We start from the raw sequence: 53,076 nt of genomic DNA on the forward strand, positions 1-53,076 counted from the left end.
AGTGTTTTCTTTTTTGGGCTTAGATCAAAATATTCTAATGATTCACTTTTGGTTACTTTAAGCTCCACCAAATCTGAACGCACAGGATTTCCTGTCTTTACAATTTTATCTTTCGGGAAAAACTGTTCCATGCCATCATATGCCACACAGATTTTCTCCACTTTATCCTTTAATAGTTTATTGGTTATACCAGCAAAAGAATTTTGTTCTTGCAGCACACATGGTATCCCTTTTACGGTAGCCATTTTTAACAACGGGCCGCTCGCAAAACCACCAGTACCAATTACGACATGGGGTTTAAACTTCGATACGATGCTGTTTGCTCTCATTAAACTACTTATCAATTTTATCGGAAACAGTAAATTTTTAAGGGTCAGTTTCCGTTGTATCCCCGTAATCCACAATCCTTCGATTTTATACCCGGCTTGTGGCACTTTTTCCATCTCCATTCTATCCTTAGCGCCTACGAACAAAAATTCGGCATCAGGATGTCTTCTTTTCAATTCATTTGCTATGGCTATCGCCGGATAAATATGTCCACCGGTTCCGCCACCCGATAAGATGAACCTATAACTGCCCACTTAAAATCTCTAAAGGGTTCGTTTCATCTATATCATGTGCAGAAGTACCCTCCTGCGCTATACTCTTATTACTTGCACTCAATATAATCCCTATAGCCAAACAGGTCATCCAACTAGATGTACCACCACTACTGATCAAGGGTAAATTCTGTCCTGTTACCGGGAACAACTCTACAGCCACTGCCATATTGATCAATGCCTGAAACACAATCGGCAAGCCCACACCCAATACCAATAACTTACTAAATATAGAAGTAGCGCCATTGGCGACCACCACTATACGGAAGAGTAAAAACAGATAAAAGAACATTAAAGCAAAACCACCTATCAATCCATATTCTTCAACAATAATGGCATAAATAAAATCTGATGAACTCTGTGGTAGAAAATTCTTTTGTATGCTTTTGCCAGCGCCTTTACCAACAATACCACCTGTTGCTATCGCTATTTTCGCTTTTTCTATTTGATAATTGGCTTCTGTATCTTCAGGGTTCGAGAAACTATCGATACGGCTCATCCAAGTATCCACCCTATTCGGAAATAAATCTGGAAACGCCTTTGCCGTCAAAATGAAAATAGTGAGACAAAGAACTCCTGTACCAACAATTCCAAATAAGTATTTCATAGGATATCCTCCCAAAAAACACAAGATCAACACCATAGAGAAAATGATGGCAGCAGTGGAAAAGTTAGCGGGCAAAATGAGTACGACCACCAAGAAAACGGGTAGCCATAACGGCACTATGCTCTCTTTAAACGTAATGGCAACATCCCTAACCTTAGAAAAATAACGCGCCACATAAATCATTAAAACAACAGCGGCCAAATTTGAGGGTTGAAACCCGAACCCCACAAACGGAAGGCGGATCCATCGACTATCATTGGTTCCTCCGTCAGAAGTTCCTTGTGCCAAAACAAAGACCAGCAGAACCAAAACAATCGGTAGGGCGATCATAGAAAGCCCCTTGAAAAAGTGAGTTGGGATTTTATGTACACCGTAAATAATACCAAAACCTAAAAACAATAGAATAGCATGTTTCACTAAATACCCTACAGTAGTGCCACTGCCCACCACGTACACCAAGTTACTACTAGCACTGTACACTGGTAAAAATGAGAATAAGGCCAGAAGCGCCGCAATGGCCCAAATAGCTTTATCTCCTTTTATATTTTGCAGTATATTCAACACCTTATAGGTTCTTTACACAGTTCTTAAATTGATCTCCACGATCTTCATAATTTTTAAACAAATCGAAACTTGCACAAGCTGGCGACAACAAAACGGTATCTCCACGTTCGGCAATTTTATAAGCCACTTTCACAGCCTCTTCCATTGCAAATGTTTCTACTAAAAGATCCACTGCGTTACCGAATACATGTTTAATTTTCTCATTATCCTCACCCAAGCAAATTATCGCTTTTACTTTCTCACGTACCAAAGGCATCAATTCCATATATTCATTGCCTTTATCTACTCCACCTACGATCCAAACCGTTGGTGTTTTCATACTATCTAAAGCATAATAGGCCGCATTTACATTAGTTGCCTTTGAGTCGTTTATATACTCTACATGATGTATTTTCAAGACCTTTTCCAAACGGTGGGGAGCCCCTTGAAAATTTGACACACAAGCTCTTATCGTTTCTTTACGGATACCAACCAATTTTGCAATAGTGGCCGCTGCCATGGTGTTCTTTACATTGTGTTGACCTTCTAAGGCCAATTCGTCTTTAATCATGCTAATAGTGTCTGTGGTTGTTTTTATTATTATCTTATTTTGTTCTATAAATGCACCTTTTTCAAATACTTTGTTCAATGAAAAAGGCATTAATTTTGATTTAACTGGGTGCTCTTTGAGCCATTTTACCAAAACCGTATCATCTGCATCATATATCAAATAATCGTTTTCGTCTTGGTTCTCCGCTATCCTGAATTTTGAAGCGATGTAGTTCTCAAATGAATACTCGTACCGATCTAAATGATCTGGCGATATATTCGTAATCACGGCGATATGTGGTTTAAAATCCACAATACCATCCAATTGAAAACTGCTTATCTCGAGCACGTAATACTCAAAATCATTTTCTGCGACCATCTTCGCATAACTATCACCAATATTACCTGCCATACCCACCTTTAGTCCGCCATTTGCGAGTATGTGGTTCGTAAGCATGGTAGTGGTCGTTTTACCATTACTTCCTGTAATACCAATGATTTTAGCATCGGTATACTTTGACGCAAATTCAATCTCTGATATTACGGGAATGCCTTTCTCAACCAACTGCTTCACCAAGGGTACCTTATCGGGTATTCCCGGACTCTTCATTACTAAGTCGGCTTTTAAAATGCGGTCTTCAGAATGCTTCTCTTCTTCCCAATCAATTCCAAAATGTTCAAGAACGTTTTTATACTTCTCTTTAATTTTTCCTTTATCGGATACAAAAACCTCATATCCTTTTTTTAATCCTAAAATGGCTGTTCCTACTCCACTTTCTCCTCCTCCTAGAACTACCAACAATGCCATTTATCTAATTTTTAGAGTCACTATACTAACAATGGCCAATAGAATACCTACAATCCAAAATCGTGTTACGATCTTACTTTCGTGATAACCCTTTTTCTGATAGTGGTGATGTAATGGTGACATTAAAAATATGCGTCTACCTTCTCCATATTTATTTCGAGTGTACTTGAAATAGCCTACTTGCAACATCACTGAAAGTGACTCGGCAAAGAATATTCCGCACAAAACCGGAATCAATAATTCTTTACGTACGATAATAGCAATCACGGCTATAACACCACCAATAGTTAAACTTCCGGTATCACCCATAAATACCTGGGCTGGGAAGGCATTGTACCATAAAAATCCTATTAAGGCTCCAACAAACGCAGTAATGAAAATCAATAACTCACCTACTCTTGGTATGTACATGATATCTAAATAATCCGAGAAAATAATATTACCCGAAACCAAAGCAAATATGCCTAGTGTAAATACAATAATTGCCGATGTACCTGCGGCAAGCCCATCGATACCGTCTGTCAAATTCGCCCCGTTAGATACCGCTGTTACGATTAAAATGACAATTGGAATAAACAGTAACCAAGCATATTCCTGCGCTCCTTCTCCCATCCAACCAATAAAATCACCATAGTCAAATTCGTTGTTCTTCATAAAAGGAACGGTAGTCATGGTCGACTTAATTTCTGCGCCTTTTACTTGTTCTACCGTATAATCTTTGGTGATAACCGATTTATCATGGTCACGCATGGTCACCTCTGGATGAAAATAAAGTACCGCCCCTACGATCAAACCCAATACAACCTGCCCAAGAACTTTAAACCTTCCTTTTAATCCGTCTTTATTCTTTTTGAATACTTTGATATAATCATCTAAGAAACCGATAACCCCCATCCATAACATGGTAAAAATCAACAGTATGATGTAAATATTATCTAATCGTGCAAATAATATTACAGGAATCAAAGTGGCCAAAATTATAATGATACCACCCATTGTAGGGGTACCCGCTTTTTGCTTTTGACCATCCAAACCTAAGTCACGAATACTTTCACCTACTTGCTGCTTTTGTAGAAAAAGAATGATGCGTTTACCGAAAGCTGTCGCAATTATCAAAGAAAACAAGATAGCCATAGCCGCACGGAACGTACTAAACTGAAACAGCGTAGCCCCGGGAAACTGGTATTGTTTTTCTAAATATTCGAACAGGTAGGTTAACATAGTTTTTTCATTAAAGCGTTTTCAAGCCAATGTTACTTATCTAGACTAATTAATAGCTCTTTTACAATTTTAAAATCATCGAAATCTATTCGTACTCCGTTGGTTTCTTGGTAGGTCTCATGCCCTTTACCTGCAACCAAAATAATATCATTATCGGCTGCTAATTGGCAAGCTGTTTTAATGGCCTGCTCTCTATTTTCAATCAATAGTATCTTTTTTACATTCTGCGGCTCAACCCCTGCTTCCATTTCTGCAATAATTTCAGAAGGGGACTCTGTACGAGGGTTATCTGAAGTAAAAATGACTTTATTACTCATTTCAGAAGCGATATTGCCCATTACCGGACGCTTTGATCTGTCTCTATCGCCACCACACCCCACAACGGTGATGACGTTTTCATTTCCAGTTCTCAACGTGTTGATTGTCTCAAGCACATTTTTAAGGGCGTCCGGCGTATGGGCATAATCAACTATAGCCGTAATTTTATTTTTTGATATATAATATTGAAACCTTCCATCTACACTATCCAACTCACTCAACAAGCGAAGGATTTCTAATTTCTCTAATCCTAATAACTCTGCAGTGGCATAAATAGCCAACATATTATAGGCATTGAATTGACCTATTAATTTAATCCACAGTTCGTTATCATTGATTTTCAATAACTGACCATCGAACTGGTTTTCTAAAACCTGTGCACGATAATCTGCATAATTCTTTAACGCGTACGTATATTTTCTTGCCTTGGTATTTTGCAACATCACCAAGCCATTTTTATCATCGATATTGGTCAATGCAAATGCTTTTTTCGACAACTGATCGAACAATATTTTCTTTGTATCGCGATACTCAGCAAATGTTTTATGATAGTCTAAATGATCATGAGATAGATTCGTAAAAATCGCGCCCTCAAATACCAAACCTTCTGTTCTTTTCTGATGAATACCATGCGAACTCACTTCCATAAAGCAAAATTCAACACCGGCATCGTTCATTAACTTTAAATGCTGATTGATGACCAATGCATCGGGAGTGGTATGTTTTGTTGGGTATTCCGTATCGTCTACCATTATTTTTATGGTGGACAACAACCCTACTTTGTAGCCAGCATTTTTAAATAACTGATATAATAAACTCGATACGGTGGTTTTACCATTGGTACCGGTTACGCCTACTAATTTTAAATTTTTTGAAGGCGTATCGTAGTAATTCGAAGCCATTAAAGCCAGGGCCTGATTGCCGTTTTCTACCTCAACATAGGTAACACCTTCTACCATATTCGTAGGTAGCTGCTCGCATATAATAGCTCGCGCACCGGTTGCCACTACGGCATCGATATAGTTATGACCATCGGTCAAGGTTCCTTTTATAGCTACAAAGGCATCCCCCGCTTTCACTTCTCTAGAATCGAAACGTACTGAAGCGATATCACAAGAGGTCGTACCACTAACTGCGGTAAGATGCACTCCATATAATATGTCCTTTAACTGCTTCATATTAATTCTAATACTATTTTCTTCACGGTTTTAATATCGGTTCCTTTAGAGATGGACTGGTGTTTTACCGTTCCATTCCCCTTCACCTCTACTTCTATTCCTAAATTTTCTAAAATTGCAATGGCATCCATACCGCTCATACCTTTTACATTTGGCACTTGCGCATATACCTGCTGGGCATTCTTGTAATAATTTTGGTAAGACGCATCAGTACTCGCAATCAATACATTTTTTACATCTACCTCACTTGTTAATGGTGATGTGGCATATACTTTTTGTGCTACGGATTTAAATACCGGACCTGATACATCGGCACCATAATACCCCACACTCTTGTCTGGCTTATGAATGACTACGATACAGGAGTACTTCGGATTGTCTGCTGGAAAATAACCTGCAAACGAAGAAATATATTCGTATTTATTCTTATCCTTAGAAACATAATTGGTTTGTGTGGTACCTGTTTTACCGGCCATAGAAAAGTTTTTCGAATACATGCCGTGGCCTGTACCATGCTTACTCTCTACTACATCCTTTAAAATCTTCTGTACTTTCTTAACCGTTTCTTGAGAACAGATTGCCGGATTCAATACTTTCTTATCGAACTTTTCAATAGTCTTGTCCCACTCCTTAACTTCTTTCAATAACCTTGGCTTCACCATTTCCCCATTATTCGCAATGGCATTATAGAATGACAATGTTTGCAATGGTGTCATAGACACCTCATAACCGTAAGCCATTTGTGCCAATGACAATCCTGACCAACCTTTGTCTCCAGGATACCTAAGTACCGGCTTGCCCTCTCCGCGAACCGGCAATCCTAATTCTTTATGGATGCCCATACTCATTAAGCGGTTCACATATTTCTCTGGATCGTTCTTGTAGCCATTGTTAATCATTTTGGCAAACGCCACATTAGACGATACTTCAAAAGCTTTGGCTACAGATATTTTACCATGTCCGCCACGCTTGGTATCTTTTACCCAGTGTCTATATATTTTCCAACTTCCCTTTTCAGTATCAATTACGGTACTGGTATCGACCACCTTGTCTTCTAGGGCCGCCACTAAATTCATTAACTTAAATGTAGAACCTGGTTCATGAGATTCGCCAATTGCGTAGTTCAGACGTTCGTAGTATTTACCTTCGGGTGTTTGACCCAAATTGGCGATTGCTTTTACTTCACCGGTCTTCACCTCCATTACGATTACTGTACCGTGGTCTGCTTTATACAGTTCCAATTGCTTTAATAAAGCATGGTGCGCAATATCTTGTATATTAATATCGATGGTAGAATACACATCATACCCATCTTTTGGCTCAATAATATTATCGTTACCGATAGGCTTCCAAAGTCCTTTTGCGATTTTTTGCTTGGCACGCTTTCCTTCTATCCCCCTTAAGTATTCACCAAAAGCACCCTCCATACCCACACGGGTACGGTAGCCATTTTCATCTACACGCTCATACCCAACACTACGTTCGGCAATTTTACCCAACGGATGCTCTCTTTTCGTTTTTTGCTCTATGATCAATCCACCTCTATAAGCTCCTTTATTAAATAGTGGGAAGGATTTCACAGCCATGTAATCGGAGTAGTCTAGATTTCGAACAATTAGCGCGTACCTATTTTTATTTTCCTTGGCTTTTCTAAGAATTTGTTGGTAATGAGAAGACGTATTACCGAATTGCTTCGCCAAGGCATCTGACAAGGGCTTTATATTTTGCTTAAAATCAATATCATTTACCGTAACGGCATCAAAACGAATGGTGTATTTAGAAACCGATGTTGCCAAAAGACTACCATCATCAGAATATAGATTACCCCTATTCGGTTCGATAGTAAAAATATGAGAGGTACGTGTTTCCGCTAAAGCTTTGTATTTTTCGCCATCTACAACTTGTATGGACACCAACTTAAAAAGTACGGCACCAGCGAACAGCACGAGAAATGCTGCTACAATATATAGTCGTTTAAGTATACTTTTTTCTGTTGCGGCCATTTATTCTTTCTCATTTAAAGATTTGACCCTAATTTTTTGTGGTGGCGTTTCTGAAGGATACAATCCTTTGTCAGATATCTTACCTGTAATGTTCGATTCTAGTTTCAACTGCTGCACATCTGACCGCATGTCTACAAACTCGTTTCTAAGCTCTTTTACTTCTTCGTTCAATAAAGCGATTTGGTGTACTTTCTGATCTGCACTATGCGAGCTACTGATCATTACCGTTGCCAAAAAAGAAATGAAAATGATGAACAGCCAATTCTTGGGCGAGTCTCCGCTCACCAAAAATTTGCCTTTCAACAGGTCTAAGACCCCAGTTTTCACTTTATTTTTCGTCATTACGCTCTGCTATTCTCAGTTTGGCACTACGCGCCCTGTTATTTAATTTTATTTCTTCTCGAGACGGAACTATCAATCCGCCAACTTTCTTTAAGGGTACTTCTATGTTTCCATAAAAGTCTTTCTCTGGCTCACCTTCAAACTGTCCGGCTCGTATATATCGTTTTACCAACCTATCTTCTAAAGAGTGATAACTAATTACACTCAGTCGCCCTTTCGGATTCAATAAATCTGGCACCTGCTCTAAAAACTCCTTGATCACTTCGATCTCTTGATTCACTTCTATACGAATCGCCTGATAGATCTGCGCCAAAATCTTATGCTGCTTATGCTCTGGCAAAAACTGCTTCAAGGCTTGTTTTAAAGCATCGGTCGTTCTTATCTCCTCAACTTCCCTATTTGCTACTAGTACTTTTGCCATGGCATTGGCGTTTCTAATATCACCATACTCGAACAATACCTTACGTAAATCATCATACGTGTATTTGTTCACCACTTCAAAAGCCGATAGCGTATTACGCTTGCTCATTCGCATATCCAAATCTGCATCGAATCGGGTAGAAAACCCTCTTTCGGCCTGATCGAACTGATGCGATGAAACTCCGAAATCCGCCAAGATTCCATCTACTTTCCGAATGCCATAGAACTTTAAAAACTGGGTGATGTACCTAAAATTTTCCGCTATTAGTGTAAATCGTGGGTCACCTAAGGTATTTGCCTGCGCATCTTCATCTTGATCAAAAGCGAACAATTTACCGCCTGCACCCAATCGTTTCAATATTTCTTTAGAGTGACCGCCTCCACCAAATGTCACATCTACATAAACTCCATTCTCTTTGATGTCCAAGCCATCTACCGATTCTTTCAGCAATACAGGATTATGATACATCTCCTTCAGATTTTTCACCCAACATTACGCGCTTGGCCAACTTCACTTTTTCCTCTTTCGTTGCACTGATCGATTTATCATATGCCTTCTTGTCCCAAATCTCTAAACGCTTTCCTATTGGCGCTATAACCACTTCTTTAGAAATGCCCGCCAATGAAATAATATCTTTCGGTATCAATAATCTACCGGTGGCATCTACCTCTACTTGTCGTAGGCCTGCCGTATACATTCTTATAAATTGTAGGTTCTCTTCATCGAACCTGCTCTTTTCGTTCAATTCTGCCATCACTCTGTGCCATTCGTATGCTGGGTACAGCTCTAAACATTCGCTCAGATATGATTTTTTAATAAAAAAACCGTCTTTCAGTATCGGAGCCACTTGATTACGCAAGGCAATAGGCAACATAATGCGCCCTTTAGCGTCTGCCTTGCAATTAAATGTCCCAAAGAAATAAATGTCCAAAATGGTCGGTTTTATTTATATAACTCAAATATATAAATATTATTACCACATTTTACCACTAAAATCCACTTTGTTAATAAATTAACCCACTTTTGAACACCTTTTAACACCTGAGTCTTCTTTTGAAGTTAATTTTCCCACTCGACCCATAAAATCAGAAAAAAGGAAATCATAGAAGATTTGCAGACACGCCTAATTAAAAGAGTTGTTTGCTATTCTCCGTAATTACCTATATTTGGGCAAATATGATGCGCAGAGTACATGGAAAACGATTTGATCAACGACGGTACGTTTAATTACATTGAAGTAGGTGAAGGCAAACCCATTATAATTCTTCACGGTCTTATGGGTGGACTTAGTAATTTTGAGGGCGTAACGACCCATTTTCCTCCTAAAGGGTATAAGGTGCTCATTCCTGAATTGCCCTTGTATTCGATGCCGATGCTCAAAACAACGGTGAAGAATTTCGCCAAATACCTCAAAAAATTTATTGACCATAAAGAATTGGACGATGTTATTCTTTTGGGTAACTCGTTAGGTGGCCATATCGGACTCTTATACACTAAAATGTATCCAGAAAAAGTAAAGGCCTTGGTCATTACCGGTAGCTCTGGCCTATACGAAAGTGCTATGGGCGATGGCTACCCTAAGCGTGGTGATTATGAGTTCATTAAGAAGAAAGCACAAGATGTCTTTTACGACCCAGAAATTGCGACTAAAGAGATTGTTGACGAAGTATTCGCTACGGTGAATGATCGTATAAAATTGGTGAAGACCTTGGCAATCGCAAAAAGTGCGATACGTCATAATATGGCACAAGATTTACCTGCTATGAAAACGCCTACCTGTATTATTTGGGGAAAGAATGATAGCGTAACTCCGCCAGATGTGGCAGAACTGTTTGATGAACTGCTACCGAATTCAGATTTATTTTGGATGGATAAATGTGGACACGCACCTATGATGGAGCACCCAAACGAATTCAACGCCATTCTTGATGCTTGGTTAGAGAAAAATAAATATTAAAATTTTCTACGGATGAAAATAAAGTCGGCCGACTTTGTAATTAGCAACTCTGATGTTGCTCGATGCCCTAATGAGCCTATACCTGAGTATGCCTTTATCGGTCGCTCTAATGTGGGGAAATCTTCCTTAATCAATATGTTGACCGAGCGTAAAAGCTTGGCAAAAACATCGGGTAGACCTGGCAAGACCCAACTCATTAACCACTTTAAGATCAATGAAAATTGGTTCTTGGTCGATTTACCGGGGTATGGTTATGCACGTGTCTCCAAACGCGATAAAAAGACCTTTCAGAAATACATTACCAATTACTTTCTGCAACGCGAGCAGCTCGTCTGTTCTTTTGTATTGGTAGATATACGTCACGAGCCACAACCCATAGATATGGAGTTTATGCAGTGGATGGGTGAAAACGGAATACCCTTTGCCATTATTTTCACCAAGGCCGATAAGCTTAAACCCAAGGCGATAGAACGCGATGTTAAAACCTATTTAGATACGCTAACTGCCGATATGTGGGAAGAAGCACCGCAACATTTCGTCACTAGCGCCAGCCAACGCAGCGGCCGCGACGAGCTATTAAACTTCATAGACGATATCAACGAGAAATTTTTCGAAGCAACGAAGAAGTAGTTGTTTTTCAAGAATTCAGTTGGCAGTATCAGTAGGCAAATTTTCCCTTTCTTATTTTCGGCGAATAATTTCAGACGATAAACTTCGTACTATAAAATACGTAACAGGTTTACTTTAAATTCAAAAGTGCACCATAGCCAGTGCGATAGCAGTCGTGAACAGGATTGGAACCCAAAAGGATCTCGATACCCCTTTCTGGTATCTCGAATGCCACACGAACTGACATATTACAATACTGAAAACTGACACTGCTAACTGTTACTGAAAACTGCCAACTGAACCCTCAACCGCAGCAACCAACTCCTCCACCGTCTCAAAGTCATTCAATTTCTCTATCGTTACCAACACTTCTAAATCATGTGGGGGTTTCTGCTACGATAATAGGATAGGTAAAGGCATGCCCAAATTTGCTTTTATAGCTTTTTTGAAATTCATCTTCATGTAAGAATTGAAGTTTATAGCCTTTGGCCAATAGGCTTTCTCTAAAGGCTTTCCACTGTTTGTTCTCGATAAAACTACCGAAGGTTAATGAACATAGTGCGCAGTCGTTTATTGAAAGACTGATTATTTTATGGGCAAAATCGAATAGTTTACTGCCGGTATCACTATTGGCATTATAACTAAAGAGGATTCCCATTTTGTTGGAAAACTACCAGATACCATACATTATTTGTGGCATTTTATAGAACCCCGTAAGTATAGTTGAACTACACTTACTCAGTTTTTTCTTAACTTGTAAAATGGTAAACGCTTTACAAACTAACATCAGAAATATACGTATTGGCAATTATATCAGCACGTTAAACACCCTAAGAACTACAAGCGTATGAACCAACAAAAGAAACTTCTTGCTATAAAGTTTATCCATACTTTAATCTGGGCTTTTTTTGTTTTTGTAATATTTTACATTTTATATTCAGGAATCACAAATCGCATTAATACTTTCACTTGGATTGGAATTGGATTAATAATCGGAGAAGGATTCGTTTTATTAGTCTTTAAATTATTTTGCCCTCTGACTTTACTTGCGCGCAAATACTCGGATTCTCAAAAGGAAAATTTTGATATATTCCTTCCTAATTGGTTAGCAAAACACAACAAACTTATTTTTACTTCCATTTTTATTGTAGGTCTAATACTAGTTGTGACGAAAGTTATCCAAAACCAGTAAATCAAAAATCAAAAAATCGCGTTTAACAAAGACCTGAAGTGAAAATTAAGCAAATTCCCCTACGCTAAAAATCCTTTCGAATTTTTTGTTTGGTTTGCATTTGCTGAACTAGTTGTTTGCCTCGCAATTAACCATAAACAAAACCTTTTTCACCATATGAGTTATGATCGTATAGATCAAGCTAACATACTTATGACAATTAAAGCTGATCCATACGATACTATCGGCTTTTTTTACTATGCTACATTTTATATAGGAATCATATTGTTTTGGTTACCTAAATCGGAAGTTGGTTAATAATCGGAGAAGAATTTCTAGAACTCTTCTTTTGAATTAGACTCTCAAGAGAACTAATGGAGTCCATTACCCAAGCGCTGAGGAAGCAGCACGGCAATTGCCCCATACTACGTTGATAGTACCGTGGCATACCGAAAATTTTTAACAAGATTTCTTAATGGCAAATGCCGAATGGAACGAAGTCTCCCAAATTACTTTGAGACGATTAAAATAAAAATAACGGTAAAATTGTAAATTTGGCTATAAGATGTAGCGGTTAAATCGAACTATAAAAAATTGGCGCTGTGACCACATCGAAATGTAGTCCCTTTTTACACGCTAGGGTTCATTAAAAAGCCCATGGTGGTAATTCATAAAAAAGAAAAATGTCCAGATTAAAAGCGTTCAGAGAACAACAAAATTTAACTCAAGAAGAGCTATCAAAAAAATCAGGTATTTCAGCACGAACCATACAACGAATTGAAACAGGTAAAGAACCCAAAGGCCACACACGGCGAGTTTTAGCACAGGCATTAGAAATAGAGGAAAATGAATTGCTACAAAAAGAGCCTAAGCAAGAACAACCGGAAATTTCACCTGGCAAAGAAGAAACCAAAGAAGTGGCTTTGATCAACTATTCTTTACTAAAATTGATAAACCTTTCTTCAATTCCATTTATAATTATTCCTCCTTTAAATATCATCGTTCCTTTTGTTTTAATGCTCACCCTAAAACAAAAAAACAGGTTTACCAAACAGCTTATTTCATTACAAATACTTTGGACCATTATAGCACCTATAGTTTTTATGCTCGGTATCTTTTTAAAACTCGGAAATGAGTTTACCATGATCTTTATTATTCTGATTGTATCATCCAACGTATTTATAATTCTACGCAATGCTATAGAAATAGACAGGAACAAAAAACTGTATTACCATCTGAATTTCAATATGATATAAAAACTGTCGGGGTATTGTCGGGGTATTGTCGAGTCGTTTTTCAGCAAAATGAAAATGAGTTTTTAACCTTTGTTCAAAAACAATCATTCACCGCAAAACGAAATTCATGATGTCCAAAAAAATCATCCTTTACTTTACTATCGCTATCATTTTTAGCGCAAAAAGCAGTGCACAACTTAACAAAAATTCAGAACTATACAACACCATCCTATCCAAAGACAGCTTACTATTCAATGTAGGCTTTAATCAGTGTGAGATTGCACAATTTGAGCACCTGTTAAGTGAAAATTTGAAATTTTATCACGATAAGGACGGAATCTCCGACAAAGCCAAATTTCTTTACGACCTAAAAAACGGATTATGTAAAAGTCCCGAAACGCGTCAGGTAAAACGGTATTTAGTTAAAGAGAAAACAGAAATTTTTCCACTTTATAAAAATGGGGTTTTGTATGGCGCCATTCATAATGGTGAACATTTATTTTACGAAAGCAAAGAAAGCCAACCCGGTATTGCTAAGTTCTCAAATGTATGGGTGCTAGAAAATGACCAATGGAAATTAGGAACTTCTTTAAGTTATGGTCATGAAGCCTACGAAATGCAACCCACAGAAAATTCGATTTTTGAAAATGACACAGAAATTGAAGCATGGCTAAAAGAAAACAACGTACCCACCCTAGGCCTTGGCATAATTGAAAATGGCAACCTTAAACACATAAAAGTTTTTGGTGAACTTAAAAGTGGTGTTACCGCACCCTATAACACCATTTTTAATGTAGCCTCTTTAACAAAACCGGTAACCGCAATGGTTACCTTAAAATTAGTAAGCGCAGGAAAGTGGGACTTAGATGAGCCCGTTTACACCTATTTTACCGACCCAGACGTTGCAACCGACCCACGAAGCAAAAAACTTACGACACGACATATTTTAAGTCATCAATCAGGATTTCCCAATTGGAGGTATTTAAATACATCGAACAAATTAAATTTTCAATTTGAGCCCGGCACCCAATATCAATATTCGGGTGAAGGCCTTGAATATTTACGAAAAGCCTTGGAACATAAATTCAATACTTCTTTAGACCAATTGGCCAATGAACTCATCTTCGGGCCTTTAAACATGAGCGATACGCACTTTACCTGGAGCGATACGCTAGACGAATCACGTTTTGCAATTGGGTATGATGCTAAAGGAAATAGTTATGAAAACACTAAACATAAAACGCCCAGTGCTGCAGATGATTTAATGACAACTATTGAAGATTATGGTAATTTTTTAGTGAGTGTAATGAATGGTGGCGCACTTTCTGAAGCAGTTTTTAACGATATGGTTACGCACCAAGTGGCCACTAAAAATGGAAAACATTTCGGACTCGGATTTGAAATTTATGATTTTAAAAATGGAGATTATGCATTATCCCACGGCGGAGCGGACAAAGGTGTACAAACCATCGTTTTTATATTTCCGAAAACAAAAAAAGGAGTACTCATCTTTACCAATGTAGATGATGGGTATAAAGTGTACGAGAAAATAATAGCACATTACTTGGGTGCGCAAGGCAAAGAAATAATCGAGATTGAAACAGCAAATTAAAAGCAAACTGCGCGCTGACACTTCATACTGAAACTGCCTACTGAATACTGAATACTGAATACTGAAACATAACAACGAACAATTAAAATGCCGGGCATGTTCATTCGCTCTTTAGGATAAAGTTATACCTTCATTGAAAATTTAGACATCATCTACATTTCGTAAGATCATGATGAAAAAAATTTCAATAGTATTTCTTCAGGCGGTCATCGTGCTTATCGGTATTGTAGCGCTTGTTATTTTGATTTGGACTCCATTAACCGAAGGTAGAGCCACAAATTTAGATGCGTTCAGTATTTACTCTGACCCGTTCATTTGGTATGTATACGTTGCATCGATCACTTTTTTTATTATCCTCTACAAAGCGTTCAAGTTGCTCAGTTACATCGGGCAGCATAGGGTATGCTCATCAAGCTCTATTAAAATATTAAAGAGTATAAAATATTGTGCAATCGTACTCAGCATTTTAATTGCAATGGCAGGGGTATATATCAAATTATTCCACAATCTAGAAGACGATCCTGCGGGTTTTCTTGCTATTTGTGCTTTAAGTGTCTTTGTTTCTATTGTAATCGCAGCCACTGCGAATGTATTTGAAATGGTCGTACAGCATGTCATAGCTATGAAAGCTGAAAATGAACCTGCTAACTGAAGACCAAACCCTGAACCGCAGCTACCAACTCCTCCACCGTCTCAAAGCCATTCAATTTCTCGGTCGTGACCAACACCTCTAAATCATGTGGGGTTTCTGCTACTATAATAGGAAAGGTAAAGGCATGACCAAATTTGCTTTTGTAGCTTTTTTGAAATTCGTCTTTATACAAGAATTCAAGTTCGTAGCCTTTGGCTAGCAGACTTTCTCTAAAAACTTTCCACTGCTTGTTCTCGGTAAAGCTACCAAAGGTTAAACTACAGAGTGCGCAGTCGTACGTTGCAGGGCTTATTAGTTTATGGGCAAAATCGAATAGTTTACTACCGGTATCGCTATTGGCGTTATAAATAAACAGAAATTTCTTTGACATGGTCTTTTGGTCGTAAAAATACGCCAAACCATACATGATTTTTAACCGATTACGGGTTTCCGTACGTATAGTAAGACTACAATTTGTAGGTTTATTCTTTAGTGGTAACTTAGGTGGTACGTTTTACGTGCTACATTGAGCAATACACCTACCATGGCACGTTTATACGTATGTTGCCCACAATTTAAGAAACATCGAGAATGACAGAAAAAGAATTGCTAAAATTGGGATATTTCCCGAAAGAACTTCCGCCACCATTTGAAAGCAAAACTTTTTCAGATAAAATAAACGTCATTAAAACACAATGGAATTCTGTATCGAGTCCTTTTCAAAAACCAGAACGTTTAAAATATGCGGATTCAAAATGGGTTGTTTTTTCAATTCCTAAAGTGCAACTATCAAGAAGAATAATAAATATTCCTAATCCGCTTCATCAATCAAAATTAACTTCAACAATTGCTGATAGATGGACAGAAATTGATAACATCTTCAAGAAATCAACTATTTCTTCAAGTTCACCAATTAAAGACACTAAAAATAATCGAGCTTTAATTTCTAAACACAACTTTAGTGAATTTAAAAGAAGACGTTCAAATGAATCCTTTGCTAATTTATATGAAGTTAAAACTGATGTTTCAAGATTCTACGGAACAATCTATACACATTCAATCCCTTGGTTAGTTCATACCAAACCAGTCGCAAAAGCAAATAGGAATGATATGACTATGCTTGGAAACGCTTTAGATAAAGATTTAAGAAATCTTAACTCTGGTCAGACTGTAGGAATTCCAATTGGTCCAGATACTTCTTTGGTTATAGCTGAAATAATTACCTGTTTAATGGACGAACAGATTCAAACGAAATTGAAAAATGTTAAATCCTACAGGTTTATAGATGATTATTATCTTTATTGTGATAGTTACGCAGATGCTGAAAAAGCATTCAAATTCATTCAATCTCTTCTTACAGAATATCAACTTGACATTAACGAAGAAAAAACTAAAATATCCAAAGCACCTTTTGCTTTCGATAGTAAATGGTCAATAGATTTAGGTTCATTTACATTCAGAAAAAGAGCAAACTCTCAATTAACCGATATTGAAAGATTTGTAAGTCTTTCTCTTATTCACACAAATGAAAACCCAAAAGATTCTGTTTTACTTTTTTCGATTCAAGTTCTTAAATATTTGCAATTATTCGATGAAAACTGGGATACTTACGAATCCCTCATATTAAAAATCGGAATTACAGAGCCAAGAACTTTACCTGTTGTAACTGAAATTTTAGCATCTAACATTAGTCGAATTTCAAAAAGAAAAGTCAAGAGTATTATTGAGAAATTAATTGAAATTCATTTACCTAAAGGTCATAATTACGAAGTGTCTTGGGCACTTTGGATGTGTGTTGAGTTTAATATCAAACTCAAGAACAAAATGGCAGAACGCATTTTTGCTTCGAATGATTATGTATCAATGTTAATAGCAATGGATTTAAAAAGTAGAGGTCTAATTAATTCAACTGTTAGTACGGACGGACTTTTAACCGAATTGACCGAGGAATCTTTAATGAACGAAAATTGGTTGTTTACCTACGAATCAATAAAAAAAGGTTGGTTAACACCGACCGACAACCCTATTGATGAAAATAAATATTTTGAAATACTATTAGCAAATGGAATATATTTTTACCGAGAAGATGCCAAAGTGAAAACATTTACTGTAAAGAAACCAACTGAACAAATAAGCGAGACCACTAAGAAACCTGAAACCGAAGAAGCTACAACAATCATTTCTGGCGGTGGTGGCGGAGGAAGTTCGTATTAAAAACTGTGGGCAACAATGTATAAAAAAATAGGGCAAAAAGTGCTTAATCGAAAGGTCTGTGTGTATTTGCCAAGTCGCCAAATTTTTAAATTTGGTATAATTAATAAGAGAAAAGATAATTAACAAAATTTAAAAATTCGGCTTTAGTTTAATCCGAAAAGTATCGCTTACAACTGCCCTACTTTTCTTATACTAGACCGTTACCTGTAATGCTAAAAAAACATCTGAACTATAAATAACCAAAAGAATTAAAATGGGAGAATGGTCAAAAAAAATCGGAGAACAAGGAGAGAATATTGTAAAATATTTCTTCGAAGAGTTAATCGGCTTTAAGGATGTTTATCGCACAGGCGTTTCTATTCCTTGTAGTTATAGTGACCAACACAAAAAAGAAAAAGCAAAACAAAGGTTGACGCACGGAATAGATGGTTTAGTTTCATATTCCTGTCCATTAATTGAAGAACTTTTAGAAATAGGAGTAATCTCAGTAAAATATACAGCCGACAAATATCCATCTGATTTGAAAGGTAAGTTTAAAGACTGGTTCGTAGAATTAGCTTACACAATGAAATGCTTTTCTAATTCGGAAGAATATCAAAACATCAATTCTACAGTTTCAGATGTTTCAGACACTACAGTTTCTGGTCTTTTGTTTTGGCTATCCAATAATGACGAACATAAAGAATTCAACATTTTACCTGAAATTTCCAATTCCACATTTTCAGGTAACGAATTGGTATACGATAAAATTATTGTTGTTGATAATGCGAGAATGAACTTTCTTTTCAATCTTATTCAACCAATAAAAAACATCTTTGGAGAAGAAAACTTTGATTTTGTTTATCATAAAACAGGAATGAACAATGCTATTACTCAAAGATTAAGTTTCGGAAAAAAACTTCCGATGCAATATATAAGCTCCGATGTAATTCCCATTCGTTTAACAAATGGCGACGATGTTATTTTAGTAATTGGCACAAGAGATAGTTTTGATAAAAATGATTTACTGAGACTAATCGCACTCTCAAAAGAGTTTAACCATTTAGAGGCGACATCAAAAACTTTGATAATTTTTCCAGACTACAACAAACTTGAACATCAAGATATAGTAAAAAGTGTTTTAGCTCAAATTGAAAATCTATCGTATAAAAACCAAATTGAAGTTGTTAAGCACGATTTTGATTTCAGAAACTTATAAATATGGCAGTAGAAAAAGAACAGATTAAGGAAGTTTTACCAATAGGCGACCAATTAAGGGCTATGATTTCTCAATCCTTTTTGACTGGAAAGCAACTAAGAGATTTGCTTAGTAGTAAAGGAGTATTTATAGACGAGAACGATAAAAATAAGTCGGTTCCATTATTAATGAATACAATTCTAAGTCCAAAAGAATTTTTACAGTTAGTAGAAAATCAACAAACAAAAGAGGAAAAATTTAAAGTCAATACTTTAACTCTACCTTGTAAAACTGACAAGCCTTTACTGGACATAATTCCATCTAATTTTTCTATAAATAAAATAATTAAAGAAAATATAGTATATAAGCCAAACTACAAAGTGAAAGCAAATCCACAATTCACTTATACAGGTAAGGATAAAAAGGGTATCCAACTTGAATATGAAATTGAGCGAGAAAATCGAACAAAGGATTGGGTAAATACTAAAACCACGCACAAAGCACTTATCACGATTGAGAAAAAAGCAAACAATGAAATTAGTTTGGTTCTAACAAAAAGTTATACTTCAAAAGAAACCAACGAAATAAATGAAATGGTTTTAAGAAACCTCAAAGACCATTTTAAAAATGCCAATATTGTAAAAGAAGAGGTTGATTTTGTTAGAATATTATTTCGAGATTTTACCAACCAAAATCGAATACAATTTCTATACAGTTTTACTTCGCCAGCTCTAAGCAGGCATTTAGAATTTATAGAAATTACAGACTTAAATGTTCATATTGACCCAAACGTAGATGCACCTCAAGAAATAAAGGAATTTATATCAGGAATAGAAAAGCTCAAAATAAACGGTAAGGAATTACAGGAACACATTTTCATAACCAAAAATGATTATCACGAGAAAATTATTTTCTCATCAATTTCTCTCAAGTACAAATTCAATTTCAATGGTATCGAAGGAAATTGTATAATTGAATACTCATTCCCCGCTTACCTTTTCAAACAAAGTACTAACGCTGAATTTCAATTTGACATATCAATTAACGTCAATAGGAAAGTGAAAGAATTTGCAAACGTTAATGAATTGCATAAGAATATTTCTAAGATAATTGAAAACCAAAAACTGGAGCAATTTGAGAAATATAAGAAACTGGTGGAGTAAGCACTACAGTTAAAAATGTATATAAAAAATAGCGCAAGTCTTTGCTAATACAATGGTTTAGGCATTTTTGGAAAGTCGCCAAATTTTTAAATTTTACTCATTGAACAAGCACTTAAACAAAATTAGAAAGCCATATTTGTTTACCTCTCGTTATTGAAAATTTTCATACTAATTTTTACATATTATTTGTTTAACTAAATCAAAATTCAACCAAACCATATTTATGAAATTAAATTACATTCTAATTTTTGCACTTTTCACAATAACAATCTCCTGCGGAGAAAGTAAAAAAGAAATAGAGCAAAAAAAAGCAGAAATTGAAAATGCAAAAAACGCTATTGCTGAAGCCAAGGAAAAAGAAAGAATTCACCTAGAAAAAATTGAAGTTGGCAAGTCAAAATTGAAAATAAATTTAGATAATGAAATAGACAGACTTAATCAAAAGTTGACAGCTGCAAAAGAAAAGTACAATGAAATAAACAAATTTCAATTTGGTAGATTAAACTCTACAAAACAAAATCAACTTATCGAACAAAGTAGAGTTGTAAATAAAATAACAAGTTATATTAGAAAACTAGAAAAAGAAGTCTCCCTTATAAATCTAAGAGAAACCTTTGACTTTCAAAATTCACCTTTGACAGTTGTAGAATATCTTTTTGAAGTAGCGCAAACGAAAGATTTCAAAAAAATGAGATACTTATGTGATCCCTATGGTGAAAATGACCAAGACGTACGCGCATTTTGTTTAATGGAAATGGCTCCTGAAGATGTTCAAGATGAGTTTACAACTCAATTCAAAAATGGACGAATTATGAGCCCTATAATTGAAAATGACAGAGCCGTTATTGAAATTGCTTTTGGTCCTAGTTCAAACAAACTTGAAAAATTGAATCTAATTAAGAGAATGGACAAATGGTATTTAAGCAGTCTTTAATTTTAAAAAGCTTTTGTTTTTAATAATTCCGATTGATATATTTTTTTACGCTTTTTAAATAAAAACCGATAATGAATAACGAAAAATGGAATGAAATATGTTTTTATCTGTCAGAAAACGTTCAAGTTGACATTAGTGAAAGTGACTTCGAGCTAAATGTTATTCAGGCATTAAGAGTTTTAGATTGGAAAGAATTTTTAGGAGATATACAAATTCGCCCATCATTTCAAATTGGTGCTTCAAATAGAATAATGCCAGATTTTGTCATCAATTCAGCCGAAAAGAAAAATCTGTTTGTTATCGAAATTAAACAACCTAGCATACCTTTAAACACCAATTTTCAGAGACAATTATTTTCCTACATGCGTCAATTAAGACTGCAATACGGGGTGTTAATCGGTGAAGTCATTCAGCTATTTTACGATGGTGATTTAACAGATCACGATGATCCTGTATTATTAGAAACAATTGAGTTTAATAAAGACAACGCAAAAGGTTTAAGATTTGTAGAACTATTTTCTAAAGAGAGCTTTAGCGTTGAAGTACTAAGATTATTTACTTTGAGTTCACTTAAAAAAATTAACCGCAAGGCGGATCAAAAAAAATTACAGAATAAAATATTATCTACAGAGTACATATCAAAAATTTCTGAATTAATTAAGCAAGACTTTTTAAATAAGTATGATGCTGAGCTAATAGATAAAGTTCTAACTGATTTATCAATAAATATCACCTTGAAAAATCAGATTAAAATTGCATCGCCTACACTACAAACTATAATTCGAGAAAAAGCTAATAAAACAAACACTAGAGATAAAACAAAATATATTATCAACGGAATTGGCTCACGACTTGCCAAAAATAGATTTGTCTTAGAAGTGGTCAAACAATCTTTACAAAGTCAACCAAGAGATTTCAATAGCTTAAAAAATTTATTCAAAGATGAACTTCAAGGTTCTACTGGAGTAATAAACAGATTAGATTACATTGAAACTAAGTACGCTAACAAGTCAAATAAAAGGCACTTTATAGGTAACGACGAAGTTTTAACAAGCAGTGATAACATTAAATTTGTTGTATCCACAGAATGGGGCCGTGATAATATTAAAAACATAGTTGACTTAGCAAGAAAACAAGGTTTTAATATAGAAGAAGTCTAAACCAAAACCCCATGCTACACCTCATTGTTGGAAATACAGGATCCGGTAAAACTACTTATTCTAACGAATTGAAAAGTAAAACCAAAGGGGTACTTTTTTCAATCGATACGTGGAACAAGACACTTTTTCTACCAGACAAATCCCCAACCGACGGGCGAGAGTGGTTTTTAGAGCACATAGAACGGTCGGAGAATATTATCTAAAATATTTGAAACCTTTAAGGCATCTAAATATCAAGAATTTCCACACGTTTTATTTCGCGATATTGTCATTAATGAAGAGCGGATCATAAAGGCCTTATCAAAATAAATTTTAATTAGTTATTGCTAACACCTTTTATACTTAACTGATGGGTCACCACCGGCACACTAAAATTCCCCTAGAATTTTCTGTCTGTAATTTGTTTGCTAAATTAGTTGACTAACTATACACAAAACCATTAGCAACTAGTAGTAGGTTTAAAACACAAGAAAAAGTATCATGGAAAATTATTTTATGTCACCCGTCAAATCAATTACATTCAAGTTCCTTGCGATTATTTCAGTTCCGATATTATTCTGTGCCTGCAATGAATCTAAAAAAACTAAAAAAGAAGAGATTATTACAGCTGAAAAAAAATGGGAAATATTGTTCGATGGCTCATCTACTGATGCATTTCGAGGATATGGAATAAAAGAGTTCCCTAAGGGCGTTTGGAATGTGGAAAATGGCATATTGATGACCAATCCAGATACCGCGAACAGGGATTTGATCACCAAAAAAAGATACAAAGATTTTGAATTAGAATATGAATGGGCGGTAGATACAGCAGCGAATTCTGGTGTTTTCTTTCATATGCAGGAAAACCTATCCATGGAGTCAAATAACGGAAATAGCCCCAATTGGATGGATAATTTTGAAATACAGATTTTAGATGACAAATATTTTAATGATACGACGGCCATACGATCAGCAGGTTCGTTGTATGATTTAATCAGTCCGAAAAACAAAAAGCTTAATCCAATCGGGGAATTCAATCAGGCAATTCTCTATCACGAATCAGGTCATGTTGAGCATTGGCTCAACGGTATAAAGGTGTTGGACTTTGAAATTGGTAGTCCGGCAATGAATACCATATTGTTGGAAAGTAAATTTAAGGAGAACCCAGCGTTCCACTCAGACCAGGAAGGCCATATAATGTTTCAACACCATGGGCAAAAAGTTTATTTTAGGAATATACGTGTAAGGGAACTTTAGCATTTTAAATCCGTAATTTTTGTTTTCAGGACCTCTTCGTTAATGTATTGAATTTTCATAATTCACGTAGCATTCCGAGAAATCAAAGGACAGAACAGTGAATTCAAAATTATCGTTACAACTTTTATAATGTTCATTGGTATACTACCAAAAACAATTGCTTGAAGTTTAGAATTTTCACCAAACCTGTGCTTTACTTTCTTGGATCTACAACACGTACATTTTTTGACTTGTTGGAAAAGGGATAATGGAAACAATTAAAACATTCGCTTGCCACATCTATAATTAGTTGCGGTCGAATTTTCCCTTCGGAAAATACACGTTTATTTAGTAAATTTAGTATGTGATCCTAAATTCTGTCGGATCTTAAACCGTAACTAAAAACAGAAAAAATGAAAACCAATTTTACTAATTTTTATCTGATTTTGATGGTTCTTTTTTTAGCTATCGGCTGTAAGAACGAAACAAAAAAAATGGAAGAAGTTTCAACACCAAAAGCTGCCGAAGAGTTAAATGTTTTAGGCGACTACGTTTCTGAAGATTATTCGAAAAGAAGCGAAGGCTATGATTGGGTAGCCGTGTCGGTTACGGAAACAGAAAATAATCAACTGAATATTTCAGTCCGCTCACGAGCAGACAAGAAAGAACCTACATGTACATTTGATGCAGTTGCTGAAAAAGTGGATGACAAAGCCTACCAAACTCAAATTAATGGGAAAACCATATTGTTTGAATTTACTAATGGGAAAATCAACATCACTACAAAAAAAGAAGAAGACGAAGGCTTACTGCATTTTTATTGCTCTGGTGGTGCAAGTATTAGCGGAACCTACTTGAAAATAAATGAAGCACTTGATCAAACTCAAATTGACTTAACAAAATTCAACAGGGTATTAAATTTACAGGACGTTGGGTTTAATATCTCTTCAATAGAAAAAGACGGCAAAAACACCTTAACGATTTTCACATTCGGCCTGAAAGAACGTGAATACAACGAAACATTCAACATTGACGGTGAAGAAGTTATCAATGCGGAAGTTGAAGATCTAAATTCTGATGGCTCGCCTGAACTTTTCATTTATACACGGTCAGTTGGTAGCGGTAGTTATGGAAATGTATACGCATTTTCCGTTAACAATAAGAAATCAATGAGTGAGGTTTATTTTCAACCTACAGCAGAAAACCGCAAGATAAACAAAGGATATATGGGCCATGATGAATTTTCGCTCGTTGAAAATACTTTGGGTCAGCGCTTTCCAATTTATAAAGAAGGTGATACAAATGCCGAACCCTCTGGAGGAACTAGACAAGTTTCATATAGACTAGTTGAAGGAGAGGCCATGAGAAAACTTGAAGTTGATAAAATCACTGAATATTAAAAACTACCACCAATAATGGTAGTATGTAATTGCTTGTTCTTACCTATTTTGGAAATACCAGCTTAATTTACAACGTGTTGTATACTTTTATGTTACGTGCTAAACAACGTAACTAATCATACACAAAGACTCTAAAAAAAATTAAAAAAGCCTTGTTATACCTCATCGTTAGAAATACGGGCTCAGATAAAACCACGTATTCCAATGCATTGTAAATCACGACCAAGGATACTTAATAGTCCTGTATTAAAGATAGCAGCACATAAAAATATCTCAAAAAACAGCAAGACCTACCTTATTTAAAACACGGGTATTTAGAAATTTCCTGTACATTGTACGTATTATTTTAACCAAAATCATACTCGTATGGAAACTGTAAAAAAAGTATCTAAAGGCGTTATGTGGACTTCTTATATGCTACAAGGCATCGTTGTTCTACTATTCTTAATGGGAGCTTTCAATAATTTGTTACAAACGGAAATGGCCGTGGAAGGTGCCGTGGAATTTGGCTATCCTGAAGATTCAGTGCTATATCTTGGCATTATTTTATTTGTCTCTACCGTTCTGTACGCTATTCCTAAAACGACCTTTATTGGCGGACTCTTACTTACTGCTTGGCTTGGTGGAGCAGTCGCTACGCACATAATACATAACGACCCGGTAACCGGCATTCTTTTCCCTGTTATTTTCGGGATACTCGTGTGGGTTAGTATTTGGTTGCGGAATGAAAAATTACGCGCATTGTGTTAGTATAAAGTTGAAATTTGGGAGTTTCGACCGTTTGTAGTCCAATACTATGAGAAGTATCATAGTTTGACGCCATGCTTCTTCTTACCATTGCCAAAATACTAGTATGAACTCAACATCCTTTACCGAAAACCTAGATTTTAACGACACTAAAATTGTAACCCAAGTGCTCTTGGAAACTTCCTTCTCTAAAGAAATTCGCATTCTATTTAAAAAAGGACAAGTGATGAAAGAGCACAACGCGCCCTTTCCTATTATTGTACATATCTTAGAGGGTGAAATCGCATTTGGCGTGGAAGGCAAAATACACGATTTAAAAAAAGGAGCTATACTAACATTAGAAGGAAATATTCCCCATGATCTAACTGCAAAAGCAGATAGCATCGTACGATTAACACTTTCAAAACAAGATACTGCCGACCGTGTAAAAGACGTTGTTGCTGAATCTTAAATTAACCTTATGAACGATATCACCAATAGAGAAGATGTAGGCGTATTGGTACATGCTTTTTACGGCAAAATACGAGAAAACGAAATGTTGGGTCCTATTTTCAATGGGCACATTACCGACGAGCAATGGCCAGCCCACCTGAGCAAACTCACCGATTTTTGGGAATCGAACCTTTTTGGCGTCCGCACCTTTAGAGGGAGCCCTTCAGCCAAACATGTTAATGTCGATAAAAACCTCAACTATACCATCTCGCAAAACCATTTTGCACAATGGTTACAATTATGGTTTGAAACGATTGACGAACTGTACGAAGGGGAATTGGCCACTAGCGCAAAAGATATGGCACGCAGAATGTCTACAGGACAGTATATTCATATCTGGCAAAATCGACCTGAGGAATACAGAAAAGGGTAGTTCTCAGTTGACCGAAACAGTACTCAGTAGGCGGCAGATTTTAAACTTGTATTTGTATCATATGGTTTACTTTTGACAACGAACAACCAACACCCAAAGGCTTTTTGTAGTGTATTAGTTTGTTAGTATTTTAGTGAATCAATTAGCAGTATATAATAGCGACTAGCGAACGACAATGAAACAACTTTATATAAAATTCATCATACTTTTTTCAATCGCACTTTTTTGCTCGTGTAATCAGGAATTTATGGCTACCGAACCTTTTAACTCAGAAAATATGATGATCCGCATTGCGGTGTTAGAAATAGAGGAGGAATATCTTGATGAATACTTGGCTATTTTAAAGGAGGAGTCAGAAGCCTCGATACGGTTAGAACCAGGAGTGATCTGTATTTACCCGATGTTCGAAAAAGAACGCCCAACCGAAATTCGTCTTCTTGAAGTATATGCAAGTAAAGCCGCCTATGAAATGCATTTAAAGAGTCCGCATTTTATTGAATACAAAACAAGAACCGCAAACATGGTGAAATCATTAGATTTAATAGACATGTCGGCAATAGACGAAGCCAGTATGCCGAAACTATTCAGAAAATTGAATGCAAACTAATTCCCCCAAATCTTAGCACTATGGATTACCTATCTCCCACCTATTTCTTTGATTACGAGACCGAAGAGATTCAAAATCTGGTCGCCGATTTTACCCAAGATTCTATATCTGAACAAGAAAAAGCCATACAGCTTTATTTAAAAGTTCGAGATTCATGGCGGTATAACCCGTACACTTTAAGTTTTACAAAAGAAAATTACAGGGCAAGTAATATTGCCAAACGCTCTGAAGGGCATTGCATTGATAAATCGATTGTATTGATTGCCTGCTTGCGCGCTGTTGGTATACCTTCTAGAATTCACTTGGCCAAAGTTAAAAACCATATTGGTGTTGAACGATTAATAGAAAAATTCGGATCAAACGAACTGACCCCTCATGGTATGGTCGATGCCTATATCAATAACAAATGGCTTAAACTTTCACCGACTTTCAATACATCGCTATGTTCTATGCTAAAGGTGGCACCTTTAGATTTCGATGGAGAAAACGATGCCGTATTACAAGAATTCAATGCGGAAGGAAACTTGTTTATGGAATATCTTGAGGATTATGGCCATTTTGAAGATGTGCCCATTGAATTTATGGTTAAAAATGCACGTGAACATTACCCTCATATTTTTGATGAAAATCCCACCCAAACTGAATTTAAGTTGTAGGTTTTGATACGCCTGCATTGCTAAAAAAAATAATAATCCCTACAATGGAAATCTCAAATTTCGTAACTTGAGAATCCTCAACTTAAAAAATACTGTGCATGAAACGCATCACCAACCCAGATTCTGGTAGCCATCGTAGAATAGGCAACAACTACATTATCAATGAAAAAGAAATTGAGCAGTTTAATGAGCTCGGCTATGTCGTTTTGAACGATGTATTGACTGAAGAAGAGATGCAGTTTTTAGATCCGTGGTTCGACCATTTTGTATTGGGCAAAGAAGCAGAATACATGAAGAAAGATTTCTGTGATATGTCGCAACCCTATGGTACACCCATGGAAGATTTTCAATTGGTTAACGCAATGTTGCCTAGTACCTACCGCAAAGAATTAGAAAATAACATCTACCATAAAATTACCCAACGTATAGCAGACCAATTATATAAAAATGGAAAATCGGCGATGGATTATGAACAATTCTTAGCCAAAAAACCAAGTAAAAAAGGTGCTGAATTTGCCATGCACCAAGATTTAGGATACTGGCCAAAAACAGAAAACACGTGGACAGCTACCTTTTCTCTAGCGCTTACAGATTCTGACCTGATCAACGGATGTCTACAAGTGTTACCAGGCACAAATAAAGAGCCTGAATTGCGTAAGCATTTCCCAAAATCATTTAGTAACGAAAGAAAAGATGGTAAGGTATCACGAGATGAAAGCCACACCTTAGTAATCGAGGAACGTGAAGATGATAAAATTGTATACCTACCCGTAAAAAGAGGCAGCATTACCATACACGACGAACGTATTGTGCATGGATCGGCAGGAAATGAATCGAAAGAATGGCGCAAGACCTATGTTGCCGCATATAGAGATATTGACACCATTGCAAAAGAACGTGCCATAGGCTTTACACACTCACATAACGATGTGGTGAATTGGGATAATATTATCATTTAGGAATTCACTTTTTCTGTATTTTCGATACCTATTTAAATCCTACATTACTTGAAAAAATACACTTTATTATTATGCTTTTTATGTGCTACTGTGTTCCTTTTCGGCCAAGAACCGATGGAATGGAATCCAGATTACGAACTTCAACTAAGTGATTACCAGTCACCCGAATCGGAGATTGATTCATCGCTTACCTCCTATTCTATCTATTCTGGCTCTAAAATCGATTTCAGTTTTAATATGAACTCGGTGTCTTTTATGTTCACCAAAAATTTCAATAGCAAGGTTAGAGCCATTTTTCAAAAAAATCTAGCGGTGTTGATCGCTCCAGATTCGGTAACCGCAAATCAGTTATTGCTCTTTGGCAGGTATGATTTTGATTTGGTAGAGCTGTATGCCAGAAAAATACGCAAGAAGATTTATGAAGAAAAAGGTGCTTTTAGCGACTCCAAATTATTTCAACCTATTTTCAACGAACTACAAGAAGAAATGAATACGGTAAGCGCACAAGTTTTTAAAGCTACCAATTTCGGTAAAGATGCTGTGATGCTACAAAAAGAACACAATAAGGTAAAACAAGAGATAAACACCCTATCTGATTTTTGTCTTAGTTGTAAACCTAAAAAATCAAAAGACTAAATAGTATTAGTAAACTTCCTTTGAATTAAGCCATTTTAGGTTTGTTAGCCTTAGTACTGAAATTCAATTCCTTTTTAATTTTAGAATTTTTAAACTTGTATAAACGTGCTACTTCCGTTTTAGCCTCAAGGTTTAACTCGTACGTTGTTTCAGTAACGATAGTCATTTCAACAATTTCAGCTTTTACATCGGTATCAGCAGTTTGTGCTTGAGCAGTGATTCCTAAGAAGATGATAAAAATGATGGTTACTATTGTTTTCATGACTGGCTTTGTTACACTTATAGAACGCAGTAGACCTTCATGCACTCGGTAGTGAATCGCCCAAAAACACTTTTTACTCGTTACGCTGCACACACCTAGATAAAGTGCAAAATCTTGTCGTTAAACGACATCGTGCCTAAAAACACCTCAGCGATAAAAGGTGTCGTTAACCGATGCGAACAAGAAGTTTTCTAATCATAGTGGGGATTCTTAGAAGAATTTATTAGCAAAAACAATTGTCAGTTCGAGTGAATTTTGGAGGTACGAGAAAATTTGTATCGAGAACCATGCGTGTTCCAAACCTGTTTTGGATACCTGCCTGCCTGCGGGCAGGTAATTTTTCCTTTACGTTTCACTTCAAGGAAAACCAATCTAACTGACATCTCAACATTACAATACTTAATTATCAATTGCTAAATTCCAATTCAGTTACCAAAATCAACAGTTCGGTTTTTTAGATTTGAAGGATATGCACTATATCTACATCTTTGAATAAGAATCAACCAACCTAACATGGAGAACACTATTAAACTATTCATTTACATACATGCCTTTTTTGGCGGATTAGGACTTATTACCGGAATAGGTAGTATTGTAGTAAGAAAAGGGAATCTAAATCACAAACGTTTAGGCAAATGGTTTACCTGGTCGATGATTATGAGTTCTGCCATATCTTTGGTAGTCGCAAGAATGCCTAATCACATGAACAACTTTTTATTTTTAATCGGTATTTTCACCATCTACATGGTATTGGCAGGTAACAGGGCACTCACTTTTAAATCGGTAAAAAAGACAGAAGCCAATATAATAGATAAATTAGTTTCGGGCATTATGGCCGCAAGCGCATTATTGATGATTGGTTTTGGCATCAACGGACTCATTCATGGGTTTTCGCATAGCATACTGTTCCTTTTCTTCGGATTGATAGGCGTGTTTCTACCTTATGGAGACTATACGTTATTCAAGAAAACTTTAGAAAACAGAAAGCTATGGCTAATTAATCACCTTAGTAGAATGCTTGGTGCCTTAATCGCTTCTATTACAGCTTTCATAGTCGCTGGAATGAAATACGACAATCTATGGGCATGGATAATCCCGACCGTTTTAGGAACCGTCTATATCATCTACTGGATTAAAAAAGTAAAAGGAACACTAAAGCCAAAAACAGCGTAATACTACCCGTTCTTATTCCTTCAGGTTTAAGTTCTCTGCGAAGTATTCACAGAAATCTTTCATGGTGGCCGTCATTTTTTCATCTTGGGTAGCCTTCAAAAAAGTGTCGGATAAAGAAACCAACGTCTGATGGAAAAAAGTTTTCATTTCATCAACAGGCATATCCTTCGTCCACAGGTCAATTTTCAAAGATTCTTGATTTTTACTGTCCCACACAGATAAAAGCATTGCTTTTGCCTCCTGATTTTCTATACCACCGTCTTGAGCAGACCAGTTCAATGTTTCAGGAATTCTATTTTCATCTAATCCTACTCGTAATGTAATTTCTGAAGTATGTAAATCTGCCATTTAATTTCTCGGTTTGTAATTTGATTTCTTAAATATTTCTTCCTCTGGCATGGTCAATAATTGCTTCAAGCTCACGTCATTATTTTCCATAAACGCTTTAACAATTTGCCAACCAACATATCGCCCTAATCTTCCAGGAGATTCATTATCAAGCTCCAATCCGAATTTAGAAAACGGAGCAGGCTCTAAAAACCGTTGATTCAATTTATTATCGGTACTATATAAATATTCGTTTTCAATGAAATTTCGCCACATAGGCTCTTCATTGGCAATTGCCCACGTTAAATCTTCCTCAGAATAACCTATTCTTTTGCGCTCTTCTACATTAGGCATCAGCTTATCTTTCAAGTATAATTCTTTACCGAAATAAATCATTCGGGCAAGAAAAGTTCGGTCTCTTGGTCGTGGCACTACTTGTTTAGCAAAAGCACTGGCAACATCACTCACCAAATAACTACGGTCTAAAGATTGGGCTATATACCGCTGAAAACCCCCATAATACTTATGCTCAGGACCTAGGTAATTATCAAGGCTTACAAACAAAATACTATCTGTCAATATAATTCTGTTATTGTAATCGACATCATTCGTTACCGTAATAACCTTTGGTATCGTATACTCTGGAAAATAATATTTGATATGCTTAAATAGCTGTACCAAACCTTCTTGCTCATCTTCAAAACTCTGAAAAGCATTACCCACTTCTTGAAAAAGTTCTACTTGAAGTGAATCTTCCATTTTGGCAATCCACACACTATCTGGCGCCGGAAATAGATAAGGGTACATTTTGCGTAATGCCGGTAAGCCTTTTTCACCAGCCGATGCAAACTCACGATCAAATCTTGCGATTTTAAGATCTATCGGCACAGCCTCTATTTCTTGCGCTACCTTATCACTATCATTACAGCTAAAAAGAATTAAAAAAACTGATAATAACATAAAAATAGGTTTGACCCTAGCAAGTATTTTGCAATACATTTTATTATTCACGGTGTTCAACTTATTTTTAAGGCAAAGTTAATTGATTTTAATAAATAATCGGAACGGTATGCAGACTGAAAAGGTAATTGACCACATTGTACAATGGTTAAAGGATTATGCAACCAATGCAAAACAAAAAGGTTTTGTTATCGGTATATCTGGAGGTATAGACTCTGCAGTTACTTCAACACTTTGCGCCAAAACAGGATTAGACCTATTATGTTTGGAAATGCCGATACACCAAGCAGCAAACCAATCTGACAGAGCATCAAGACATATTGAATGGTTGCAGAAGAATTTTAAGAACGTTAGTAGACGTGAGGTAAACCTTACTCCAGTATTCGATAGCCTTGTTGATGCATTCCCTTCTGTTGAAAACGAAGAAGAACGTTTTATGTCTTTGGCCAACACGAGGGCCAGACTTCGTATGACAAGCTTATATTATTTTGCCGCATTAGAGCGTTATTTAGTTGCAGGAACAGGAAATAAAGTAGAAGATTTCGGGGTAGGTTTCTATACAAAATATGGCGATGGCGGTGTAGATCTAAGTCCGATAGCCGATTTAATGAAGACTGAAGTATACAACATTGCCGAAGTTTTAGGCATAAATGAAGAAATTATTAAAGCTGCACCTACTGATGGCCTTTGGGGTGACGACAGAACAGATGAAGACCAAATCGGCGCCTCGTACCCCGAACTAGAATGGGCGATGAACATGAAAGATGAAGGCAAAACAATCGATGATTTTGAAGGTAGAAAACAAGAAGTTTTCGCTATCTTCATGAGATTGAACACCATGAACAAACATAAAATGTTGCCAATACCGGTTTGTGAGATCCCTAAACACCTTAAATAACAACTCAACTAAGAATCAGGTTATTAAGTCGAATAAAAAGCGTTAAATTATTCGTTAGCAACAAAAAAGTGCAACTTTGACTTCTAATTTAGAATTTTAAACCTTACATTGCATGTAGTCTTTTAAGACAATATGGGTTTAAAAAAATCTATAAAATAAATAATTAATGATCAAAGTTTTAATAGCGGACAACCACCCTATAGTAAGAATGGGAGTAAGGAAGGTTCTAGAAGCCGCTGAGGGTTTTGAACTGATCGATGAGGTAGCAACTACCGAAGAACTTTTCGAAAAACTTAAAGACACAACCCCCGATGTAGTCATGCTAGAAATGGATATTCCTGAAATAAACGGAATAGCAGCATTACGAAAAATTAAAAAAGATTACGCTGACGTAAAAGTACTTATGTATAGCGGTCAATCTGAAGATGTATATGCCCTTAGCGCCATTAGAGCAGGTGCTTTCGGTTATTTATCAAAATCATCTAGTGTAGAATATATTACGGCAGCAGTAACGAAAGTAAGTGAAGGCAGCATGTTCATCACCAATGAATTGGCACAACGTCTTGCTTTTGATGAAGGCACTAAAAAACCTAGAAGATTCTTTAGAAAACTGTCTACCAGAGAAATAGAAGTATTAAAACTTTTAGCTAGTGGTAAAAGAAATAAAGAAGTTGCTTTAGGCTTAAACCTAAACGAAAAAACAGTTAGTACCTATAAAGCACGTTTAATGAAAAAATTAAATGTTGATAATATGGTAGATTTATTACAGCAGGCAAAAGCGCTTGAATTGTACTAAATTCTTACAACTGTCATAAAATAAAAAAGACCCACCATTGGTGGGTCTTTTTTAATTACAGCCTTTTTTATATTATGACAATACTCTATTTAGTTTCTGATTTAGAAGCTTGTTCAATTGAATGTAGTTCATAATCTCTTCTAAAGCTTCCCGATTATCTTCATTAGACTGTTCAGTTGTTTTCTGCAACGCGCCCATTCGTTTTTTAATAAGAAAACAGCGTAAGGTTAAAATAGTTTCACTAACCAATTGGGCCACACCGATTTCCTTTTTCTTCGGATAAATCTCCTTACTCTCCCAATTATCTAATTTATAACGCTCCTCTTCCATTAAAATAGAAGATATTTGATTTGCCATATCTTGATCAAGACCATTTACAAAAGTAGTAATCGAAAATTCTTCTTCTTCGTTCAATGCCTCTATGAGCTTAATATACATTTTTCGAAAATCTTCATTTGCCAACTCAATCTCGTCTTCTTGCAGGTCTAAATAAATTTTCTCGTATACCTTTATTTCCATTGATTCAGGTTCTAATATTAAATCACCCGACTCATTCTCTTTAAGCACCAAATCTTCAAATTCTTCTTTGTGGGTTCCATAAAGCATAAGCGATTCTATAATCTTACGCTCTAACACATATTGAACATCTACCTTCTCTTGCTTTTCTTCATTACGAACAACATCAAAAGCTTTCTGCTCTTCCTTTTGTTGCTTTTGAACATCGGCGGTCTCTTTCTTGCCTATTTGTGCCAAAGTATTGAACAAAACAGCTTCCGAAATATTCATGATCTGGGCACACTCTTGTATGTAGATTTCCTTTTGAATACGATCGGGAATCTTGGCTATACTATTGACAATATCCCTAACCGTGTCTGCACGTTTTATAGGGTCGTTATTTGCTTCCTTTACTAATAGCGATGCCTTAAACTGAATAAAATCTTTTGAATTGTTTTCTAAATACGCCGTAACCTCATCGAGTTCATTGTTCTTGGCAAAACTATCTGGATCTTCCCCTTCAGGAAATGTACAGACACGAACGTTCATACCTTGTTCCAAAATCAAATCGATTCCTCGTAATGATGCTCTTAATCCTGCTGCATCACCATCGAACAAGACCGTTATATTTTTGGTCAATCTATTGATTAGCCGAATTTGCTCTGATGTTAAAGCCGTACCACTTGATGATACCACATTATGGATTCCTCTTTGTGCAAACTGAATCACATCGGTGTACCCTTCTACCAAAAAGCAATTGTCTTCTTTTGCTATTGCCTGCTTTGCATAATAAATACCATACAAGACCTTACTCTTGTGGTAAATATCACTTTCGGGTGAATTGAGGTACTTGGCTGCCTTTTTATCATTTGTTAAAATACGGCCGCCAAAACCTAACACCCGGCCGCTCATGGAATGAATAGGAAACATTACCCTACCCTTAAAACGGTCGAACTTTCGCGAACTATTTGGATTGTTAGGGTCATCCTTAACAATGGTTAATCCGGTTTTTTCTAAATAATTTAGCTTATATCCTTTGTCTAAAGCAGCTGTAGTAAAACCATCCCACTGATCTAAACAGTATCCTAATTCAAATTTTTTGATAGTTTCATCAGTAAAACCACGTTCCTTAAAATAGCTTAAGCCGATAGCCTTTCCCAACTCGGTATCCCATAATATTTCTTTAAAATAGCTTTGGGCGAACTCTGACACCAAATACATGCTTTCGCGCTCATTGGCCTGTTCTTTATCTTCGTTAGACTGCTCTGTCTCCTCTACTTCTATATTGTATTTTTTAGCTAGGTATTTTATAGCCTCAGGATAGGTGAAATGCTCATGCTCCATTAAAAAAGCCACCACATTTCCGCCTTTTCCGCTACTAAAATCTTTCCAAATCTGTTTCACCGGTGACACCATAAAACTAGGCGAACGCTCATCAGTAAACGGACTAAGTCCTTTAAAGTTAGAACCTGATTTCTTTAGCTGTACAAAATCACCGATCACCTCCTCTAAGCGGGCAGTTTCATAAACTTGATCTATGGTGTTTTTTGAAATCATAAAGTGCTTTCTAAAATAGCGTTTAACGAAATCTTTTATGCTTAATTTAGAACATCAAAAGTACTAATTATGATTCTATTCTTTGGCACAAGACCAGGTAAACCGGAAAGTATAAAGCTTTTTAATGCTACTTGTCCTTATTGCCAACAAAGAGGTACCCTAACAGCGATTACACTGAAAAACTATTTCCATATATTTTGGATAAAACTCTTTAAAATTTCTAGCAACACCACTATTGAATGTAGTCATTGTAAGCGTGGGTATTATGAAAATGAGTTTACCGATGAGATGAATCGTGAACTATCGAGAATAAAAAAATAGCTGTAGTAACCGGTTTTTAAACACGGTACCACAGCTAAATTGATTGTTGAATATATTTAACTTATAAATCGAAACGCAATCCTAAAGAAATATTTCGCTGTTCAACGGCAGCATCTTTAAAAATAGGGTTCAGATCGTACTTCACATATAATAGAACACCTTCAACACCAGCATACGCACTTAAACCATAGACCAAATCATTGGTGTTATACCCACGCTTTAATTTATCCTTGACATTATCTCCATTACGATCATACTTCAATTTTTGGCGGGTACCCATATTAAAACCAGCATAGCCACCTAATCCTAATCTAAACTGATTTCGTAACGAATAGCGCATGGTTTCTTCAGTAGTTTTCAACTTTGAAGGTCCAAATTCAAGATGCATTGGAAATACTAAATTATCCATACGGAATTTTGATTTGCTTAAATCATATTCGAATTCTTGTAGCTCGGTCTGACCATTGTCAAGCGCAACAAAATATTGATTATCCTTAGGTTTCAATCCGTTAAATTGGAATGAAAAACCATAATTCAACCTCACAAAATTTGAATTTTTGAATACACGCGTACGCCATTGCCAACCCATTTCAAAAAATCGACTTCCTCCTATTTTATAAGGTGAATCATTTAAAGACTGGCCTTCGACGATTGCATTATTGAGACCGATAGCCATTACAAAATCTGAATAGGTTCTTCGATCATATTTAATTTCTCTTCTATTTGGGTTTTCATTCAGGCGAAAACCAAAGAGTTTAGCATTCTGACCATCATCTTTTCCAAACCCGATTTGAACGGCGAACTTGTAATTCAAAGTATCTAATTCTTGAACATGACCACTATTCCGCTCTAAAAGAGAAATTTTATTCTCTATAATCGAAATTCTTTCTTCAATGTTCAAAGCTCTTTTCTCAGCAGCCTTAATTTTCAATGCATTAGCTTCTTCCTCTGTAATTTCGTCGTTTTTTAATTGTGTGCCAATTGCCTCTATTTCCAATTTTAAAGCTTTCTTTTCTTGTTGGGTTATTTTAGCTTTTTGTTCCTTTAAAATTTCAATTTTCTTTTCATATTCCTCTTGGGCAGATAAATTTTGAATCATTAATAGGGTTACTAAACCAACTAAATACATTGTAATTGTTCTCATTTCGATTTTGATTTTTTTTGATGAATAAAACTCCGCTTCCTGTCCCCGTAGTATTTTACAGAGATGAAGAATAAAACGATTTGTACTAGATTAATTATTGCGGTCAGCGACAGCCGTTCGCACTTTAATAAAACTGGCTTTTAAAGAATTGAATATTTGGTCTCGGAAGGATTGATCAAGTTCACCCTCAACCTCTGTCAACAAAGCCATTGCATCGACAGATTTATCTGTATTAAAAATTTTATCCCGTAAAATTTCATCTTGTGCCCGTTTCAATAACGAATCTACTTCTGCATCAGTTACAGCACTATACTGTTCCAAGACATCAAGTTGTGCAACTATACCCGCCACTTTGGTGTTTATAATAGCATCAGAAATTTCTAATTTACCACCTTTCTTTTCAGGCACAACACGCTCCACTGAAGCAACTTCAATCTCATCTTCAATACTGATGATTTCTTTCTTTTTTATTGATTCTTGCTTCTTGTTTACAACACTATTAATTTTCTCTAAATCATCATTTTTAGCTACAACTTCTGGTTCTTTCTTTAAAAATGGTACGGACTCAGTCTTTATCTTCTCTTCTAATGCTTCTTTATTATCGATGTCAACAACTTCAAACTTTATCTCATTTATATCATCACCACCTTTGAAGTAGAATAGTGCAATACCTACCAAAACCATAACACTAGCTGCAATACCCACCCATAGATACAGAGGTTTCCTTTTTCTATCATCAGTATTCAATTCTGATGAAATTTTTTCCCAAGCATTTTCCGACGGATGTATCTCCCGCTCCTGAAGCTTAGTTTTTATATGTTTTTCAAATTTATCGGTTTCCATACCCTATACTATTTTGTTTTCTTAATTGCCCTTGAAGCAATTTTCGAGCTTTTAATAATTGTGTTTTTGAAGTGCTCTCGGTTATAGAAAGCATTTCTGCGATTTCTTTATGCTTATAACCCTCTACGGTATACAGTACAAATACCATTTTATACCCTTGCGGTAACGCATCTATAAGCTGTTGAATATGTTCTGTGTCTAAATCTGTACTTTGAGAAATTTCTTCTGACTGATTTTTTTCATACACCTCGTCATCATAAACCACAAACTGTTGTTTTCTTAAATAGGAAATACTTTCCCTGATCATTATTCTTCTTAACCAGCCTTCAAAACTTCCTTCGAATTTGAAAGTATCCAACTTATTGAACATTTTTAGAAAACCTTGCACCATTACATCCTCAGCAAAATGAATATCCTTTATGTATTGCCTACAGACACTCAACATTTTTGGAGCATGTTTTTTATACAAACGCTCTTGTGCATCTCGGTTACCCGATATGGCTCTTTTAATGAGCTGCCTTTCGTTTTTATAAAATGGTATAATTTTCAAAATAATGGTTTGGTCTTCTATTCTACTAGACGCAATAGTAGATATAATAGTTGCCTGAAGATAAATAAATTTTAAAATTTATTTTCAAATCTCTGTATTACAGATACTTAAATTGGAATATTTTTTAAATAAGAATTACTTTTTACGGTCCACCACGTAATTCACCATTAACTCTAAAGCAGCTTTATAGTCAGATTCTGGATATATACTCAACAGTTCTAGTGCCTCATCTCTGTATTCGAGCATTTTACTAACGGCATAATCTAATCCGCCCTTTTCCTTAACAAAAGAAATAACTTCTTTTACCCGCTGTTTGTCCTTGTTGTGATTCTTAATGGAATTGATAACCCAGTTTTTCTCTTTCTTTGTACAATGGTTAAGGGCGTAAATTAAAGGCAACGTCATTTTTTGCTCCTTAATATCAATTCCTGTAGGTTTCCCTATTTTTTTAGCTCCATAATCAAAAAGATCATCTTTGATTTGAAAAGCCATACCACATAATTCACCAAATTTTCTAAATATTTCTACATCAGCACTTTCCGGTTTAACCGAACAAGCCCCTAATGAACAACATGCAGCAATAAGTGTAGCTGTTTTTTGGCGGATAATTTCGTAGTAGACGTCTTCGGTAATATCTAACCTTCGTGCTTTTTCTATCTGAAGCAATTCACCCTCACTCATTTCACGTACGGCTACGGATATGATTTTTAGTAAATCAAAATCATTATTATCAATCGATAACAAAAGTCCTTTAGACAACAAATAATCACCCACTAAAACGGCAATCTTATTTTTCCAAAGTGCATTTATTGAAAAGAAACCTCTACGCTTATTGCTTTCATCGACAACATCATCATGAACTAAAGTAGCGGTATGGATTAATTCAATAACTGAAGCTCCTCGATACGTTCGTTCATTTACCACGCCCTTATTCAATAATTTGGCAGTGAGAAATACAAACATGGGCCGCATTTGCTTCCCTTTTCTGTTTACAATATAATGGGTAATTCTATTCAGTAACGCCACCTTAGATGACATTGAATCCCTAAACTTGGACTCAAACAACTCCATTTCCTGGTAGACAGGTTCCTTTATTTGTGATACTATTTTCAGGTGTTATTTCTTAGAACCTCAAAATTAGCGAAAAGCACGCAGTTAACCGTACTCAGACCGCAGTTATCGTTTATTGGTCGATTACTTCGGCTACGCTCAGTAAAGGGTTTGATTGCAATTAAGAAAAGTGTGATTTTAAAAAAATCAATTATACTTGCTTACTTCTATTTAAGATTTATTCGCCAACTGACCACAGGCAGCATCGATATCCTTACCACGAGAACGGCGGACGGTGACCACAATATTGTTTTTTTCTAAGGTACTAACGTAGCGATCTATAGCTGCAGTTGATGCTTGCTTAAACTCCCCATCATCTATTGGGTTATACTCTATCAAATTCACCTTAGAAGGTGCAAATCTGCAGAAAGCAACCAATGCATCAACATCTTTTTGAGCATCATTGATTCCTTCCCAAACAACATACTCATAGGTAATTCTACTTTTCGTCTTTTCATACCAGTACTGCAAAGATTCTCGTAAATCACTTAAAGTAAACTTGGCATTAAAGGGCATTATAGAGGTACGTATTTCATCTATTGCAGAGTGAAGTGAAACAGCCAGCTTAAACTTAACTTCATCATCGGCCATTTTCTTTATCAACTTTGGCACACCAGATGTTGATACCGTAATACGCTTTGGAGACATGCCTAAACCATCTGTAGAAGTTATCTTCTCTATCGCCTTTAAAACATTGTTATAGTTCATTAAAGGTTCTCCCATGCCCATAAATACAATATTGCTCAACGGTCTATCAAAATAAAGTCGGCTTTCATTATCAATGGCAACTACTTGATCATATATTTCATCAGGATTTAGATTCCGCATTCGTTTTAATCGAGAAGTAGCACAGAATCTACAATCTAAACTACAACCCACCTGACTAGATACACAAGCAGTGGTTCTTGATTTTGTTGGAATTAAAACCGATTCTACAATTAAATCATCATGCAAGCGTACAGCATTCTTTATGGTGCCATCTGAACTACGCTGCATTAAATCAACCTTAATATGGTTGATAACAAAATTAGCCTCTAGCATCTCTCTAGTTTCTTTCGATAGGGATGTCATCACATCAAAAGAATAGGCTGCTTTTTGCCATAGCCACTCATAAACCTGGTTTCCACGAAAGGCCTTATCACCATTGGAAACGAAAAAATCCCTAAGCTGCTCACGTGTTAGTGCCCGGATATCTTTTTTCTTTATCTCTTCCATAGTATTAAAGGTAGGTATTAAAATAAATCCCGCTTTCTAAATAGTTAGATAAAGCGGGATTGGATATAAGTTCCTTAAGTATAAGGATTGATTCGTAATTATATAATTAACATGGCATCACCATAAGAATAAAACTTATAGTTTTCCAAAATAGCTTCTTTATATGCTCTAGTCATTAAATCATGACCCATAAATGCAGATACCATCATCAATAAGGTTGATTTAGGTAAATGGAAATTGGTGATCATAGCATTTGCAAGGCTAAAATCATAAGGAGGGAAAATGAATTTATTCGTCCATCCTTCAAACGTATTCAGGGTATGTTTTGAAGAAACTGCACTTTCTAAACCACGCATGGCAGTAGTACCTACAGCACAAATACGACGTTTTTTCAACTTTGCATTGTTTACAATTTGTGTAGCTTTCTCATCAATAAACAATTCTTCACTGTCCATTTTATGTTTAGAAAGATCTTCAACTTCTACCGGATTAAAAGTACCAAGACCAACATGCAATGTTAATTCTGCAAAGTCGATTCCCTTAATTTCCAATCTCTTTAATAAATGTTTAGAAAAGTGTAAACCAGCAGTAGGGGCAGCAACCGCACCTTCATGCTTAGCATAAATAGTTTGGTAACGTAATTCATCTTCAGCTTCAACTTCTCTTTTTATATACTTTGGCAAAGGTGTTTCACCCAATTCCCTAAGTTTTCTTCTAAAATCTACATATGCACCATCATATAAAAAACGTAAAGTTCTTCCTCTTGATGTGGTGTTATCAATAACCTCAGCAACTAGAGTTTCATCATCGCCAAAATATAGCTTATTACCAATACGTATTTTACGTGCTGGATCTACAAGAACGTCCCATAAGCGTTGCTCTTCGTTTAATTCACGCAAAAGAAAAACTTCGATACGTGCACCAGTTTTTTCTTTGTTACCATATAAACGGGCTGGGAATACTTTTGTATTGTTCAGAACCATGACATCACCTTCATCAAAATAATCGATCATGTCTTTGAACATCTTATGCTCAATCTTTCCAGTATCTCTATGGATTACCATTAATTTGGACTCATCCCTATTTTCTGAAGGATGTTCGGCCAATAATTCCTTAGGAAGCTCAAAACTAAAGTTTGATAATTTCATGTAACTATTATTTTAGTGTATCAAATTGCGGCTGCAAAGATACAATCTGCAGATAGGCCTTGTCAAGTAAAACGCTAATTATAATTCTATTATGGTAAAATGAAGCTGTTTAAGGTCGTTCCAAAAATCTGGATATGACTTAGAAACCACCTCTGAATCATTTACAAACAGAGTGGTGCACATTGCCAACGGAGCGAATGCCATGGCCATTCTATGATCATTATACGTGTCAATAGCAACATCTGCAACAATAGCTTTAGTCGGTAAAAGAGTAAGTGCTTTATCGGTTACTGAAATAGATGCCCCTAATTTTGAAAGTTCGGTATGTAATGCCTCTAAACGGTCGGTTTCCTTAATTTTTAAAGTATGTAATCCTGTTAAATGACAACCAACACCTAAACCAAAACAGGTTACTGCAATGGTTTGGGCAATATCTGGCGCATTGGCCAGATCGAACTCATTTTCTGTGGAAACTTTTTTATCTGTCTTCTTTAAAGTGATTCTATTTTGTCCGAAAGTAGTTTCAACACCAAAAGAGGTGTAAATTTTGGCTAACACACTATCACCTTGAAGGCTTTCTTTTTTATATGCGGATAAAGTTATTTCTGTTCCCGGTTCTGAAAGTGCGCATATACTATAGAAATAGGAGGCTGAACTCCAATCAGATTCTACAACAAGTTTGGTAGGCGTTACCGTTGTTTGAGGCGAAACTTTGATGATATTACCTTCAAACGAAGTTTGTACGCCAATTTCTTCAAGTAACCCTAATGTCATATTGATGTAGGGTACAGAAGTTATTTTACCTACCAATTCTAATTCCAATCCGTTTGCCAGACTTGGAGCAATCAATAACAAAGAAGAGATATATTGACTACTTACATTTGCCGGAAGACTTACTTTATCCTTTACAATTCGCTGTCCCTTAATTTTTATAGGTGGATACCCTTCATCTTTTACATACGAGATATCTGCACCTAACGATTTTAAAGCATCGACTAAAATCTCAATAGGCCTTTCGGTCATTCTTTTTGACCCTGTAAGTGTTACTTCTTTACCTTCCTGTGAAGCAAAATATCCGGTTAAGAAACGCATGGCAGTACCCGCATGATGAATATCTACGGTGCCTTCCGTAATTTTCAACCCTTGCTCCATCACCTGTGCATCGTCAGAATTCGATAGGTTTTCAATGCTAATCGCTGGATACAAAGCAGCCAATAGCAAACTACGGTTAGATTCACTTTTAGAACCTGTTATCGTAATAATTTCATTTAGATGTTTATCTGATGGACCTGTAAGGTGAAGTTTCAAAGCGTATAGAATTAAAAATAGAACGCCAAATATACGGCTATTTCAACTTTTTATTAGTGTGGTGACGGTCATGATCACGCTTTGTTTTTAAATCTAACTTTTTATCAAAAGCTTGTTGTAAATCGATACCTGTTTGGTTCGCCAAACACAACACTACGAATAGTACATCGGCCAATTCTTCACCTAAATCTTTATTCTTATCCGATTCTTTTTCACTTTGCTCTCCGTAGCGTCTAGCAATAATACGGGCAACCTCGCCCACCTCTTCGGTCAATTGTGCCATATTCGTTAATTCGTTGAAATAACGAACGCCATGTTCCTTTATCCAATCATCTACGGCTACTTGTGCGTTTTCAATGTTCATCTATTTATTCTATAATTTTTGAATTCTTAAAATAGCATTATATCTTTTCTAAAACTATTAAAGACTGGTTTTGGCCATTTACAGCCTCGTTAAAAAGTTGCTTAATTCCTGAATAATATTCGTTACTATAATGGGCGGAATTCAAATCAAAAGTAAAAAATAAATTAAGGGTACCGCTTTCATTATCAATTACACTTAATTTTAACAAACCACCACTATTTGGTAATGTAAAATTTTTACCCTCAGGTAAGGATTTTAATTTATACCCTTCAGGTATTTTCATATTAAGTATATATTGATACTTCATGGGATACCCAAAATCTATAGGATAATTTCGCTCTGTAGAAACAAAAGGGTTCTTTTCAAAAAACTTGATCACAAACGGATTTAAATAAATATTATCGCCTTGAAATAGGTTCTCAATTTCAAAATTAAACCGCTCTGTTATCTTTTTATCATCTGAATATTTTAGGTTTTTTTCGTGAGAGATTATATGAAAATCATCAGAAATTTCCTCCTCTAATTTTTCTAGATACTCTTCTTCTTTTGTTGTTTCTAATATTTCATCCTGAGAAACTTTCTTGTATCCTGTATTAATAAAATCAAAAATGCCCGAAAGTTTCTTATTAAAAGGGTCCAATGTCATTTGAGCCCTTATCATTATTGCATTTGAACTTTCTGGTAAAATATCATACCAGTAACTTTCATTATCAAAATCCATTACTCTACCGTAGTAATTTAGGCAACGAAAAGGTAGCATACCAAATGGCATGTACTTATCCGTGGCATCGAGTAAATAGGTTTCTCCATCAATATCTACTTTTGCTATAAGGTAATTAAAATCATTCATTACAGGATGTGTCTTCTTTGGCAAGCCTCTTTTTCTTGTTGCCATAAGCATCATATCAGACTTAAGATCTGCTGCATTCAGCAAATTAATTAATGCGATATTAATTTCGGCTACATTGCCTGTTTTATCATCGAATGCAGTTTTGACCTTATTATTATGCCATATACCAAACTCCTCATTCCAAGTGAAATGGTTTTTAACAAATTGATAAATATTCTTGGCTCGAGTTAAATCATCGCCTTCGGTCAGTAGCTTTTGGTCAACATTTTTTTCAAAAAAGTTTTTCTTCCGAAGTTGACTACCTATATCTTGATCTGTTTTAAATTCCTTATCCACATCTTCCCAAGATTTGGTATATTTTTCTGTACCTCCATAGAAGCTTTTATACTCAGATAGTTCGAATTCTATTTTAGACCTATAATTATTGGATGAAAGCATATATTCTTCAGAATCCTTAAAAGCAGGTATATCTTTTATTACATATTTAAGTGCCTCGCAATCACTATCCCTTTTTGTGCCAGGAAACTTAAAACACCCCTTTACTATTTCAGCTTCATTAACATCTAAGCTCAATCCTCCTTTTAGACTTCTATTATATAACCAGTTACCTGGTATTTTAGCGTTAAATTCAGAATATATTTTAGGAATTTCAGATTGAAAATTCCATCCCGTAAAATTGAAATAAAATGGAGACTGCATTTCGTATTCATACTCTACAATAGAACCTTCTTGTACATTCGGAAAAGTGAATTTAATAAGTGATCCTTTTTCACTGACTACTTCCTCAAAAACCTCAGATTTGTTTACATATATTTTTGCCTGATTATTATGGGTTATCGCTTTAACATTCACTAATTTTTCCTTTCTATCTTTTGTGCGATATAATGGAATTTCAATATTTGCATGTTCAAAACCCTCTTTTTTTAAAATTTTAATTTTAGCGTGGTATTTAGTTATTAGCCATATATAATCATCTCGAATTTCAAAATAATTATCACCATATTCATAAAGATAAACCGCTGATGCGGTTGTATCTTTTTCATATAAGGCAAATGATTTTTCTGATTCTGTGAGTGTACCAAGTTCCATTTTCTCTTGAGCAACCGCATTCGAACCACATATTAAAAAAAGTAACAGGTATATAAACTGATTAGTTTTATGCATTTTTATTGAATTTTATATTCGTCGTACACTAGACCATGCAAGACAATTAACTTTAAAACTTATTTGCATTTAGATATCTATATTCTTGATAAGACTACCTTTTCATTCTGTTTTTGAACCATTTTATTATAAAATTCCTTCAAAGCTGAATAGTAATATGCAGGTATTATAGCCTCATTAATTTCAGAAGTACATACAACCTGTAAAGAATTACCATTTTGTTGCATTACAAAATTAAATACCCCTAGTTCATCTGGCAATCCTAATCTTAGGTTATCTGGTATAGATTCTATTTTATAGCCATCTGGAATAACATAGTTTATGATAAGTTTTTTAGAAAAAGGATAATTAAAATCTACTGGATATTCTCTAGCATCTAATTTGAAAGGGTTTTCCTTTAAGGCAAAAAATATCAGAGGATTAAAATATAATGTAGAGCCAATTATCTCTACTTGATTCTCTTTAATAAACGTAATAGAATGCTCAAGTGGCTCCACAGGTTCCATTTGATTTTTAAGCTCAAAATCATTAATTTCTATACTTGAATGCCTACTAGATTCAACTTCTAAAATTTCCTCTTTTGTTCTACTTATATTATCAACCCTATAATCAAAAGCTAAATTATTGGTTAAACGAGTTTTCATTTCACCTTCTAAACTACCATCTTCCAAAATACGCGCATTCATAAAAACAAGCTTACTTGAAATGGCTTTCGGAACTAGCGGAATTTGCTTCGAAGTTCCATCTTCTCTTACCAACCTACCAGTCCAATTCATAGCACGATTAGGCAAATCGTTTTCAGCTAACATTTTTTCGGTAGCATCAAATAATATATAATCATCTCCATTTTCTATGGCGGCCACAACATAATTAAATCCGTTTGTTGTCGGAAATAAAGGAATACCGTTGGCTTTTGTACTTACTAGGACAGGATTAGCATTTAAACCTGCATACCGAAACATTGAGGTGAGCATAAGATTTATATCTGCAACATTTCCACTTTTCTGATCATATGCTTTTTTAATTCCATTCTTACACCCTACACCATTATAATCGTCCCAAGTCATTCTATCTTGAACAAATTTGTATATGGTGGATGCTAATTTTCGAGTATCCTTATTCTCCTTAATTAGCAAATCTAAGTCGTCTTTAAAATTTCGATTTTTACCAATTTCACCCCCAAAATCGTCGTACTTATATATAGTATTAGCAACATCTTCCCAAGATTGACTGTATATTTTAAAGCCAGAGTTTGGAAATTTTGTAGATTCTAATTCAAAAATTAATGCACTTCTATAATTTTCAATATTGTCTGTAAAATCTACCTCTTTTAATGCAGGAATATTTTTAGCCGATACTTCATAACGTTTTTCAGAAAAATCAAGACTACCATTGCGAGTTGTAGAATTAGAGCCAACTGACGCTAACCCCTGTCTATTTTGAACCTTATAGCTGTATGGCACACTTCTATTGTTTGTAGATTCTTGCAGAGATATTGGATAAAAACCTCTAGTAAATCGTTTAAAATTGAAATATTCTGGCACATCAATATTCAATTCCACAAAATCTAATGGAATTCCATACTGCAACCGATAATCATCCATATAACCCACTAAATCAGAAGAAATCTCGTATTCCAAATCTATTACACTTCCCACTTTTACATTGGGCATAGTAATTGAAATTTGATTTCTGTAAGCACTTATATTTTCTGAAAATATACTTTCTTTTTTTAGCTTGCTTTCTACAATCTTATTGCCCTCAAGATTAAAAGTATACCCTTTTATACCATCTGCTTTTTGCTTTCCAGAATTTGAGGTATACAATGAAATTTTTTTAGTTGCCCAATCTAAACCAGACTTATTGTATATTTTGATTCGTAAATGAACTTTTCTCCTGTTCATAAACCCTTTTTCTGAATGATAATCATAAACTAAGCGCTCTTTCTTATATAAAATGGCAGCCTCAGCTTCATTATCAATCGAATGTGTCTTTTGAGCAACTTCCTCCATTGAGACTTTACCAAATTTTATTTCACTTTTTTGTGCATTTATAGTGAATAATACAGAAGTGAAAATGATTGTAAAATGTAATTTCATTAATTTTTATTTTTTGATAAATACAATTTTAGAAGCGTCTACTCTTGAAATGGTTTTTCTGAAATTTCTATAGTCGTCGTAAGACGTCTTAGGAAAAATTCCTGGCTTAATTAACAACCTTCGTTTATAATTTAATTTAGAATCTGAAAGTTGCTCAACGCTAACTTCAAATTCACCAAATTCATTATTAAGTTTTGTTGGCTTTAAGTTAGCCTCTACCTTATAACCATTTGGTAGCTCTATTATAAAATCATCTTCATCTAAATACCCTCTTTTAATAACAATATCTCGGTTTCTATCCTTATTTCTTTTTGGTACATACTCATTTCTATTTAACATATTTGGAGCAAATAGAATGCGCTCTCCTGCCTTTGACAGATAACCTGATGTATTAAAATCTACCTTTTCAGTGGTTACAATACTATCCTTATCATTAATAAGTTCATGATTTAGAATATGAACATCATTAACATAGTCCCAATAGTGTTTATAATATTTTTCAATATCTTCTTTACTATCATTTGCCAAACCATATTTTTGATTGTATTGAATGCCTGTACTCTTAATTTCAATATGAGCATCGATTATATCCTCTCCAATATTTATTTCGGCCATAGTTTGCTGTTTACTTTGTTCTGGCAGATATTGTCTTGATTTAACCAATTCACCTCCATTTGGCCCAACTTTCAATACATATCTATTATCTGTAAATGTCCCTAAAAAGTTTGCTGGCACTACTTGACTAGTACACTCTAGCCAAATTTCTTCATCTTTTAACGGAACATTCAAAAAAGCATGATTTCCTTGCAGAGAAGGAAAATCAAAATCTAAGCTTTTCATCTGTGCGTCTGCCGATACTATGGTATAGTATGATTCTATACCAACAGCTTTTAATAGCGACATTGTATAATTGGTAAGCCCTTTACAATCGCCGTATTTAACCCTATCTACTTCTTTAGCACTAATCGGCATCCAACCGCCAATACCCATTTGAACACTTATATATCGTGTATTATCTTGAACAAACTGATATACTTTTTTAATTTTTTCTTTTGGATCTTCTATCCCTTTTACTAAACCCTGTATTCTTTGTATCGTTGAACTATCTAGTTCGCCCCTTTCTGCTAAAAGCGAATTATAAACCCAACTACCAAATTCCTTCCAATTAGTTGCATGCCCACTTACCCCTTTTAAATTATAATCTTCTAGAGCTAATTGTACGTTAGGTGCAAAATCTCTAAATTCTGGGTCAAAATCTTCTGATTCAATCGCTTTTAAATTAGCAGCATTATATTTTAACCCATTTTCATTTGCAGTTCGTTGTACTTCAAAGGTATCTAGGTTATTATCTTTAAACCTGTACTTTATACCTGAAGGTAAATTTAAATTGAATTCACTTTTTTCAACACTAATTTTATATCCATCTAAAAAATACCAGCGTGGCATAAATGCGGTATCAGAAGTCGTATATTTTTTATTTAATACAATTGTATAGGGATAATTTACGGGAGTGTATCTAAGAAATTTTACTCTAGAATCTGAATACAGTGTACCTTCGCCAGTGGCGGTTTGGTCAATAAAATCTTTTTCTTTGATTTTGTCTATTTCCTCGCCATTCTCATTATAAATTATAGCTTCAAGGTCCCTTATAGTAGTTTCTTTATCATAAAAAGCCGTTGCATTTACGTGTTTCGATCCACTTTCATTTAAAACCGTCACCACTCTTGTTGACGTTATCTCCATATAATCAGAAGATTTAACTAAAATGCTCATCTCGTCTAAACGCACTACGGCATCGGCATTGTTTAAAAGGATAGGATTTATTTTGGAAAAGCTATAATCTTGTGCAAATACAGCATGAGTTGCCGTAAACAATAAAAAAAATGATAATAAGCGCATATAATTTAGTAGGTTGGTTTTTATCCAAACGATAAAAACAGTAGTTTTCTTACAAAATGTAGGAAAAATTTACAGAATACTAAACTTTATTCTTTGAATCCATCAAAATAGTCACCGGACCATCATTCAACAGCTCAACCTTCATATCTGCACCGAATATTCCAGTACCTACCTTTTTTCCAAGTTTTAATTCTAAAGCATCTACAAAAGCTTCATAGATTGACACAGCTATTTCTGGTCTAGCAGCTTTAATATACGAGGGTCTATTACCTTTCTTTGTTGCAGCGTGCAATGTAAATTGACTCACCACAATTGCGTCGCCTTTATTCTCGAGAAGTGAATTATTCATCACCCCTTGATCATCATTAAAAATACGAAGATTCACTATTTTATTTGACAACCAGTCAATATCTTCTTGTGTATCTAATTTTTCAATACCAACAAGAATAAGCAACCCTGATTCTATAGCACTAATTTCCTTATTATCTATCGTAACACTAGCCTTGGTAACACGTTGTATAACTACCCTCATTTTTTCTCATCATGTATATCGACTCTATAATTCTCATCTTCACCTTTTACCATTTGCAGATAACTTTGATATCTGCTCCAAGCAATATCACCAGCTTCTAAGGCATCTTTTACCGCGCATTTAGGTTCATCTATATGTATGCAGTTATTGAACTTGCAGTGTTGTTTTAATTTAAAGAATTCTGGGAAATAATTACCTATTTCCTCTTTCTCCATATCTACAATACCAAAACCTTTTATACCTGGGGTATCTATAATGCGGGCATCGAAGTTTAAATCGAACATTTCGGCAAAGGTGGTAGTATGTTGGCCTTGTAGATGCTGTTCTGATATTTTTTTAGTCTTAATATCTAAAGTAGGTTCTATTGCATTAACCAATGTCGATTTGCCTACGCCTGAATGACCAGAAAACATAGAAGTTTTCCCTATCATCATCTCCTTTACCGTATCTACATTTTTTCCTGTAACCGCAGAAATACCGATACAGGTATACCCAATATTTCGATATAGCGCTGCTAAAAATTTAATTTCGTCAGTTTCCTCGGGAGAATACGTATCTACTTTATTAAAAAGAAGTACTGCGCGAATTTCATAAGCTTCTGCCGTAATTAAAAATCGGTCAATAAAAACAGGATAAGTTGGTGGATTATTCAATGTAACCAGCAAAAAAACCTGATCAAGATTAGCCGCTATAATATGCGTCTGTTTTGAAAGATTTACGGACTTACGTATAATATAATTTTTTCGGTTTTCAATTTTATGAATTATCCCAATGGTATCATCTCCTATAGTCTCCACCTCAAAATGAACCCGATCACCCACCGCCACAGGGTTCGTACTTTTTATACCTTTTATTCTAAATTTTCCTTTAATCTTACAATTGTAAAAAACACTATTTTCTGATTTAACAGTGTACCAACTCCCTGTAGATTTGTATACAATTCCTACCATTTATGCAAAATACTTTCCATTAGTACAAAGTAACTGCTTTATATATAAAAATTAATAGAAATTTAAATTTCTATTTAAATCACTAAATATCAATCAAAACCTTGAAAATGAATCTCCTTAAAAAAGCAACTCCTTTTATTGGCATTATACCTTTTTCTTTAGGTCTGCTCAAGAAACTATTGCCAATAAGTCTAAAGTGCAAATACTCGAATTAGGTTTCACCGATTATAGGATCATTGATAAAACGAATACATCGGATTTAAAATTCGATGCCTATATACCAGTTTTAAGTTCACTTAAAACTGCGGGGTTGTCTTATGAAATCCTCTCCTTTATCCTGAAAATATAAAATAGAGCACAAAATCAAAAACAGGCATTTAGTATTTAGATGCTAGGGGCGTATCCAAATTGGTTTAGCCAATTGCTTTTTCCGGAGCAAATTCAAATGCCATAGCACAGAAATCAGTTTCTGGTTTAATAATTCTAAACAAGTAGGAACAACGTCTAAAGACGAGACCAAACTATGTTAGAACCAGATAAATGTTGCCTTATTCATGAAGGTTCTGTACCACAAGCAAGAGTCTGGCAATCGGCATTCTATTTCTTCATTCAATAAAAGAAAGGCTTTAAACCATTAAAACCCGATATAGATACAGCGGGTTTTTTTATGCACAATTTTTCTTCTCAACGCAAAAAACTGATATACTACAAATTTCAGTATGTTTTACACAATTAATCATGATTTACCCTGTTAATACTTCATAATCATCAAAAAGATGGCCAATTTTTAAAAAAACCAAAATCATGAAAAAAAGTATTCTTAGTGTTTTATTAGTTATCTGTGGCGCCTTAAGCTTGAGCGCACAAGAGTTTAAAGTGATTACCAGTGTAGAATCTATAGTATCTAGCGGATTAGGACGTTCTAGAATTATTGATGGTAATGAGGAAAAGGACTATGCAGAATTCACCTCTACCCAAACCGAAGATGACAATACCCGTAACAAATCTAAAAGAGATGAGATAAGGGTAAAAGACTTTGATGAAACTAAATTATTGAACTTTTTTAATATTGCCGGTATCCGTTTTCAAAATATTGCCGCTAATGATGCCATAATCACCTCAAAAATCAACGCAATGGTAGCGGATGGTTGGGAACTAGCCTTTGTAACCAGTGCAGTAGAAAGTGATAGCGGCAAAGGAGATTCATCAGGTATTTTCATTACCCGATATATTTTCAAAAGATAAAAATTATGAGTCGTCCTAAAATAGGTTGACAGTTTTTAAATAATTAATATTAAACCAGAGAAGCTAGCTTCTCTGGTTTTTTGTTGTGTATAAAGTTAGGTGTTTTATATTTTAGACTCAAGTGTGGTCTTTTGTTATTATATGTTCTTATTGATTCTGCTATGAGCTTTTTTAACTCTTTGCCACTGTTACATTTATAGATTAAGAATTCCCCTTTCAATATGCCGTTCATTCGTTCTGCCAATGCATTTTGGTAGCAGTCATACCCGTCTGTCATTGACGGGACCATATTACTTAGCCTTAGTTCTTTTTGGTATATGGCCGAGCAA

Annotated in this window: 54 protein-coding genes (1 of these 54 cut by a window edge); 25 read left to right on the plus strand and 29 right to left on the minus strand. The window is 35.3% G+C overall.

The window, feature by feature from the left end:
• The 9 genes in view from murG to BMY56_RS16030 are tightly spaced (at most 32 nt apart) and all read right to left on the minus strand, a layout consistent with a single transcriptional unit that may run on beyond the window.
• A protein-coding gene (gene murG, locus BMY56_RS15990) for an undecaprenyldiphospho-muramoylpentapeptide beta-N-acetylglucosaminyltransferase (protein WP_091626511.1) crosses the window boundary here: on the minus strand, window positions 1-581 show its 5' portion. It extends 508 nt beyond the left edge of the window; only the first 581 of its 1,089 coding nucleotides appear in the window; its start codon is at window positions 579-581; its stop codon lies off the left edge, out of view.
• Window positions 568-1,770, minus strand: a complete 1,203-nt coding sequence (locus tag BMY56_RS15995) for an FtsW/RodA/SpoVE family cell cycle protein (protein ID WP_091626514.1) — start codon at window positions 1,768-1,770, stop codon at window positions 568-570. Before BMY56_RS15995 ends, murG begins: the two co-directional genes overlap by 14 nt.
• Window position 1,771: 1 nt before the next feature.
• Window positions 1,772-3,106 (minus strand): UDP-N-acetylmuramoyl-L-alanine--D-glutamate ligase, encoded by a 1,335-nt coding sequence (murD, locus tag BMY56_RS16000; protein ID WP_091626516.1) that lies wholly within the window; start codon window positions 3,104-3,106, stop codon window positions 1,772-1,774.
• Window positions 3,107-4,327 carry a phospho-N-acetylmuramoyl-pentapeptide-transferase gene (gene mraY / locus BMY56_RS16005; RefSeq protein WP_091626519.1) on the minus strand — a complete coding sequence of 407 codons (1,221 nt, stop codon included), beginning with the start codon at window positions 4,325-4,327 and terminating at the stop codon, window positions 3,107-3,109. It lies immediately after the preceding gene.
• Between the two features lie 32 nt (window positions 4,328-4,359).
• Window positions 4,360-5,823 carry a UDP-N-acetylmuramoyl-L-alanyl-D-glutamate--2,6-diaminopimelate ligase gene (locus BMY56_RS16010; RefSeq protein ID WP_091626522.1) on the minus strand — a complete coding sequence of 488 codons (1,464 nt, stop codon included), beginning with the start codon at window positions 5,821-5,823 and terminating at the stop codon, window positions 4,360-4,362.
• Window positions 5,820-7,826, minus strand: coding sequence for a penicillin-binding protein (locus tag BMY56_RS16015; protein ID WP_091626524.1), 2,007 nt, complete (start codon window positions 7,824-7,826; stop codon window positions 5,820-5,822). The genes BMY56_RS16010 and BMY56_RS16015 overlap by 4 nt, the downstream gene beginning before the upstream one ends.
• Window positions 7,827-8,168 carry an FtsL-like putative cell division protein gene (locus BMY56_RS16020; RefSeq protein WP_394332506.1) on the minus strand — a complete coding sequence of 114 codons (342 nt, stop codon included), beginning with the start codon at window positions 8,166-8,168 and terminating at the stop codon, window positions 7,827-7,829.
• Complete coding sequence (gene rsmH / locus BMY56_RS16025; protein ID WP_091626527.1) at window positions 8,155-9,057, minus strand: 16S rRNA (cytosine(1402)-N(4))-methyltransferase RsmH; 903 nt, start codon at window positions 9,055-9,057, stop codon at window positions 8,155-8,157. The genes BMY56_RS16020 and rsmH overlap by 14 nt, the downstream gene beginning before the upstream one ends.
• On the minus strand, window positions 9,047-9,520 hold the full coding sequence (locus BMY56_RS16030) for a division/cell wall cluster transcriptional repressor MraZ (RefSeq protein WP_091626530.1): 474 nt from the start codon (window positions 9,518-9,520) through the stop codon (window positions 9,047-9,049). The genes rsmH and BMY56_RS16030 overlap by 11 nt, the downstream gene beginning before the upstream one ends.
• 261 nt (window positions 9,521-9,781) lie before the next feature.
• On the opposite strand from BMY56_RS16030, the gene BMY56_RS16035 reads away from it, so the two are divergent.
• Both BMY56_RS16035 and yihA read left to right on the plus strand, forming a co-directional pair.
• Entirely contained in the window at window positions 9,782-10,546 is a 765-nt protein-coding gene (locus tag BMY56_RS16035) for an alpha/beta fold hydrolase (RefSeq protein ID WP_091626532.1), read from the plus strand.
• A gap of 12 nt (window positions 10,547-10,558) precedes the next feature.
• Window positions 10,559-11,176 (plus strand): ribosome biogenesis GTP-binding protein YihA/YsxC, encoded by a 618-nt coding sequence (gene yihA / locus BMY56_RS16040; protein WP_091626535.1) that lies wholly within the window; start codon window positions 10,559-10,561, stop codon window positions 11,174-11,176.
• 355 nt (window positions 11,177-11,531) lie between these two features.
• On the opposite strand, the gene BMY56_RS16045 is transcribed toward yihA, so the two are convergent.
• On the minus strand, window positions 11,532-11,813 hold the full coding sequence (locus tag BMY56_RS16045; RefSeq protein ID WP_091626538.1) for a hypothetical protein: 282 nt from the start codon (window positions 11,811-11,813) through the stop codon (window positions 11,532-11,534).
• Window positions 11,814-13,009: 1,196 nt separating this feature from the next.
• Between BMY56_RS16045 and BMY56_RS16055 the strand changes: the two genes are divergently transcribed.
• The 3 genes from BMY56_RS16055 to BMY56_RS16065 all read left to right on the plus strand — a co-directional run bounded on the left by BMY56_RS16055 (window position 13,010) and on the right by BMY56_RS16065 (window position 15,825).
• Window positions 13,010-13,582: a helix-turn-helix domain-containing protein gene (locus BMY56_RS16055; RefSeq protein WP_091626543.1), complete on the plus strand. Its 573-nt coding sequence runs from the start codon at window positions 13,010-13,012 to the stop codon at window positions 13,580-13,582.
• Window positions 13,583-13,691: 109 nt separating this feature from the next.
• A complete protein-coding gene (locus BMY56_RS16060; protein ID WP_091626658.1) occupies window positions 13,692-15,173 on the plus strand; it encodes a serine hydrolase domain-containing protein in 1,482 nt (493 codons plus the stop codon).
• A 169-nt stretch (window positions 15,174-15,342) separates the two neighbouring features.
• Window positions 15,343-15,825, plus strand: coding sequence for a DUF2975 domain-containing protein (locus tag BMY56_RS16065; protein ID WP_218144576.1), 483 nt, complete (start codon window positions 15,343-15,345; stop codon window positions 15,823-15,825).
• Here the strand turns inward: BMY56_RS16065 and BMY56_RS16070 are convergent.
• A complete protein-coding gene (locus tag BMY56_RS16070) occupies window positions 15,818-16,195 on the minus strand; it encodes a GTPase (protein WP_091626664.1) in 378 nt (125 codons plus the stop codon). The two genes, BMY56_RS16065 and BMY56_RS16070, sit on opposite strands and share 8 nt — an antisense overlap.
• Before the next feature lie 200 nt (window positions 16,196-16,395).
• Here BMY56_RS16070 and BMY56_RS16075 point away from each other — a divergent pair, with 200 nt between their 5' ends.
• From BMY56_RS16075 to BMY56_RS16145, 15 genes are all read left to right on the plus strand, one after another.
• Window positions 16,396-18,018, plus strand: coding sequence for an RNA-directed DNA polymerase (locus BMY56_RS16075; RefSeq protein ID WP_091626546.1), 1,623 nt, complete (start codon window positions 16,396-16,398; stop codon window positions 18,016-18,018).
• Window positions 18,019-18,271: 253 nt separating this feature from the next.
• The gene (gapS4a, locus tag BMY56_RS16080; protein ID WP_091626547.1) at window positions 18,272-19,216 is read left to right on the plus strand and encodes a GapS4a family protein; all 945 of its coding nucleotides are present in this window, start codon (window positions 18,272-18,274) and stop codon (window positions 19,214-19,216) included.
• A gap of 2 nt (window positions 19,217-19,218) precedes the next feature.
• Window positions 19,219-20,358: a GapS4b family protein gene (gapS4b, locus tag BMY56_RS16085; RefSeq protein WP_091626551.1), complete on the plus strand. Its 1,140-nt coding sequence runs from the start codon at window positions 19,219-19,221 to the stop codon at window positions 20,356-20,358.
• Between the two features lie 223 nt (window positions 20,359-20,581).
• Window positions 20,582-21,292: a DUF4878 domain-containing protein gene (locus tag BMY56_RS16090; RefSeq protein WP_091626554.1), complete on the plus strand. Its 711-nt coding sequence runs from the start codon at window positions 20,582-20,584 to the stop codon at window positions 21,290-21,292.
• 71 nt (window positions 21,293-21,363) lie between these two features.
• Window positions 21,364-22,452, plus strand: a complete 1,089-nt coding sequence (locus tag BMY56_RS16095; RefSeq protein WP_091626556.1) for a type I restriction enzyme HsdR N-terminal domain-containing protein — start codon at window positions 21,364-21,366, stop codon at window positions 22,450-22,452.
• An 11-nt stretch (window positions 22,453-22,463) separates the two neighbouring features.
• Window positions 22,464-22,655 carry a P-loop nucleotide/nucleoside kinase family protein gene (locus BMY56_RS16100; protein ID WP_245737254.1) on the plus strand — a complete coding sequence of 64 codons (192 nt, stop codon included), beginning with the start codon at window positions 22,464-22,466 and terminating at the stop codon, window positions 22,653-22,655.
• 277 nt (window positions 22,656-22,932) lie between these two features.
• Window positions 22,933-23,688, plus strand: coding sequence for a 3-keto-disaccharide hydrolase (locus BMY56_RS16105; RefSeq protein ID WP_091626559.1), 756 nt, complete (start codon window positions 22,933-22,935; stop codon window positions 23,686-23,688).
• Between the two features lie 392 nt (window positions 23,689-24,080).
• Window positions 24,081-25,067, plus strand: coding sequence for a PliI family lysozyme inhibitor of I-type lysozyme (locus BMY56_RS16110; protein ID WP_091626562.1), 987 nt, complete (start codon window positions 24,081-24,083; stop codon window positions 25,065-25,067).
• A gap of 399 nt (window positions 25,068-25,466) precedes the next feature.
• Window positions 25,467-25,817, plus strand: coding sequence for a DoxX family protein (locus tag BMY56_RS16115; protein ID WP_177170988.1), 351 nt, complete (start codon window positions 25,467-25,469; stop codon window positions 25,815-25,817).
• A 103-nt stretch (window positions 25,818-25,920) separates the two neighbouring features.
• Window positions 25,921-26,265: a cupin domain-containing protein gene (locus BMY56_RS16120; RefSeq protein WP_091626567.1), complete on the plus strand. Its 345-nt coding sequence runs from the start codon at window positions 25,921-25,923 to the stop codon at window positions 26,263-26,265.
• Between the two features lie 9 nt (window positions 26,266-26,274).
• A complete protein-coding gene (locus BMY56_RS16125; protein WP_091626570.1) occupies window positions 26,275-26,679 on the plus strand; it encodes a group III truncated hemoglobin in 405 nt (134 codons plus the stop codon).
• A 247-nt stretch (window positions 26,680-26,926) separates the two neighbouring features.
• Entirely contained in the window at window positions 26,927-27,286 is a 360-nt protein-coding gene (locus tag BMY56_RS16130) for a putative quinol monooxygenase (protein ID WP_245737255.1), read from the plus strand.
• A 20-nt stretch (window positions 27,287-27,306) separates the two neighbouring features.
• The gene (locus tag BMY56_RS16135) at window positions 27,307-27,942 is read left to right on the plus strand and encodes a transglutaminase-like domain-containing protein (protein ID WP_091626572.1); all 636 of its coding nucleotides are present in this window, start codon (window positions 27,307-27,309) and stop codon (window positions 27,940-27,942) included.
• A 98-nt stretch (window positions 27,943-28,040) separates the two neighbouring features.
• Window positions 28,041-28,901: a phytanoyl-CoA dioxygenase family protein gene (locus BMY56_RS16140; RefSeq protein ID WP_091626575.1), complete on the plus strand. Its 861-nt coding sequence runs from the start codon at window positions 28,041-28,043 to the stop codon at window positions 28,899-28,901.
• 48 nt (window positions 28,902-28,949) lie between these two features.
• A complete protein-coding gene (locus BMY56_RS16145) occupies window positions 28,950-29,537 on the plus strand; it encodes a hypothetical protein (RefSeq protein WP_143057835.1) in 588 nt (195 codons plus the stop codon).
• A gap of 25 nt (window positions 29,538-29,562) precedes the next feature.
• On the opposite strand, the gene BMY56_RS16150 is transcribed toward BMY56_RS16145, so the two are convergent.
• Window positions 29,563-29,799, minus strand: a complete 237-nt coding sequence (locus BMY56_RS16150) for a hypothetical protein (RefSeq protein WP_091626670.1) — start codon at window positions 29,797-29,799, stop codon at window positions 29,563-29,565.
• 513 nt (window positions 29,800-30,312) lie between these two features.
• Between BMY56_RS16150 and BMY56_RS16155 the strand changes: the two genes are divergently transcribed.
• Window positions 30,313-30,972, plus strand: coding sequence for a hypothetical protein (locus BMY56_RS16155; RefSeq protein WP_091626580.1), 660 nt, complete (start codon window positions 30,313-30,315; stop codon window positions 30,970-30,972).
• Between the two features lie 12 nt (window positions 30,973-30,984).
• Here the strand turns inward: BMY56_RS16155 and gldC are convergent, their stop codons facing one another.
• Together gldC and gldB are read right to left on the minus strand one after the other, a co-directional pair.
• On the minus strand, window positions 30,985-31,320 hold the full coding sequence (gene gldC / locus BMY56_RS16160; protein ID WP_091626583.1) for a gliding motility protein GldC: 336 nt from the start codon (window positions 31,318-31,320) through the stop codon (window positions 30,985-30,987).
• Window positions 31,321-32,298: a gliding motility lipoprotein GldB gene (gene gldB, locus BMY56_RS16165; protein WP_091626585.1), complete on the minus strand. Its 978-nt coding sequence runs from the start codon at window positions 32,296-32,298 to the stop codon at window positions 31,321-31,323.
• A gap of 70 nt (window positions 32,299-32,368) precedes the next feature.
• Between gldB and nadE the strand changes: the two genes are divergently transcribed.
• Window positions 32,369-33,157, plus strand: coding sequence for an NAD(+) synthase (gene nadE, locus BMY56_RS16170; RefSeq protein ID WP_091626588.1), 789 nt, complete (start codon window positions 32,369-32,371; stop codon window positions 33,155-33,157).
• 166 nt (window positions 33,158-33,323) lie between these two features.
• Complete coding sequence (locus BMY56_RS16175) at window positions 33,324-33,953, plus strand: response regulator (RefSeq protein ID WP_091626590.1); 630 nt, start codon at window positions 33,324-33,326, stop codon at window positions 33,951-33,953.
• A gap of 72 nt (window positions 33,954-34,025) precedes the next feature.
• Here BMY56_RS16175 and dnaG read toward each other — a convergent pair whose 3' ends face one another.
• Window positions 34,026-36,005, minus strand: coding sequence for a DNA primase (dnaG, locus tag BMY56_RS16180; protein WP_091626593.1), 1,980 nt, complete (start codon window positions 36,003-36,005; stop codon window positions 34,026-34,028).
• A 69-nt stretch (window positions 36,006-36,074) separates the two neighbouring features.
• Here dnaG and BMY56_RS16185 point away from each other — a divergent pair, with 69 nt between their 5' ends.
• Entirely contained in the window at window positions 36,075-36,326 is a 252-nt protein-coding gene (locus BMY56_RS16185) for a zinc-ribbon domain-containing protein (RefSeq protein WP_091626596.1), read from the plus strand.
• Window positions 36,327-36,387: 61 nt separating this feature from the next.
• Here the strand turns inward: BMY56_RS16185 and BMY56_RS16190 are convergent, their stop codons facing one another.
• The 13 genes from BMY56_RS16190 to rsgA form a co-directional block, all read right to left on the minus strand.
• The gene (locus BMY56_RS16190; RefSeq protein ID WP_091626598.1) at window positions 36,388-37,470 is read right to left on the minus strand and encodes a hypothetical protein; all 1,083 of its coding nucleotides are present in this window, start codon (window positions 37,468-37,470) and stop codon (window positions 36,388-36,390) included.
• 90 nt (window positions 37,471-37,560) lie between these two features.
• Window positions 37,561-38,313, minus strand: a complete 753-nt coding sequence (locus BMY56_RS16195; protein WP_091626601.1) for a hypothetical protein — start codon at window positions 38,311-38,313, stop codon at window positions 37,561-37,563.
• Window positions 38,300-38,863, minus strand: coding sequence for an RNA polymerase sigma factor (locus BMY56_RS16200; protein WP_091626603.1), 564 nt, complete (start codon window positions 38,861-38,863; stop codon window positions 38,300-38,302). Before BMY56_RS16200 ends, BMY56_RS16195 begins: the two co-directional genes overlap by 14 nt.
• Window positions 38,864-38,998: 135 nt before the next feature.
• A complete protein-coding gene (locus BMY56_RS16205) occupies window positions 38,999-39,976 on the minus strand; it encodes a polyprenyl synthetase family protein (RefSeq protein WP_091626606.1) in 978 nt (325 codons plus the stop codon).
• A 168-nt stretch (window positions 39,977-40,144) separates the two neighbouring features.
• The gene (gene rlmN / locus BMY56_RS16210) at window positions 40,145-41,188 is read right to left on the minus strand and encodes a dual-specificity RNA methyltransferase RlmN (protein WP_091626607.1); all 1,044 of its coding nucleotides are present in this window, start codon (window positions 41,186-41,188) and stop codon (window positions 40,145-40,147) included.
• Between the two features lie 98 nt (window positions 41,189-41,286).
• Window positions 41,287-42,336, minus strand: coding sequence for a tRNA preQ1(34) S-adenosylmethionine ribosyltransferase-isomerase QueA (gene queA / locus BMY56_RS16215; protein ID WP_091626610.1), 1,050 nt, complete (start codon window positions 42,334-42,336; stop codon window positions 41,287-41,289).
• Window positions 42,337-42,414: 78 nt separating this feature from the next.
• On the minus strand, window positions 42,415-43,644 hold the full coding sequence (locus BMY56_RS16220) for a 3-phosphoshikimate 1-carboxyvinyltransferase (protein WP_091626612.1): 1,230 nt from the start codon (window positions 43,642-43,644) through the stop codon (window positions 42,415-42,417).
• A gap of 37 nt (window positions 43,645-43,681) precedes the next feature.
• Window positions 43,682-44,008 (minus strand): nucleotide pyrophosphohydrolase, encoded by a 327-nt coding sequence (locus tag BMY56_RS16225; RefSeq protein ID WP_091626615.1) that lies wholly within the window; start codon window positions 44,006-44,008, stop codon window positions 43,682-43,684.
• A 37-nt stretch (window positions 44,009-44,045) separates the two neighbouring features.
• A complete protein-coding gene (locus BMY56_RS16230) occupies window positions 44,046-46,022 on the minus strand; it encodes a DUF3857 domain-containing protein (protein ID WP_091626618.1) in 1,977 nt (658 codons plus the stop codon).
• 77 nt (window positions 46,023-46,099) lie between these two features.
• Complete coding sequence (locus BMY56_RS16235) at window positions 46,100-48,121, minus strand: DUF3857 domain-containing protein (protein ID WP_091626620.1); 2,022 nt, start codon at window positions 48,119-48,121, stop codon at window positions 46,100-46,102.
• A 6-nt stretch (window positions 48,122-48,127) separates the two neighbouring features.
• The gene (locus BMY56_RS16240; RefSeq protein WP_091626623.1) at window positions 48,128-50,020 is read right to left on the minus strand and encodes a DUF3857 domain-containing protein; all 1,893 of its coding nucleotides are present in this window, start codon (window positions 50,018-50,020) and stop codon (window positions 48,128-48,130) included.
• Between the two features lie 79 nt (window positions 50,021-50,099).
• On the minus strand, window positions 50,100-50,552 hold the full coding sequence (gene dtd / locus BMY56_RS16245; RefSeq protein ID WP_091626626.1) for a D-aminoacyl-tRNA deacylase: 453 nt from the start codon (window positions 50,550-50,552) through the stop codon (window positions 50,100-50,102).
• The gene (rsgA, locus tag BMY56_RS16250; RefSeq protein ID WP_091626629.1) at window positions 50,549-51,502 is read right to left on the minus strand and encodes a ribosome small subunit-dependent GTPase A; all 954 of its coding nucleotides are present in this window, start codon (window positions 51,500-51,502) and stop codon (window positions 50,549-50,551) included. The genes dtd and rsgA overlap by 4 nt, the downstream gene beginning before the upstream one ends.
• 804 nt (window positions 51,503-52,306) lie before the next feature.
• Between rsgA and BMY56_RS16255 the strand changes: the two genes are divergently transcribed.
• On the plus strand, window positions 52,307-52,747 hold the full coding sequence (locus tag BMY56_RS16255; protein WP_091626632.1) for a hypothetical protein: 441 nt from the start codon (window positions 52,307-52,309) through the stop codon (window positions 52,745-52,747).
• A 49-nt stretch (window positions 52,748-52,796) separates the two neighbouring features.
• On the opposite strand, the gene BMY56_RS16260 is transcribed toward BMY56_RS16255, so the two are convergent.
• A partial coding sequence (locus BMY56_RS16260) for an integrase core domain-containing protein (protein WP_143057836.1) occupies window positions 52,797-53,076 on the minus strand: 280 nt, incomplete at its 5' end.

Origin of the sequence: Maribacter orientalis (assembly GCF_900109345.1) — a bacterium.
In the GTDB taxonomy this organism is placed as follows: domain Bacteria; phylum Bacteroidota; class Bacteroidia; order Flavobacteriales; family Flavobacteriaceae; genus Maribacter; species Maribacter orientalis.

What these genes read in the sequence shown, in the direction of transcription:
- BMY56_RS16120 (WP_091626567.1), top strand. Translation starts at nt 25,921, where the DNA reads ATGAACTCAACATCCTTTACCGAAAACCTAGATTTTAACGACACTAAA.
- BMY56_RS16225 (WP_091626615.1), bottom strand. Translation starts at nt 44,008, where the DNA reads ATGAACATTGAAAACGCACAAGTAGCCGTAGATGATTGGATAAAGGAA.
- dtd (WP_091626626.1), bottom strand. Translation starts at nt 50,552, where the DNA reads ATGAGGGTAGTTATACAACGTGTTACCAAGGCTAGTGTTACGATAGAT.
- BMY56_RS16130 (WP_245737255.1), top strand. Translation starts at nt 26,927, where the DNA reads ATGGCTACCGAACCTTTTAACTCAGAAAATATGATGATCCGCATTGCG.
- BMY56_RS16095 (WP_091626556.1), top strand. Translation starts at nt 21,364, where the DNA reads ATGAATAACGAAAAATGGAATGAAATATGTTTTTATCTGTCAGAAAAC.
- BMY56_RS16195 (WP_091626601.1), bottom strand. Translation starts at nt 38,313, where the DNA reads ATGGAAACCGATAAATTTGAAAAACATATAAAAACTAAGCTTCAGGAG.
- BMY56_RS16070 (WP_091626664.1), bottom strand. Translation starts at nt 16,195, where the DNA reads ATGTCAAAGAAATTTCTGTTTATTTATAACGCCAATAGCGATACCGGT.
- BMY56_RS16125 (WP_091626570.1), top strand. Translation starts at nt 26,275, where the DNA reads ATGAACGATATCACCAATAGAGAAGATGTAGGCGTATTGGTACATGCT.
- BMY56_RS16035 (WP_091626532.1), top strand. Translation starts at nt 9,782, where the DNA reads ATGGAAAACGATTTGATCAACGACGGTACGTTTAATTACATTGAAGTA.
- gldC (WP_091626583.1), bottom strand. Translation starts at nt 31,320, where the DNA reads ATGGCAGATTTACATACTTCAGAAATTACATTACGAGTAGGATTAGAT.
- BMY56_RS16140 (WP_091626575.1), top strand. Translation starts at nt 28,041, where the DNA reads ATGAAACGCATCACCAACCCAGATTCTGGTAGCCATCGTAGAATAGGC.
- BMY56_RS16045 (WP_091626538.1), bottom strand. Translation starts at nt 11,813, where the DNA reads ATGGGAATCCTCTTTAGTTATAATGCCAATAGTGATACCGGCAGTAAA.
- BMY56_RS16185 (WP_091626596.1), top strand. Translation starts at nt 36,075, where the DNA reads ATGATTCTATTCTTTGGCACAAGACCAGGTAAACCGGAAAGTATAAAG.
- BMY56_RS16075 (WP_091626546.1), top strand. Translation starts at nt 16,396, where the DNA reads ATGACAGAAAAAGAATTGCTAAAATTGGGATATTTCCCGAAAGAACTT.
- gapS4b (WP_091626551.1), top strand. Translation starts at nt 19,219, where the DNA reads ATGGCAGTAGAAAAAGAACAGATTAAGGAAGTTTTACCAATAGGCGAC.
- BMY56_RS16015 (WP_091626524.1), bottom strand. Translation starts at nt 7,826, where the DNA reads ATGGCCGCAACAGAAAAAAGTATACTTAAACGACTATATATTGTAGCA.
- BMY56_RS16190 (WP_091626598.1), bottom strand. Translation starts at nt 37,470, where the DNA reads ATGAGAACAATTACAATGTATTTAGTTGGTTTAGTAACCCTATTAATG.
- BMY56_RS16115 (WP_177170988.1), top strand. Translation starts at nt 25,467, where the DNA reads ATGTGGACTTCTTATATGCTACAAGGCATCGTTGTTCTACTATTCTTA.
- nadE (WP_091626588.1), top strand. Translation starts at nt 32,369, where the DNA reads ATGCAGACTGAAAAGGTAATTGACCACATTGTACAATGGTTAAAGGAT.
- BMY56_RS16090 (WP_091626554.1), top strand. Translation starts at nt 20,582, where the DNA reads ATGAAATTAAATTACATTCTAATTTTTGCACTTTTCACAATAACAATC.
- BMY56_RS16105 (WP_091626559.1), top strand. Translation starts at nt 22,933, where the DNA reads ATGGAAAATTATTTTATGTCACCCGTCAAATCAATTACATTCAAGTTC.
- BMY56_RS16100 (WP_245737254.1), top strand. Translation starts at nt 22,464, where the DNA reads ATGCTACACCTCATTGTTGGAAATACAGGATCCGGTAAAACTACTTAT.
- BMY56_RS16150 (WP_091626670.1), bottom strand. Translation starts at nt 29,799, where the DNA reads ATGAAAACAATAGTAACCATCATTTTTATCATCTTCTTAGGAATCACT.
- BMY56_RS16065 (WP_218144576.1), top strand. Translation starts at nt 15,343, where the DNA reads ATGATGAAAAAAATTTCAATAGTATTTCTTCAGGCGGTCATCGTGCTT.
- BMY56_RS16255 (WP_091626632.1), top strand. Translation starts at nt 52,307, where the DNA reads ATGAAAAAAAGTATTCTTAGTGTTTTATTAGTTATCTGTGGCGCCTTA.
- BMY56_RS16155 (WP_091626580.1), top strand. Translation starts at nt 30,313, where the DNA reads ATGGAGAACACTATTAAACTATTCATTTACATACATGCCTTTTTTGGC.
- dnaG (WP_091626593.1), bottom strand. Translation starts at nt 36,005, where the DNA reads ATGATTTCAAAAAACACCATAGATCAAGTTTATGAAACTGCCCGCTTA.
- queA (WP_091626610.1), bottom strand. Translation starts at nt 42,336, where the DNA reads ATGAAATTATCAAACTTTAGTTTTGAGCTTCCTAAGGAATTATTGGCC.
- mraY (WP_091626519.1), bottom strand. Translation starts at nt 4,327, where the DNA reads ATGTTAACCTACCTGTTCGAATATTTAGAAAAACAATACCAGTTTCCC.
- rsmH (WP_091626527.1), bottom strand. Translation starts at nt 9,057, where the DNA reads ATGTATCATAATCCTGTATTGCTGAAAGAATCGGTAGATGGCTTGGAC.
- BMY56_RS16060 (WP_091626658.1), top strand. Translation starts at nt 13,692, where the DNA reads ATGTCCAAAAAAATCATCCTTTACTTTACTATCGCTATCATTTTTAGC.
- BMY56_RS16110 (WP_091626562.1), top strand. Translation starts at nt 24,081, where the DNA reads ATGAAAACCAATTTTACTAATTTTTATCTGATTTTGATGGTTCTTTTT.
- BMY56_RS16235 (WP_091626620.1), bottom strand. Translation starts at nt 48,121, where the DNA reads ATGAAATTACATTTTACAATCATTTTCACTTCTGTATTATTCACTATA.
- rsgA (WP_091626629.1), bottom strand. Translation starts at nt 51,502, where the DNA reads ATGGTAGGAATTGTATACAAATCTACAGGGAGTTGGTACACTGTTAAA.
- rlmN (WP_091626607.1), bottom strand. Translation starts at nt 41,188, where the DNA reads ATGGAAGAGATAAAGAAAAAAGATATCCGGGCACTAACACGTGAGCAG.
- gldB (WP_091626585.1), bottom strand. Translation starts at nt 32,298, where the DNA reads ATGTATTGCAAAATACTTGCTAGGGTCAAACCTATTTTTATGTTATTA.
- yihA (WP_091626535.1), top strand. Translation starts at nt 10,559, where the DNA reads ATGAAAATAAAGTCGGCCGACTTTGTAATTAGCAACTCTGATGTTGCT.
- murD (WP_091626516.1), bottom strand. Translation starts at nt 3,106, where the DNA reads ATGGCATTGTTGGTAGTTCTAGGAGGAGGAGAAAGTGGAGTAGGAACA.
- BMY56_RS16055 (WP_091626543.1), top strand. Translation starts at nt 13,010, where the DNA reads ATGTCCAGATTAAAAGCGTTCAGAGAACAACAAAATTTAACTCAAGAA.
- BMY56_RS16010 (WP_091626522.1), bottom strand. Translation starts at nt 5,823, where the DNA reads ATGAAGCAGTTAAAGGACATATTATATGGAGTGCATCTTACCGCAGTT.
- gapS4a (WP_091626547.1), top strand. Translation starts at nt 18,272, where the DNA reads ATGGGAGAATGGTCAAAAAAAATCGGAGAACAAGGAGAGAATATTGTA.
- BMY56_RS16230 (WP_091626618.1), bottom strand. Translation starts at nt 46,022, where the DNA reads ATGCATAAAACTAATCAGTTTATATACCTGTTACTTTTTTTAATATGT.
- BMY56_RS16240 (WP_091626623.1), bottom strand. Translation starts at nt 50,020, where the DNA reads ATGCGCTTATTATCATTTTTTTTATTGTTTACGGCAACTCATGCTGTA.
- BMY56_RS16135 (WP_091626572.1), top strand. Translation starts at nt 27,307, where the DNA reads ATGGATTACCTATCTCCCACCTATTTCTTTGATTACGAGACCGAAGAG.
- BMY56_RS16020 (WP_394332506.1), bottom strand. Translation starts at nt 8,168, where the DNA reads ATGACGAAAAATAAAGTGAAAACTGGGGTCTTAGACCTGTTGAAAGGC.
- BMY56_RS16175 (WP_091626590.1), top strand. Translation starts at nt 33,324, where the DNA reads ATGATCAAAGTTTTAATAGCGGACAACCACCCTATAGTAAGAATGGGA.